Origin of the sequence: Actinopolymorpha sp. NPDC004070 (assembly GCF_040610475.1) — a bacterium.
Classification (GTDB): Bacteria; Actinomycetota; Actinomycetes; order Propionibacteriales; family Actinopolymorphaceae; genus Actinopolymorpha.
Genome location: NZ_JBEXMJ010000004.1, coordinates 1 through 57,072, shown reverse-complemented (window position 1 = coordinate 57,072; position 57,072 = coordinate 1). Strand labels below are relative to the sequence as shown.

Sequence of the window (57,072 nt, the reverse complement as noted above, 5' to 3'; positions counted from 1 at the left end):
GCCCTCGCCGACGCCGACGGGCCTGCGCTCGGTGTGGTGGCCGACCCCTTCCGCGGCGAGGTGTTCAGCGCCGTCCGGGGCGGCCCCGCCTTGTGCAACGGCGACCCGATCCGGTGCACCGACGCCACCGGGCTGGCCGGTGAGGTCGTGGTCACCGAGTGGGCGGCGTACCGGCCCTGGCCCGGAATGACCGACATGCTCGACCGGCTCGCCGGGCAGATGTGCACCACGAGGATCATGGGCTCCTCGGCGCTTTCTCTGGTCAGCGTCGCCGCCGGCCGGGCGGCCGGCGGAGTGATCGGGGCGTTCAACCCGATCGACCTGCTGGCCGCGGTGTTCGTCGCCGGCCAAGCCGGCGCGGACGTACGCGGCGAGGACGGGAAGCGGACGCTGTTTCCGGAGTCCGGCGGGATCATGGTCGCCGCGCCTGGTGTCGCCGACCAGGTGTGGGGGGCCTGGACAGGCACCTCCTCCGCTGACTGAGTGACCGGCCGGCCGAGTGACCGGCTGACTGAGCGCGGCCGGTCGCGGGTCCGCGTCGCCCCGCGACCGGCCGAAGTCTCACGCGCTTCTCGCCGCCGAGGCCGGCGCCGGGCGCAGGGACGCGGCGGGATACCAGCTCGCCGCGCCACTGGCGTCCAGGGTGGCCCGGCCGTACCACCCGTCGTTCTCGTGCACCCACCAGTCGAGATGCCCGGGCCACCAGCGCCCGTCCACGAGCACCAGCACCGGCTTGGCCGGCACCACCCGGCGGGAACCGGTGTCGGGGCGGGCCTCCCGGGCCACGTGGCCGGCGTTCATCGTGTTCGCCAACTCCGTGGCCGCGGCCTCGTCGAGGTCCTGCCTGCTGTGCCAGCCATTGACGGCCGCATCCCACACGCCATGCCCCTGGGGGGTTTTTCGCACGGCAAAGCGGTCGGTCATTCGGGGTCCTTCCGTCCGGTCACCTTGGGCAGGGGATCGAACTCATGTTCGAAGAATAGTTCATCGCCGGGTGCTCGCAAGCCGAGCCCCGAGGGTTCGGGGCGACCGGATCGGGACGCCCGGCCTGACCGGAACCGGGCCGCGGGGGAGAGGCTGCCGCAAGGTCGGACCAGGGCCGATCCGCCGCGGCCATTGCCGTGATCCATTTCTCACGTAGGGTCGAAACCCCCGCTCAGGCGGGTCCACTCCGGGGCCACCCGGCAGACGACGGGTCGCTTCCTGGCATTTCGGCCACTACCATCTCGGCGTCGAGAGATCCGCTTCGTCTCACCCGCGACCGTTGGCGGGCGGCGGAGCGTCTCCGGCCGAAGGAGCAACGCCGGGCCGTGTACGGGAGGACGCCAGGTGTCGACGACATAGTGAGGAGCCAGCTCGGAAATGGGAATCGCGGCGCAGCCCGGGATCGAGACCGAGATGACCGAGACCACGTTCGCCGACGACTGGGCCCAGTGGCGCCGGCAACGTCAGGCCGGCGTCAGCGGCCCGTACGCCATGCTCGCCCTCGTCGGCACCCACTGGGTGGACGGGGAGACCAGCGTCCCGGAGGTTCCGGGCGTGTGGAGCGTGGAGTCCGGGGTGGTGACCGTGCGCAGCGAGTCGGCGGCGGGCCTGGTCGTGGACGGCGTGATCGTGGACGGCGTCGCCCGGCCCCGCTCCGACCGTGACCCCGAGCCGTCGACGATCTCCCACGGTGACTGGAAGCTCGCCCTGATCGAGCGCGAGGGCCAGTTCGCCGTCCGGGTCTACGACCCGCATGCCCGCACCCGCACGTCGTTCGCCGGCATCGAGGCGTACGCCCCCGACGAGGCGTGGGTGGTGCCCGCGACGTTCACGGCCTACGCCGACGACTCAGCCGCCCGCGTGGCGCGCGTGGCCAACGCCGACGGCCGCGACCGCGGCCTGACGCTCGCCGGTGAGGTGAGCTTCGACCACGCCGGGCAGACCCACACCCTGCGGGTGGGCAAGCGCAGGGGAAGCGGGCTGGAGGCGGTGTTCGCCGACCGGACCAGCGGCCGGGACGGCCACGACTTCCGCTTCGTCCACCTGCCCGCGCCGGACGAGGACGGGCGCACCCTGCTCGACTTCAACCGCGCCCACCTGCCGCCCTGCGCGTTCGCCGACCACTACCTGTGCCCCTCGCCGCCGGCCGGCAACACGCTGCCCTTCGCGGTGACCGCGGGTGAGCGGTCGGTCCTCTGGCGGGACTGACCCGGCCCGGGACCGACCCGCCCGGCTCGAGGTGGCGAGGAGTCAGCGCTCGTCGTACTTGTCGGGAATGACCAGGCTCAACGCGAAGCTGACGACGGTGACGATGATCGCGCCCCAGAAACCGGCCCAGAAACCGCTCACGGTGAATGCCAGATGCAGCTGCCCGGCCAGCCAGCCCACGAGCAGGAAGAGCAACGCGTTGACCACGAACGAGATCAGGCCGAGCGTCAGGACGTAGAAACCGCAGCCGACCACCTTGATGATCGGCTTGAGCACGGCGTTGACCAGGCCGAAGATCAGCGCGACCGCGATCAGCGTCCCGACCTTGGCGGACGTGGAATCGCCGCCGAGTTTGACCCCGGACACCCAGGTGGCGGCCCACAGGGCGACGGCGTTGATGGCGACGCGTACGACGATGGGGATCACGGCGCGATCATCCCATGTCCGGCCGATCGGTGACAGCACCCGCGTCGGGGCCGCGTGGCCCACCGGAGCACCGGAGGACGCGTCCTGCGAGTCGGGCAGAGGACGCCCTAGACTTGTGCGGTTGCCCACCTGGGGCAGCGTCGGAAAATTGTCGCCCAGTCGGATCGGCTGACGTCGTCAGCGGACCCGGCCGGACACGTCGTCAGGTACTCAGTCAGGGGCGGTGCCGGGGTGCACCGCAGGGCAGGGAGAACGCGCACGGTGCAGCCTTCCACCTCGGTCGAGCAGGCCGAGATCAGCCGCGAACAGCAGTACGTCGACCGGGTGTACACCCGACTGGCCGCGATGGTCGAGAGTGCCTCGGCGGTCCGCCGGGAGGGCCGGGAGCGCGGCCTGCTCGACTACACCGGGCAGATCAAGGAGGAGGACTACCGCAGCCTCTTCGAACGCGACGTGCTGGTCGACCACGCGGTACGCCGGCTGGCGGTGCTCGACGCCCAGCGCGAGGGCCTGGTCTTCGGCCGGCTGGACCACCTGGGCGGGGAGGTGCGCTACGTCGGGCGGATCGGCGTACGCGACGCCGAGCACGAGCCGCTGGTGCTCGACTGGCGGGCGCCCGCCGCCGCGGTCTTCTACCAGGCGACCGCGGTCGATCCGCAGGGCGTGGTGCGCCGTCGGGTCCTGCGCTCGCAGGGCCAGCGGGTGGTGGGCGTCGAGGACGACCTGCTGGACGCCGAGAACGCTCCCGCCGACATGCACGTGGTCGGCGACGGAGCGCTGATGGCCGCGCTGACCTCCGCCCGCAGCGGCCGGATGCGCGACATCGTGGCCACCATCCAGCGCGAACAGGACCAGGTGATCCGCGCCCCGGCGCCCGGCGTCACCCTGATCAGCGGTGGCCCCGGTACCGGCAAGACCGTGGTGGCCCTGCACCGCGCCGCCTACCTGCTCTACACCGAGCGCCGGCGGATCCAGGGCGGCGGTGTGCTCGTCGTCGGCCCGTCGGCGGTGTTCATGAGCTACATCGAGCGGGTCCTTCCCTCCCTCGGTGAGCACGAGGCCACGCTGCGTTCGGTCGGCGAGGTCGTCGACGGAGTGGTGGCCGACCGGTCCGATCCCTTCCCGTGCGCGGTGGTCAAGGGGTCGGCGCGGATGCGGCAGGTGCTCGCCCGGGCGGCGCGCGGTGCCGTGCCCGGCGCACCGGAGGAGCTTCGCCTGTACGCCGCGGGCCGCCGGCTCGCGCTCGGCGCCCGGGAGCTGACCGCGATCCGTACCGACGTGCTGCGCCGGGGCGCGCGCCGTAACCGCGCGCGGGCGGAGGCGGTCCGGGCACTGCTCGGCGCCCTGTGGAAGCAGGCCGGCGGCGCGGCCGGGACCGACGGCGGTGGCGCCGGTGGCCGGCCGATGTCTCGAGGTGAGTTCGACCAGGACGTACGCGAGCGACCGGCGTTCACCGAGTTCCTGGACGCCTGGTGGCCCAACGTCACACCGGCCGAGGTGCTCGGCTGGCTGGCCGACCGCGACCGGCTCGCGGTGGTCGCCCGTGGCGTGCTCCGTCCCCACGAGGTGGACCTGCTCGCCGCCTCGTGGTCCGGCCGGTCCGGCTACTCCGTCGAGGACGTCCCGCTGCTGGACGAGCTGGACGCCCTCCTGGGCGAGCCGGTGCGGCCGGTGCAGCCGCGCGACCCGTTCGACGACGACAGCGTGCAGGAAGTGGTCACGTCGTTCGACCGCGAGTACTCCCGGTCCCGCCCTGAGCAGGCGCAGCAGTACGACGGCTATGCCCACGTGCTGGTGGACGAGGCGCAGGACCTGTCGCCGATGCAGTGGCGGATGCTCGGCCGCCGCGGCCGGCACGCGAGCTGGACCATCGTCGGCGACCCGGCGCAGAGTTCCTGGCCCGACGTCGCGGAGGCCGAGGCCGCCCGCGACGCGGCTCTGGGCGCGCGGACCCGGCGTACGTTCCATCTGGACACCAACTACCGCAACTCGGCGGAGATCTTCGACCTGGCCGCGGAGGTGATCGCCACCACGCTTCCCGGTGTACGGCTGCCGCGGGCGGTGCGCGAGACCGGCCACCCGCCGACGCACCTGACGACCGGCCCCGACGGCCTTCCCGAGACCGTGCGGGAAGCTGTCGCCGACCTCCTCGGCGAGGTCGAGGGGAACATCGGTGTGGTGGTCGCGGGCCCCCGGGCCGACGAGGCGGCCCGATGGCTGGCCGGACTCGGGGACGATGCCGCCGCACGGGTCGTTGTCACCACGGGGTTGGCGAGCAAGGGTCTCGAGTACGACGGGGTGGTCGTGGTCGAGCCGGCCGAGATCGCCGCGGAGAGCCCGGTGGGTGTCCGCACGCTGTACGTCGTCCTCACCCGGGCGACCCAGCGGCTGGTCACCGTGGGTGCCGACGGCGGCTGGCGCGGCGCGGATCCTGCTCGGCAACGGGGGTAATACTGTTTCACCAGGACATTCAGCAGGACGTAGGCAGGACCTGTTGTGGCCCCGGAGGGGGATTCGTTGGTGGCGGAGCCGGTCGACGCGCGTAATGACGCGGGGGTGCTGACCCTGCCCAACCTCCTGAGCTTCGCCCGGCTCGCCGGGGTGCCGCTGTTCTTGTGGCTCGTGCTGGGCCCGCGAGCCGACGGCTGGGCGATCATCGTGCTCGCGGTGTCCGGCTTCACCGACTGGCTCGACGGCCAGCTGGCGCGCCGGCTGCACCAGACCAGCACGCTCGGCAAGTTGCTCGACCCGTTCGCGGACCGGCTCTACATCCTGGCGGTGCTGCTGGGCCTCGCGGTGCGCGAGGTGATCCCGGTGTGGCTCGCGGTCGCGCTTCCGTTGCGCGACGTCCTGCTCGTCGGCCTGCTCGGCTACCTGCGGCTGCGTGGTTTCGGCCCGCTGCCGGTGCACTTCCTGGGGAAGGCGGCGACGTTCTGCCTGCTGTACGCCTTCCCGCTGCTGTTCCTCGGCGAGGGCAGCAGCACGTTCGCGTCCGTGGCCGAGGTCGTGGGATGGGCGTTCGTGGTGTGGGGTACCGGCCTGTACTGGTGGGCCGGGGTTCTCTACGCCTACCAGGCCTACCAACTTCTCCGGAGCGCAGCGCCCGCGACACCCGCACGAGAAGAAGGTCGGCTCCACACCTGAGGTGACCCCTCGCGGTGCGGGCCGGCGGAAGGGAGCCACGTGAGAGCCGTCGTCATGGCCGGTGGCGAGGGCACCCGCCTGCGCCCGATGACCACGAGCATGCCGAAGCCGCTCCTGCCTGTCGTCAACCGCCCGATCATGGAGCACGTGCTGCGGCTCCTGCGCCGGCACGAGCTCACCGAGACCGTCGTCACCGTCCACTTCCTCGGCTCGATGGTGCGCGCCTACTTCGGCGACGGCGAGGACCTCGACATGGACCTCACCTACGCCACCGAGGAGAAACCACTCGGCACGGCGGGCAGCGTCAAGAACGCCGCCGCCGCGCTGTCCGACGACACGTTCGTCGTCATCTCCGGCGACGCCCTCACCGACATCGACCTGACCTCGCTCGTCGAGCACCACCGGCGTACCGGCGCACTGGCCACCGTCTGCCTGACGCGGGTGCCCGACCCGCTGGAGTTCGGCATCACGATCCTGCGCGAGGACGGCCGGGTCGAGCGGTTCCTGGAGAAGCCCACCTGGGGGCAGGTGTTCTCCGACACGGTCAACACCGGCATCTACGTCATGGAACCGGAGATCCTCGACAGCGTGGGCGAGGCGGAGAACGTCGACTGGTCCAGCGACGTCTTCCCCCGCCTGCTGGCCAGGGGCGCCCCGCTGTACGGCTACGTCGCCGACGGCTACTGGGAGGACGTCGGCACCCACCGCAGCTACCTCAAGGCCAACTACGACGCCCTCGACGGCCAGCTCGACATCGACATCGACGGGTTCGAGGTGTCCGCCGGCGTCTGGGTGGGGGAGGGCGCCGACCTCGACCCGGAGGCGACGCTGAAGGGACCGACGTTCGTCGGCGCGTACGCCAAGATCGAGGGCGGCGCGGAGATCCGCGACCACACAGTGGTCGGCGACAACGTGGTGGTGCGCAGCGGCGCGTTCCTGCACCGCGCGGTGGTGCACGACAACGCCTACGTCGGCGGGCACACCAACCTGCGCGGCTGCGTGGTCGGCAAGAACACCGACGTGATGCGCGGCGCCCGCATCGAGGACGGCGCCGTGGTCGGCGACGACTGCGTCATCGAGGAGGAGGCCGTCCTCCATCCCGAGATCAAGGTCTACCCCAGCAAGACCATCGAGGCCGGCGCCGTCGTCAACCAGAGCGTCATCTGGGAGTCGCAGGGCCGCCAGGCGCTGTTCGGCGCCCGCGGCCTGAGCGGGATCGTGAACGTCGAGATCACCCCCGAGCTCGTCGTACGCCTCGCCAGCGCGTACGCCACCACGCTCCGCAAGGGTTCGACGGTGCTCACCGCCCGCGACACCTCGCGCTCGGCCCGGGCGCTCAAGCGGGCGGCGATCGCGGCGTTCACGTCCAGTGCCCTGAACGTCTGCGACCTGGAGGTGGCGCCGAACCCCGTGGCCCGGCTGGAGACCGCACGCAGCAACGTGGGCGGCGGCCTGCTGATCCGCACCACCCCCAACCGGCCGGACTCGGTGGACCTGATCTTCCTCGACGAACGCGGCGCCGACCTGTCCCCGATGGCCCAGCGGAAGGTGGAGCGGGTGCTCGGCCGGCAGGAGTTCCGCCGCGCGTTCCCGGGCGAGATCGGCGACCTGACCTTCCCGTCCCGGATCGCCGAGAGCTACGTCCGCGACCTGCTGCGCAGCGTGGACACCTCGCACGTGGCCGAGGCGCGGCTGAAGGTGGTGGTGGACGCCGGGCGGGGCACCGCGAGCCAGCTGCTCCCGAACCTCCTCGGCCGGCTGGACATCGAGGCGTTCCTGGTCAACGCCGGGCTGGACGACCGCAGCCCCACCGAGACCGCCGAGCAGCGCACGGCGGCGGTCGCCAACCTCGCCGAGCTGGTGTCGTCGTCCCGGGCGGCGTTCGGTGTCCGCTTCGATCCGCTCGGTGAGCGCATCTCGCTGGTGGACGAGACCGGCGCCGTCATCTCCGACGAGCGCGCGCTGCTGGTCTTCGTCGACCTGGTGGCGGCGGAGTCCGGCCGCGGCCGCAACGTCGCGCTCCCGGTGACCACGACCCGGGTCGCGGAACAGGTGGCGGCGTTCCACGGCGTCCAGATCCGCTGGACCACGACCTCACCGGACGCGCTCGCCACGGCCTCCGCCACGCAGGGGCTCCTGCTCGCCGGTGACGGCCGGGGCGGCTTCATCGTGCCGGAGTTCTCCAACGCCGTGGACGGGTTCGCCGCGTTCGTCCGGCTCGTCGGGGTGATCGCCCGGACCGGCCTGCGGATGTCGGAGATCAACGCACGGATACCGCGGGCGCACGTCGTCCAGCTCGCCGTGCCCACCTCGTGGGCGAGCAAGGGTGCGGTGATGCGGGCGGCCGTGGAGGCGGCCGACGGCCGTGAGCTCGACACCACCGACGGCGTGCGGGTGGTGGAGCCGGACGGGTCCTGGGGCCTGGTGCTGCCGGACCCGACCGAGGCGGTCACCCGGGTCTGGGCGGAGAGCACCAGCACCGAGCAGGCGACCACACTCGCGCACCGCTGGGCCGATCTGGTGACCCGTGCCGGGCGGTGAGGTTCGCCGGGGGTACGCCGTGACACCATGGCCGGCATGGCTCGAGGGGAGTCGGTGACCAGCACCGCGGACGGGAAGAAGCCCCCCGCCGGCAGCGACCGTCCCACCAACGCCCGGACCGGAGCGTGGACCGACTCCTACCCGGAGTTCCGGCGCAACGACTCCATGTCACTGATGCGCGAGCTGGTGACCCACGCGCTCGACGACGGATACGCCGCCGCGGCGGCCCGGCGCGGGCCCAACCGTTCCCGGCCACGGCGAGGCATCGGCGCCACCGTGGTGGTGCTGGTCGTGTTCGGGCTGATGCTGGCGGTCGCGGCGGTTCAGACCCGGCACTTCGCCCCCGAGGTCGAGAAGGAGAAGGCCGACCTGATCGTCCGCATCCGCGCCGAGGCAGCCCGCAACGACCGGCTGCGCACGCGGGCCGGTGCCCTCCAGGAGGAGGTGTCCGGCCTGCAGAGCGACATCCTCGCCAGCACCACCACCGGCAAGGACCTCAGCGCCCAGCTGGACGCACTCGAGGTGATCGCCGGCACCGGCAGGGTGCGGGGTCCCGGACTCCGGTTGACGATCGACGACGCGCCCGACGACCAGGTGTCCGGTGGCGACGGCGCCGAGGGACGGATCCTCGACATCGACCTGCAGCAGACGGTCAACGGCCTGTGGGCGGCGGGCGCGGAGGCGGTCTCGGTGAACGGCGAACGCCTCACCGCTATGACCGCGATCCGCGGCGCCGACAAGTCGATCACCGTCGACTACCGCCCGCTGGCCCGCCCCTACGTGGTGGAGGCGATCGGTGACCCGAAAGCCCTGGAGGCGAGGTTCACCGAAAGCCCGGGTGGCGAGTGGCTGCTCAATCTCAAGGCAGTGCAACATATACGTCTGGACACCAAGACGGTCGACGAGCTGAGCTTGCCGGCCGACTCGGGCACCACGCTCAGATACGCGCGGAGGGAAGGCGCCCAGTGATCGCGACGATCGGACTCGTCATCGGTATCGTCGCCGGGCTCGTGCTCCAGCCGTCGGTGCCGCTGCCGCTGCAGCCGTATCTCCCGATCGCGGTGGTGGCCGCCCTGGACGCGGTCTTCGGTGGTCTGCGCGCGCTGATCGACGGCATCTTCGACGACCGCGTGTTCGTGGTGTCGTTCATCGGCAACGTCCTGGTCGCCGCCGTCATGGTCTACCTCGGCGACCAGCTGGGCGTCGGCGCGCAGTTGTCGACCGGTGTGGTCGTCGTCCTCGGCATCCGGATCTTCTCCAACATGGCGGCCATCCGGCGGCGGCTCTTCAAGGCCTGAGACGACGATGGCAGACGAGAGCCAAACTCCCCCCGAGAGCTCCGGGACCGAGTCGGCGGCGACCGAGCCGACCACCCCCGGGCCCGAGTCGACAAGTACCGAGCCGACCGCACCCGAGCCGGCCGCACCCGAGCCGGCCGCGTCGGCAAGTGCCGGGCCGACCGGGACAGGGAACCCCGCGCGGGCCGGGAAGACCGCCACGAAGCCCACGCCCGCCAAGCCGCGCGACACCGCCTGGCGCCGGCTGGCCGGAGCGTTCCGCCCGCACACCTCCCGTGCGCAGGTCGCCGCCGCCGTGCTGCTGGCGGCGCTCGGCTTCGCGGCGACGGTCCAGGTGCGGGCGTTGCGCAACACCGACGAGTTCGCCAACGCCGACCGCACGCAGCTCATCCAGATCATGGACGGCCTGCAGCAACGCTCCCGCCGCCTGGAGACCGACATCGGTGACCTGCAACGGTCCAAGGCCGATCTGGTCTCCGGCGCCGACCGCCGCCGCTCCGCACTGGAGCAGGCCCAGACCCGCGCCCAGACGCTCGGCATCCTCGCCGGGACCCTCCCCGCGACCGGGCCGGGCATCCGGCTCACGATCACCGACAACCAGGCGGCGGTCAACGCCTCCCTGGTGCTCAACACGATCGAGGAGCTACGCGACGCGGGCGCGGAGGCGATCGAGATCAACGACCGGGTCCGGGTGGTCGCGTCGAGTTACGTCCTGGACGGCCAGGGCGGGATCATCGTCGACGGCAAGCTGCTGCCGGCGCCGTACACCATCGACGCGATCGGCGACGCGCGTACTCTCGCCACGGCGATGCGCATCCCCGGTGGCGTCGTGGACGAGGTGAGCCAGAAGGGCGGGCTCGCCTCGGTCCTGGAGCGACAGACCATCCAGGTCAACTCCTTGCACAGCGTGGTGAGCCCTCGCTACGCTCGCCCGGCCCCGGACAAATCGCCCGGGTCCTCCTCTCGATGAGCACCGAGGCAGAAGTAGGAGACGCGCGTGTTCCCGGACGACCTCAGCTACACCAGCGACCACGAGTGGGTCCGCGATCCCGGCGGTGCCGACAGCACGGTCCGCATCGGTATCACCGACTACGCACAGGGTGCGCTCGGTGACATCGTCTACGTCAGCCTGCCGGAGGTGGGCACCGACGTCGAGGCCGGCGCGGCCTGCGGTGAGCTCGAGTCCACCAAGAGCGTGAGCGACCTCTTCTCGCCCATCAAGGGCACGGTGGTGGCCCGCAACGACGCGCTGGACGATCGCCCCGAGCTGGTCAACTCCGACCCCTACGGCGACGGCTGGATGATCGAGGTGCGCCCGGCCGACCGGACCGAGCTCGACAACCTGCTCGACGCCGACGCCTACCAGGCGCAGGTGGAACAGTCCTGACCTGCTTGTCTCCGGCCGCCGGGCCCGCGCGACACCCGGCGCCGGAGGCGGCGAACACGCCCGGAACGGGCCGGTCGGCGTATCGTCCGACCTGCCCACCTCCAGCCCGGAACAAGGGTTAGGGTGTGTGCGGTGGAAGTGTCCAAAAACAGTCGCGCCGATTTCCGCCACGGGAGGGTCGTCGATGCCTTTCTGCACCCAGTGCGGGCATGACAATGCCGAGGGCAGCAGGTTCTGTTCGCAGTGCGGTAAGGCGCTGGTGGGCGAGCGGCCGGTCGAGCAGACCGCCACGATCTCGTTGGGCGGTGGCGGTGAGGCCGCCGAGGAACGCGCCGAGGCGGAGCTTCGTCCACACGAGCAGGCCGCGGTGGACGCCCTGCCGTTCGACAGCGCGCTGCTCATCGTGCAGCGTGGCCCGAGTGCGGGCAGCCGGTTCCTGCTCGACTCCGACGTGGTGACCGTCGGACGCCATCCCGACAGCGACATCTTCCTCGACGACGTGACCGTGTCCCGTCGGCACGCGGAGTTCCACCGCCAGCCCCAGGGTTTCGCGGTGCGCGACGTGGGGAGCCTGAACGGCACCTACGTCAACCGCGACCGCATCGACGAGGTGATGCTCGTCGGCGGTGACGAAGTGCAGATCGGGAAGTTCCGCCTCGTCTACTTCGCCAGCCAGCGTGGGTTCGGCCGTGGTGCGCCCGGTGAGCGCAGCGCGGCGGGTGTGGACGGAGGCCCCGAGGAGGAGACAGGGTGAACCCCGGTGTTCGCCGGCGCGATGACCGCGGACGGCGGAGGCACCTGCGGTGAGCGGGGCGGCGTCGGCGCGATCCGGCAGTTTTTCCATCGGTGAGGTGCTGGCCCGGCTGCGCCCGGAGTTCCCGGACGTCACCATCTCCAAGATTCGGTTCCTCGAGGCCGAGGGGCTCATCGAGCCCGAGCGGGCACCTTCGGGTTACCGCAAGTTCGGCCACGAGGACGTCGAGCGGCTGCGGTTCGTGCTGACCGCGCAGCGCGACCACTACCTCCCGCTGCGGGTCATCAAGGAACACCTCGCCGCGCTGGACGCCGGCCTGACGCCGCCGAACCTTCCTGCCGGTGAGGGACGTGTTCAGCCCGCGCCGCGGATCGTCGACGACGAAGGCACCGTACGCCCGTCGGCGTTCCGGCCGAGTCGCTCCGACGTGCGGTGGGGACGTCAGGAAGTCATCGAGCTGGCCGGCATCAAGCCCGAGCTGTTCGAGCAGCTCGAGTCCTACGGCCTGGTCACCGCCCGGCACGGCCGCGACCAGTTCGACGAGGACGCGCTGGCCATCGCCAAGGTCGCGGGTGAGCTGGCCGGCTTCGGTCTGGAGCCGCGCCACCTGCGTGCCTTCCGTACGGCAGCCGACCGGCAGGTGGGCCTGATCGAGCAGGTCACCGCCCCGCTGGTTCGTCATCGTGCCGCCGACTCACGGGCCCGGGCGGAGGAACGCACCCGGGAGCTCGCCGCTTTGTCGGTGCATCTGCACGCCCTGCTGGTGAAGGCCGGACTGCACGGATAGGGCGTCACCTGACCTTCTGGGTGCCGCGCGGGGTACTGTGGACGAGTGCGCGAGCTCGACGTCGTTGGTGTCCGGGTAGAGATGCCTTCCAACCAGCCGATAGTCCTGCTCCGGGAGGTCGACGGCGAACGCTTCCTACCCATCTGGGTGGGGCCCGCTGAGGCGAGTGCCATCGCCCACGCCCAACAGGGCATCGTTCCTGCCCGGCCCCTCACCCATGACCTGTTCCGTGACGTCCTCGTGGCGATCGGGCAGGAGCTGAGCGAGGTCAGGATCACCGATCTGCGCGACGGGGTGTTCTACGGCATCCTGGCGTTCGCCAGTGGCGTGGAGGTGAGCGCCCGGCCGTCGGACTCGATCGCGCTGGCGCTGCGCCTCGGCGTCCGCATCGTCTGCTCCGACGAGGTGTTGGCGGAGGCGGGCATCGCGATCCCGGACGAACAGGAGGCCGAGGTCCAGAAGTTCCGGGAGTTCCTGGACCAGGTCACACCCGAAGATTTCGACACTCCCGGCTGACCGCCGACAGACGCCGCCGACCCCCAGCCCGTACGACCGCCCGGCGCGAGCCGGCGTCCACCGCCACCCTGCGCGAGTTCTCGACCTCAGGTTGAGGTTTCGGTGCGACACGCCGCCCGGCGCGTTGACCCCCTCCCGGCCCCGGCCTACCGTGACGACAAACCTCGTTGGTGTAACTCGAAATCCACGGGTTCGCAAAGCACGCGACTCCGGTCGTGTGGCCATAGACGTCGGCCATGCAGGGAATGGGCGGGGTCAGGATGGTGTCGCCAGGCGACGCCGTTAGACGTGGAGGCGTGCGGTGACGAGCACGGGTGACCAGTCGGGGGGTGGCGCGGCCGGCGCCGCTCCGAGTGAAGGCCCCGAACGTGCGGAGGCACGGCGTTCGGCCGGTGAGCAGGGCCTGCTGTTCGGAGCGGGAGACGGCGTTCCGGAGCCGCCCGGCGACGACCTCGGCTACCGCGGAACCACCGCGTGCGCCGCAGCCGGCATCACCTACCGCCAGCTCGACTACTGGGCCCGCACCTCCCTGGTCGAGCCCTCCATCCGGCCCGCGTCCGGCTCGGGCACCCAGCGTCTGTACTCCTTCCGCGACATCCTGCTCCTCAAGGTCATCAAGCGGTTGCTCGACGCGGGCGTCTCGCTCCAGCAGATCCGCACCGCGGTCACCCACCTGCGCGAGCGGGGTGCCGGCGACCTCACCGAGATCACGCTGATGAGCGACGGTGCCAGCGTCTACGAGTGCACCTCGCCGGACGAGGTGATCGACCTGCTCCAGGGCGGGCAGGGCGTCTTCGGCATCGCGCTCGGCCGGGTGTCCCGCGAGGTCGAGGGATCCCTCGCCCAGCTTCCCGGCGAGCGCCTCGACGGTGGCGGCGCCGCTGCCCACCCCGACGACGAGCTGTCCGCCCGTCGCCAGGCCCGGCTCATCGGCTGACCGGCTCCACTCCACTCCACTCACTCTTCACCCCTTCGTCGCCGGCTCATCCCCGCTCACTTCCGCGCGGTGCGGTGGTTCGGGCGAGTCGTCCGGAACCACCGCACTCGTCCGGACCGGGTGGTGGTGGGCGCTGGTAGCGTAGGGGTCGCTGACTACCCCGCGTGGGAGAGTCCTGCCAGCTCCACCGCCACGAGAGCCGCCGCACTGCCGGCGACTCGGCCGGCGAAGGTGGCAGGCGCCGAAGGGGCAACCCTCCCCGGAACCTCTCAGGCCAACGGACCGCGCGGGCGAGGCGACTCTGAAGCGTCGGTGGTGACGTGACAGAGGGGGACGCCAGGCGAGCAGCCTCGACTTGGGAGCCCCCACATGACCGTCCCCACCTCCGGATCCGCGCCCGGATCCGCGCCCGAATCCGCGCCCGGCCTCGAGCCCACGCCGCGAACGGCGACCGCGCCCCTCGCCGGGGGCCTGCGCGCACACGCCCGGCTCGGCGAACCCATCTCTGCGGACGTGTTCGCCGAGCGGCACATCGGCCCGGACGCCGAGGACCGGGCCAAGATGCTCGCGGCCTGCGGGTTCGGGTCGCTGGAGGAACTCGTCGCCGCCGCGGTCCCGGGCGGCATCCGAGCCGGCTCCCCGCTCGACCTGCGCCCCGCGGTGACAGAGGGGCAGGCGCTGGCCGAGCTGCGTGAGCTCTCCGGCCGCAACAGGCTGATGGTGTCGATGATCGGGATGGGGTACGCCGACACCGTGACCCCGCCGGTCATCCGTCGCAACGTGCTGGAGAACCCCGCCTGGTACACCGCGTACACGCCGTACCAGCCGGAGATCAGCCAGGGCCGGCTGGAGGCGCTGGTCAACTTCCAGACCATGGTGGGCGACCTGACCGGGCTGCCGGTCGCCGGTGCGTCCCTGCTGGACGAGGCGACCGCCGCCGCGGAGGCGATGACCCTGCTCCGGCGTACCAACCGCAAGTCCACCAGCGCGCGGTTCGTCGTCGACGCCGACTGCCTGCCGCAGACGATCGCGGTGCTGGCGACCCGCGCGGAGGCGCTCGGCATCACCGTCGACGTCGCCGACCTGTCCGCCGGGCTGCCGGAGGGTGAGTTCTTCGGCGTCCTGCTGCAGTACCCCGGTGTCAGCGGCGCGCTGCGCGACCACCGCGAGCTGGTCGCCGACGCACACGAACGCGGCGCGCAGGTGGCGGTGGCCGCCGACCTGCTGGCCTGCGCGGTGGTCCGCCCGCCGGGGGAGATCGGCGCCGACGTCGCGGTCGGCAGCGCACAGCGGCTCGGTGTGCCGATGATGTACGGCGGTCCGCACGCCGGCTACATGGCGGTCCGCAAGGGCCTGGAGCGCAACCTGCCCGGCCGCCTGGTGGGGGTGTCCGTCGACGCGGCCGGCCGGCCGGCGTACCGGCTGGCCCTGCAGACCCGCGAGCAGCACATCCGGCGGGAGAAGGCCACCAGCAACATCTGCACCGCGCAGGTGCTGCTCGCGGTGATCGCCGGGATGTACGCCGTCTACCACGGCGCCGACGGACTGCGGGAGATCGCCGCCCGCATCCACCGGTCCGCCGCCGTGCTCGCCGCCGGCCTGCGGGCAGGCGGCGTCGAGGTGGTGCACGAGGCGTACTTCGACACGGTGCTGGCCAGGGTGCCGCGCCGGGCCGCCGAGGTGGTGGCGGCGGCCCGCGAGCGCGGCATCAACCTCCGGCTCGCCGACGCCGACCACGTGGGCGTGGCCTGCGACGAGGCGACCACGCCCGACCACCTCGCCGCGGTGTGGGCGGCGTTCGGCGTGGGCCGGTCCGTCGGCGACGTCGCCGACCTGGACGCGAGCACGCCCGACGCGGTGCCAGCCCACCTGGTGCGCACGTCGGCGTTCTGCACCCACCCGGTCTTCGAGCGGCATCGTTCGGAGACGTCCATGCTGCGCTACCTGCGGGGGCTCGCCGACGACGACTTCGCCCTCGACCGGGGCATGATCCCGCTCGGCTCGTGCACCATGAAGCTCAACCCGACCGCGGCGATGGAGCCGATCAGCTGGCCGGAGTTCGCCGGCATCCACCCGTTCGCGCCGATCGAGGACGCCCAGGGCTACCTCACCCTGATCCGTCAGCTGGAGGACTGGCTGGCGCGGATCACCGGGTACGCCGCGGTGTCCCTGCAGCCCAACGCCGGATCCCAGGGCGAGCTCGCCGGGCTGCTGGCAATCAGGGCCTACCACCGTTCCCGTGGCGAGGGTGAGCGCGACGTGTGCCTCATCCCGTCGTCGGCGCACGGCACCAACGCCGCGTCGGCTGTCCTGGCCGGCATGCGGGTCGTGGTGGTCGCCGCCACCGAGGAGGGCACCGTCGACCTGGCCGACCTGCGCACCAAGCTCGACAGCCACCGCGACCGGGTGGCCGCCATCATGGTCACCTACCCGTCCACGCACGGCGTGTACGAGGAGGACATCACCGAGCTGGCCGACCTCGTGCACGAGGCGGGCGGGCAGGTCTACGTCGACGGCGCCAACCTGAACGCCCTGCTCGGCCTGGCCAGGCTGGGCGAGTTCGGCGGCGACGTGTCGCACCTCAACCTGCACAAGACGTTCTGCATCCCGCACGGCGGGGGCGGGCCGGGGGTGGGGCCGGTCGCGGTCCGCGAGCACCTCGCGCCCTACCTCCCCAACCACCCGCTGCGGCCCGAGGCCGGCCCGGCGACCGGTGTCGGCCCGGTGTCGGCGGCGCCGTTCGGGTCGGCCGGGATCCTGCCGATCTCCTGGGCGTACATCGCGATGATGGGAGAGCCCGGGCTGCGCCTGGCCACCGAGTCGGCCGTGCTCGCCGCCAACTACGTCGCCACCCGGCTCGCCCCGCACTACAACGTCCTCTACACCGGCCGGCACAACCTCGTCGCGCACGAGTGCGTGATCGACCTGCGGCCGCTGGCGAAGGAGGCCGGGGTCAGCGTCGACGACGTGGCCAAGCGGCTGATCGACTACGGCTTCCACGCGCCGACGATGAGTTTCCCGGTGGCGGGGACGTTCATGGTGGAGCCCACCGAGTCGGAGAGCCTGGCCGAGCTGGACCGCTTCTGCGCGGCGATGATCGCCATCCGCGGCGAGATCGCCAAGGTGGCGTCGGGGGAGTGGCCGGCCGGCGACAACCCGCTGGTCAACGCGCCGCACACGGTGGAGATGCTGGCCGGGGAGTGGGACCACCCCTACACCCGGGACGAGGCGGCCTACCCGATGCCGACGCTGCGCCGGCGGAAGTACTGGTCCCCGGTTCGCCGGATCGACCAGGCCTACGGCGACCGCAACCTCGTCTGCGTCTGCCCGCCGCCGGACGCGTTCGCCGAGTAGGGGAGTCGGGCCGTCCCGGCTGCCGCAGCCGGGCTCGGTGGTGTGCGGCGGCGTGTCGGCGGTGTTCAGCGGTTCGGCGACATGTCGGACGGCTGTGCCATAGTGACCCGATGACGAGCGTCGGTGCGATGTTCCCGTGTGCGGTCGAGCCGGAGGCGCTGCCCTCCTACGCCCACCAGGTCGAGGCCCTCGGCTACCAGGAGCTGTGGGTGGTCGAGGACTGCTTCTTCGCCGGCGGCATCGCCGCCGCGACGGCGGCCCTGGCGGCCACCGAGCGGCTGGCCGTCGGGATCGGCGTCCTGCCGGCGGTGATGCGCAACCCCGCGACCGCCGCACTGGAGCTGTCCACCCTGCTGCGGATCTTCCCCGGCCGGGTGCTGCCCGGGTTCGGTCACGGTGTGGCGAGCTGGATGGAGCAGATCGGCGCGCTGCCCCCGTCGCAGCTGGCCGCGCTCGGGGAGAGCGTGGCGGCGGTCAGGGCACTCCTGGCCGGTGAGACGGTGACGACGGCCGGAAAGCACGTGCGGCTGGACGGCGTACGCCTGGAGTTCCCGATCGCGGAGCCGCCGCCGATCTCGCTCGGCGTGCGCGCGGCGAGGTCGCTGCGGCTGTCCGGGAAGGTCGCCGACGGCACCGTGCTGTCGGAGCTGTCCGCGCCGGCCTACGTTCGCTGGGCACGCGAGCAGGTGGACGCCGGCCGCGCCGAGGCCGGGCGTACCGACCCGCACCGCTACACCGTCTACGCCTACCTCGGCCTGGACGAGGACGGCGAGTGGGCGGTCCGACGCAGCATCGCGCGGGTGCTGCGCGGTGACTGCTCGGTGCAGCTCGGCCCGATGGGGATCGCCGAGGAGGCCGCCGACCTGGCCCGAATCCACGCCGAGGAGGAGGACCTGGCGCGGGCGCTGCCCCGGGAGTGGCTCCACCAGTTGGCCGTGACCGGCACGCCCGACGAGGCGGCGAAGACGCTGCGTGAGTTCCACGACGCCGGGGCCGACTCGGTGGTGTTCGTGCCCGCGGGTGACCCCACGCAGGCGTTGTCCGGGCTGGCCCAGGCAGCCGCGGTCGGGCTGACCGACCCGGTGGTCACCGAGTCCGAGTCCTGGCCGACGTAGCGACTCTCGCACCTCGCGACCACCACACCCACGTCCACGTCGCACGACCGGCCGGCTCCACGGCCGTCCTGACTGCCCGCCTCATGGTCGGGCGTCGATGAGCTGGGCGATGCCGTCCAGCAGCCGGTGCAGGCCGAACTCGTTGGCCTCGACGGTCGCCTCGGCGGCGTTCCTCGCGAACCCGCCGCTGTGCCACAACCGGGTCATCGACGGGTGGCGGTCCACGTCGAAGTAGTCGTCCCACAACTCCATCCGCTCACCCCACCACGCGTCGTGGGACTGGCCGGTGGCGCGTTCGAGCTGCTCGCTCTCGGTCTCCAGGCTCGCGGTGGCGTGCACGATCGTCGACACCGCGGTCGAGGCCGCGTCCACCTGCGGCGGGGTCAGGCCGGTGTCGATCAGCGTGGACAGGACGTACTCGCGTTCGGCGAGCATCCCCGGCCCGAGCGGCGGGCGCACCGTGGAGACGTGCCGCAGCCACGGGTGACTCCGGTACATCGACCGGACGCGCGCGGCGTAGAGCTCGAGCTGTGCCCGCCAGCCTTCCGGCCGGTCCTGCCCGGGGGCGGGCAGGACCAGCCCGCCCAGCACGTCGTCCACCATCAGGTCGACCAGCTCGGTCTTGGACGGGACGTACGTGTAGAGCGTCATCGTTCCCACGCCGAGCGCCTTGGCCACCCCGCTCATCGCCATCGTCTGGATGCCGTCGGCGTCGGCGAGCGTCACGGCCGCGGCCACCACCTCGTCCACCGACAGCCGGGGGCGCCGGCCGAGTGCGGGGCGCGCGTCGCCGCGGCCGGGCCGGGTTCGCCGCCAGAGCAGGGGCAGGATCCGCGCGGGGTCCGCGCCACCACTGTGCTCGATCGTCATCGGGCTCCGATCGCGTGCCGGGTCGAGTGGACGAGGAGGTTTTCCGTACGCCCTACGCTAATATTCCCGTACTTCATACGGAAAAGGTGTTCGGGAAGGGAACGGCGCATGACGATCCTGGTGACGGGGGCGACCGGCAACGTGGGGCGACTGGTCGTCGACGAGCTGGTGGCCGCGGGCGAGACGGACGTGCGTGCGCTCACGACGAACCCGGCGAAGGCCGCACTTCCACCGGGGGTCCAGGTCGCGCGGGGATACATCGGCCGGCCCGAGACGATGCCCGCGGCGCTGGCCGGGGTGGACCGGATGTACCTTGCGCCGCTCACGCAGACCGTGCGGGAGGTCGTCGCCATGGCCGTGGAAGCCGGTGTCCGGCACATCGTCGACCTGGCCGGGCCGGCAGGCAGCTGGTGGCACGAGATCGAGCAGGTGGTCGAGGCGTCCGGTGTCGCGTGGACCCACCTCGACGTGGGCGAGTTCATGACGAACACCCTGATGTGGGCCGACCCGATCCGCCTCACCGGCACCGTTCGCGAGCCGTACCCGACCGCGGCCAACGCGCCCATCGCGCTGGAGGACATCGCTGCCGTCGCCGCCACGGCGCTGGTCGAGGACGGCCACCAGGGCCGGGCGTACGAACTCACCGGTCCGCAGACCCTCACCCGCGTCGAACTGGTGCGCGAGCTGGGCGCGGCGCTCGGCCGGAACATCGAGTTCGTGCAGGTGAGCCACGCCGAGGCCGTCGAGCAGCTGGCACCGGCGATGGGAGAGGTCGCCGGGTGGTACGTCGACGGGCTGGCCGCGCTGGCCGAGCACCCGCAGGAGGTCGTCCCCACCGTGGAGAAGGTGACCGGCCGGCCGGGCACGACGTTCGCGACCTGGGCGCGGGCCAACGTGGCCGCCTTCTCCTGAAGCGACGGTCCCGTCGTCACGACCGCGGGTCAGGGCGCCTGGCCGTCGCCGTCCTCCTGCCGCGCCTGGACACCGGCAAGGCGTTCGAGCGCCTTGATCAGGGCGTGGTTTCCCTCGCCGCCGAGGCCATCACGCTGCAGGGTGCGGTAGAGGTGGAAGATCGTGCTGGTGGCGAGGGCTGGTACGCCGAGCTCGTCGGCGGCCTCCAGGACCAGCCGCAGGTCCTTCTGCTGCAGGTCGATGGTGAAGCCCGGCCGCCAGTCGTCGCGGATCACCTGCGGGCCGCGGTTGGCGAGCATCCACGAACCGGCGGCGCCGCCCTCGACCGCGGTGATGGTCTTCTCCAGATCCAGGCCGCCCGCCTTGGCCAGCACCAGCGCCTCGGACACCCCGAGCATCGAGGTGACGACCAGGATCTGGTTGACCAGCTTGCAGGTCTGGCCGGCGCCGACGACACCGACGTGGGTGACCGTGGACCCCATCGCCTCGAGGTAGGGACGAGCACGCTCGACCTGCGCGTCGTCGCCGCCCACCATGATCGACAACGTGCCCTTCGCGGCGCCCTCACTGCCGCCGGACACCGGCGCGTCCAGGAAACCGACACCGCGCTCGGCCAGCCTGCCCGCCCACTCCCGGGTGGAGGCCGGGCTCACCGTGCTGGAGTCCACGACCAGGGCACCGTCGCGAACCCCGGCGGCGATGCCGTCCTCTCCGAACAGCACCTGCTCGACGTCGGGCGTGTCGCTCACACAGATGAACACCACGTCGCACTGCTCCGCCACCTCCCGCGGCGTGGCGGCGGCCGTGGCGCCCTCGGCGACGAGCGGCTCGGTCCGGGCCGCCGTGCGGTTGTGCACCACCACGTCGAAGCCCTTGCGCAACAGGTTGCCGGCCATGCCGGCACCCATGATGCCCAGGCCGACGAAGCCGACGCGTTCGTTCTGCTCGCTCATGCCACTCCTTCTCCGTTGTCGGCGGGGACGCCGGGACGCTTGGCCAGCTGCTCGGCCAGGAACGCGCACGCGGCGGGATAGGCGTCCAGCTGGTTCGCCCGCTTGGCCAGCCCGTGCCCCTCGTCGGCGTATACGCGCAGCTCACACGGCACGTTCCGGGCCCGCAGCGCGGCGACTATCTGCTCGGCCTCCGACAACGGCACCCGCGGATCATTCGCACCGTGGATGACGAACAGCGGCGCCCGGATCGCGTCCACCTGGGTGAGCGGACTGGCCTCGTGCAGGAAGTCGCGGTCGTTCGCCAGCGAGCCGTACTCCCGCTCGCGATGGGCGCGGCGGTAGTCGGAGGTGTTCTCCAGGAACGTCACCAGTGAGGCGATGCCCACGATGTCCACCCCGGCGGCCCAGCGCGTGGGCTGGAACGCGAGGCCCGCGAGCACCATGTAGCCGCCGTAGGAACCGCCGTAGAGGGCGACCCGGTCGGGGTCGACGCCGATCGTGGGCAGCCACTCGTGCAGTGCGGCCAGGTCGGCGACGGAGTCCAGCCGCCGGCGCACGTCGTCCAGGGCGTACCACCGCTTGCCGTAGCCGGTCGAGCCGCGGACGTTCGGAACCAGCACGGTGTGGCCCTGCGCGACCAGTCCCGCGACCATCGGCTGCCACTGCCGTACCGACTGACCCTCCGGTCCGCCGTGGACGACCAGCACAGCCGAACCGTCGCCACCGTCGGCCGGCCGGTAGACGAACGTCGGGATCTGCTCGCCGTCGGGCGCGGCGACGCGGTGGGACTCCGGTGACACCAGGCCGCCCGGAAGCTCGGGCCGGTTGGGGGGCCGGATCGGCGTCGAGGTGCCGGTGGTGACGTCTAGGCGGAGTGCGTAGGGGGGTTCGACCGGCGAGCTGTACGTCACGGCCACGGCGTCTCCCGCCTGCGACCACACCGGATCCGGGTGCCGGTGCAATGCGGCGCAGCCGCCCGCCGGCAGCTCCAGGTCGCGAATCAGCTCGCCGCCGGGAAGGGAGTGCAGGGCCAGCGGTACGGCACCGTCGTCGTTGGTGGCGACCAGGACGTGCGCGCCGTCGGGGGAGGCCCAGCCCACCAGGTCGTGCTCGGGGTCGGCCACCACCTCCGACCAGGTTCGGCCGGCCAGGTCGTAGCGCAGAACAGCGGTCATCTCCCGGCCCGGGTTGCCCGAGACCAGCAGGGCCGAGGAGTCCGGCAGCCAGGACGGCGTGGTCAGGTAGGCGTCGTCGCCCCACGGGGTGAGCGGCTCGACCCGGCCGTCCTCGGTGGAGACCAGCAACAGCTGCAGGGAGTTGGCCGGTGCGTTCGGCCGGGTGAGCGCCACCCAGCGGCCGTCCGGGGACGCCTCCACCTCGGCGACGTAGCCACCGCCGTCGTAGAGCACCGTCTCCTTGCCTGATCCGATCTCCCGGCTCACCAGGTCGAAGTCGACGCCGTTGCGGCGGTTGGTGAGGTAGAGCACCCGTCCGGGCGCGACTCCTGCCAACCGGTGCACGAACGCCGGATCGTGGACGAAGGGTACGAGCGGGGGCAGTGGTTCCCCGGCGTCGCCGGTGTGCTCGGCGTCGGCCTCGACCGCGCCCACGTCGGGGGAGTCGAGGTCGACCAGGGACAGCTGGCCGCGTTCGTTGCCGCCGGCGTCGTGCTGGACGACGATCGCGCGGGTATCCGGCAGATAGCGGCCGGCGGCCACGCCGTCCAGGTCGGTCAGCCGTCGCCAGGCCCCGTCGGCGCCGACCTCGTACAGCTGGGCCGAGCCGGTGACGTCGTAGCTGACCAGCGTGCGGCCTTCGGTGTCCACGTCACGGGCGGAGACGGAAGGAAGCTGCAGCAGCGAACGCAGGAAGTCGTTCGGTGGCGGGACGACAGTGGGCATGCATGGACGGTAACAGCGCCGTGATCGCCGGTGCCGGGAGGTCGCCGCCGGCGAGCCGGGCCACAATGGAACGGACAGCAACCGGACGACAGCCGGACGCACCGGTCGGCACCGGTCAGCATTGCTCGGCAACCGGTCGGCAGACGGACGGCACACGACAGGGGAGTGGTCACGGATGGCGGAACCCACGTTCACCGGCGTCGGGGTCGCACTGTTCACGGTCTTCGACGAGTTCGGCGAGGTCGACATCGCCGGCACCGTCGCGCACGCCAACCGCGTCGTGGAGGCGGGGGTGCGCGCCGTGCTGGTGGCCGGCACCACCGGCGAGGCGGAGACCCTGACCGACGCCGAACGCGAGGCCCTCATCGCGGCCGTTCGGTCCGGGCTGCCGGACGAGGTCACCGTGATCGCCGGGGCCGGCGGGCCGTGGCCGCGGGCGGCGGCGGAGCGAGCGGCGGTTGCTCGCAAGGCCGGTGCCGATGCCGTACTCGTGAGCCCGGCCCGCGGCGGCGTGGACGCGGCGGAGCTGTTCGGTGCGGTCACGGCGGCGGTCGGTGGCGCCGACCGGGTGATCGGCTACCACAACCCGGGGCCGCTCGGCGTGCCCGGCATCGAGGTGGACGCCCTGCCCGGCCTGCCCGTCGGGGCGGTCAAGGACTCCTCTGGCGACCCGGTGCGGTTGCTGCGCGAGCTCGCCGAATGGCGCGGCCGTACCTACGTCGGGTCGGCCGCACTGCTGGCGCTGGCGGGACCTCTGGGTGCGCCCGGTGCGCTGCTGGCGTTCGCGAACATCCAGCCGGAGGTGTGCATCGCGGCGTTCGGCGGCGACCCGGAAGCGCAGCGCGCGCTGACCGAACTGGTCGTCACCGGACGCACCGGCGGTGTGCGGGCGCTGAAGATGAAGGCGGGCGAGAGGTACGGCATCTCCACGGTGAGCCGGCTCGGGTTGCGCTGACCCACCGCTCAGCTGGCCTGGCTCACGCTGGACATGTTGAAGTCGGGCACCCGCACCGCGGGCATCGCCACCCGCGGGAAGTAGTCGCCCCACTCCCGGGAGAACGCCGGCACGGTCGTCCCGGACTCGGTGAACCGCCCGAGCAGGTCGACCGGGCTCTCGTTGAACCTGAAGTTGTTGACCTCGCCGACCACCTCGCCGTTCTCGACGAGATAGACGCCGTCGCGGGTGAGCCCGGTCAGCAGCAGGGTCTGCGGATCGACCTCACGGATGTACCACAGACAGGTGAGGAGCAGGCCGCGCTCCGTGCGGGCGATCATGTCGTCCAGAGATGCGTGCGCGCCGGGCACGTCGAGGACGAGGTTGTCGACGTACGGCGTCGTGGCCAGCCCGGTCAGGTCGGCGGAGTGGCGGGTGGTGGCCAGCGTCGCGAGCCTGCCGTCGCGGATCCAGTCCGTGGGGCCGAGCCGGGTGCCGTTGTCGAACACGCTCTGGGCACCGGAGGAGGACTTGGCGACCACGAACGGCGCGCACTCCAGTCCGGCGTAGGCCGGGTCGGACCGAAGTGACAGCGGCACGGGGGAGAGCTGCTCGCCGACGCGGGTGCCACCACCCGGCTTGGAGTACACCGTCTGGCCGTCGTGGGCGTCGCGGCCGGACATCGTCCAGTACGCGTAGATCATCAGGTCGGCGACCGCGGTCGGCGGGAGAAGGGTTTCGTACCGGCCGGCGGGCAGGTCGATCCGGCGCTGCGACCATCGCAGCCGCCGGTCGAGCTCGGCGCTCAGCGCGGTCGCGTCGACGTCGCGGAAGTCCGGGGTGGCTTGACCCACCCACGCCGACCGCCGCAGGTCGTCGGACTTGCCGGTCATTGTGACGTAGCCGGTCGGCTGGACGTGCCGCAACCGCAGGCCGGAGGACGAGCCGAGATAGGTCGTGGTCACGTCGTGTTCGACGAAGCCGTAGTGGTGGGTGCCGTCGGCGCGCGCCCGGCCGAACGCCTCGCCCAGAGCGGGCGCGAACGTGTCGAAGACCCGGATCGAGGTCTCCGCCGGCGGCTCGTCCCAGTCGGGCGCCGCGTCGCCCTCGACCAGCGGCCGCGCGTCCTCTGCCGGCACGCTGTCGCGGGCCGCGTCCTCCGCCGACCGCACCACCGCGTCGATGTCGTCGCCGGTGGTCACGCTGCGGGTGACCACACCGGAGGCGGTGCCCTCGGCGCCCTCGACCGACGCGATCACCGTGAGGGACCGGGTGAGCATGACGCCGTTGGTGGTCAGGGTGTTGTTGGCCCAGCGCAGGTTGGCACTGGAGGACTCGGTGGCGATGACGACACAGCCGTCGGCCTTGGACCGGGCCAGCGCGCGCTCGACCGTCTCCTGCAGAGTGAGGTCGCTGCTCAAGGGACTGCTCACCGTCCTGACTCCTGGGTGGTGTTGAGGATGCGGACACCGCGGAACAACGCCGAGGGGCAGCCGTGGCTGACCGGGGCGACCTGGCCGGGCTGGGCCTTGCCACAGTTGAACGCCCCGCCGAGCACCCAGGTCTGCGGGCCGCCGACCGCCTCCATCGATCCCCAGAAGTCTGTGGTGGTGGCCTGGTAGGCGACGTCGCGCACCTGTCCGGCGAGCCGGCCGTGTTCGATGCGGTAGAACCGCTGTCCGGTGAACTGGAAGTTGTAGCGCTGCATGTCGATGGACCACGAACGGTCGCCGACGACGTAGATGCCGCGCTCGACTCCGGCGATCAACTCCTCGGTCGAGGGGCCGTCCGCGGCCGGTTGCAGCGACACGTTGGCCATCCGCTGCACGGGGATGTGGGACGGGGAGTCGGCGAACGCGCAGCCGTTGGAGCGGTCGTAGCCGAAGGAGCGGGCGATTCGCCGGTCGAGCTGGTAGCCGACCAGGATGCCGTCCTTCACGATGTCCCAGGACTGGCCGGCCACGCCCTCGTCGTCGTACCCCACGGTGGCCAGGCCGTGCTCCACGGTGCGGTCACCGGTGATGTGCATGTGCTCGGAGCCGTAGCGCAGCGTGTTGAGCTTGTCGGGGGTCGCGAACGAGGTGCCGGCGTAGTTGGCCTCGTAGCCGAGCGCCCGGTCGAGCTCGGTGGCGTGCCCGATCGACTCGTGGATCGTCAGCCAGAGGTTGGACGGGTCGATCACCAGGTCGTAACTGCCGGACTCGACCGAGGGCGCCTTCAGCTTCTCGGTGAGCAGGTCGGGCAGCTCGGCCAGGCGGGCGTCCCAGGCCGGGTCGGTGAGGTATTCGTACCCACGGCCGACCGGCGGGGCGAGCACCCGCATCGAGTCGAAGCGGCCCGAACCGGGATCGGTGCCGTAGGCCTCGACGTCGGGGTTGAGCCGGACCCGCTGCTGGGTGGTCACCGTGCCGTGGCTGTCGGCGTAGAACTTCTGCTCCTTCACCTGCCGCAGGGTCGCGCCGACGTGGGCGACCCCGGTGCCGGCGAGGAGCCGCCGGCTCCAGTCGCCCAGCCGCTCCACCTTGTCGGCGGTGGCGACGGCGAACGGGTCGACGTCGTAGGCCGAGACCCAGGTGACGTCGCCGTGCACCGGCTCCGGGGCGAGCTCGATGCGCTCGGCGTTCATCCCGGCGGCGACCCGCGCCACCTCGACGGCGCGCTCGGCCACCCGCGCCGCCTCCTCGGGGGTGAGGACGACGCTCGCGGCGAAACCCCACGTCCCCTCGTGGACGACGCGGACCGCGAACCCGGTGTCCTCGCCGTCGGTGCTGCCCTGCAGTTGGGCGTCGCGCAGCGAGAGGTTCTGAGTGCGGATCCGCTCGAGCCGGAAGTCGGCGTGCTCGGCGCCCAGCTCGCGGGCGCGGGCGAGGGCGGCGTCGGCGAGCGTGCGGAGCGGAAGGCTGAGGAAGTCCTGATCGATCTTCTGCGGCACGCGCCCGAGCCTAGGGCATGCCGCCGACAGGCGGCCGTCGATTTCCAGGGCGCGTTCCGGGCGGGTTGTAGCGCGGGAAAGCGCCGGGCCGCACCGGAACGCGCCGACCCGTGTCTAGGTCGTACGGTCGGTGCGGTCCAGCCGGGCGACCCCGATCCGGGCGTCGGCCATGCCGTAGAAGACGTAGGTGCGGCCGGCGATCGTCTCCACCGCCGTGGGGAAGACGACGTTGGCGACGGTGCCGGTGCGTTCGTCGTCGGTCTCCGGCGTGAGCAGCGGCTCCGGCGTGCGGGCCAGCACCCGGCTGACGTCCAGGGCGTCCAGCAGCATCGCACCGGCGCCGTAGGTTACCCGCTGGGTACTCGGGTCCCAGCCGGGCGGGATGTGGCCGGTGACACCGTGGTGGATCACCAGCCAGCCCTCCTCGACCCGCATCGGCGGCGGTCCGGCGCCGATCTTCAGGTCCTCGTAGGGAAACTCCGGCTGGGCCACCTGGCGGTGGTCGTGCAGATGGGTGAGCGCGCGGATGTCCTGCTCGACCGCGGCCACCGGGACGTACGACACCCAGATGCTCGGGCGGTCGTCGTCCACACCGGCGGGCAGGTGGACGCCCTCGCCGGGACGGAACCAGCCGAGGTCCCACATCGGGCGGTGCAGCATGGCGTAGCAGGGCTCGCCGTCGGGCCCGGGAACCGGCTCGGGAAAGAACACCGCGTCCTTGTTGGGGAACAGGTTGAGGTCGGTGTCCAGATCGGGTTGGTACTCGAAGTGCACCGGGCCGAGGCGTCGCCAGCTGCTCAGGTCGTCGGAGACGGCGATGGCCAGCTTGGGGCCGATCGGGCCGTAGGCGACGTAGGTCATCACGTGCACGCCGAGGTCGGGCACCCAGGTGACCCGGGGGTCCTCCACGCCGGCGTTGTTGAGCCCGCGCTCCCAGCCCTCGTCGGGAGCCAGCACCACGCCGCGCCGATCCACGCTCACCGGCACGCCGTCGACGCAGTTGACCTCCGCGAGTCCCACCCGGGACACGTTGCCGGCCGCGACCATGCGCGGCAGGAGGTACAGCCGGCCGTCGGGGGTGTGCCCGCTGGCGGGATTGAGGACGCCCTCACTTTCCAGCTCGTTGTCCGGCTCCGGTGTCATCACCACGCCCAGCCGGGTGAGGGTGTACGGAACCTGGACGTGCGAAACCTCTGTCGCCTGCGTGCTCAACGGATCGGCCCCTCCCGAGATAGCCCCGCCGAACCTTAGCCTGAGCGTATCCGGGGCCACCGACAGGCGTCAGGCGAGCGGGACGGCCGCGACCGGCGTGGTGGTCGGTGCCGTCGACCCGCCCCGCGGCTCCACCGAGATGCCGAACGCGTTGGCGCCGCCGACACCGGACAGAACCTCGCTGACGCGTCCGGATCCGGTGACGTCGACGACACCGGCGGACCGGGCGTTCTTCCCGGCGATGAACCACAGCTGGTACGTGCGCCCCCGGGGCGGCGGGGACAGCCCGTCGAGGAGGACGACGGCCCGGCCGAGCCGCTGGGAGACCACGACGGTGACCTTCCCTCCGCCGCGGACGTCGCCGCGGACGGTTCGGGAGTCGGGGGCGGCCAGGACGGTCTCGATTCGCTGGCGTTCCTCGACGGCCTGGGCGGCCCGCTGCTGGGCCTGTTGGTACTGCACGACCCCCGCGCCGACCCCGATTCCGGCAAGGATGACAAGCGCGGCGGCCAGGGCGAGCAGTCCCCGCCGGCGAGGTTGCCGGCCGCGGTGTCCGTGGGTGGCCGGCTCGTGTCGCCCGGTGGCCGCCGGGCTGCCGGTGTTCCCCGAATCGTCCGGGCCGGTGGTCTGAGCGGAGGGACGGTCGGTGGGACGGCCGTTGCCGGAGCCGGGAGCCGCCTCCTGGCCGGTGGTCAGGATCGCGGCCAGGACCCTGGCGCGCAGCTGCTCCGGCGGTTCGGTGGCGGTCGCGGCGGCGAGGTTGGCCGCGACGGCGGCCAGTTCGCGTACCTCCTCCTGACAGGTCGAACAGGTGGCCAGGTGGGCCTCGAACTCGGCCAGCTCGGGTTCGGGCAGCGCGTCGAGCACGTAAGGCGCGGCCAGGGAGTGCAGGTCGGGTACGTCGGGGAGACCGGGAGTCGTCGTCATCGCGGGGCCCCCAGCTCGAGGTTGCCGATGCAGTCGCGAAGCCGGGCCAGCCCGTCGCGCATGCGGGTCTTGACCGTGGCCAGGTTGGCGCCGAGCACTTCGGCGACCTCGCGGTAGTTGTACCCCACGTAGTAGGCGAGGGTCACCGCCTGGCGCTGCAGGTCGGTGAGGGAGCCCAGGCAGCGGCGGACCTGCTCCTGCTCCAGGCTCGCCGTCACCTCCTCGACCACCTGGTCGTACGCGCGTGAGTTGTCGCCGGCCGCGGCCCGGCGTTCGCGGTCGGTGGCGGCCTGTTCGGAACGCACGCGGTCGACGGCCCGGCGGTGGGCCAGCGTGGTCGCCCAGGTGCGGACCGAGCCGCGGGAGGGGTCGAACCGGGACGCCGTACGCCAGATCTCGACGAACACCTCCTGGCTCACCTCCTCCGCGTGCGAGGGGTTGCGCAGCACGCGGCACACGACACCGAACACCTGGGATGCCAGCAGCTCGTAGAGCGCACCGAAGGCGTCCTTGTCGCCCAGGGCCACCCGGGGGAGGAGGTCGTCGGCGGTCGGCGACGTGTCACCCACCGGACGCGGTGGTCTGGGCGCGTCGTTCATCGGGACATCTTGGCGTGCGCCGTCGCCCGCGCGACGCGGCGGGGGCTCAGGGAGCGGCACGACCGGCCTGCTCGGACGACATGGCGTACGACATACCGGGCAACCTACCGGGCGAGGACAGGTCGGATGACCTGAACACCTGACGAGACGGACGAGCGCCCCGACCGCATGCCGCGGGCGGGGCGCTGATCCGGATGGAACGGGTGCGAGGGCTCAGCCGAGGCGGAGCTTCTCGTTCGGGAAGATCAGGTTGGGGTTGCTCCCGACCAGCTTCCGGTTGAGCTTCCACAGTGCACGCCAGCCGCCGTCGACGCCCTGCGCCTGCGCGATGGTGGACAGGGTGTCACCCGAACGGACCACGTAGTTGGCACCGGAGACCGCGTGCCGGGAGTGCGTGTGCCGGGTGTGCGTGTGCCGGGTCACGATCTTCGGCCGGGAGGTACCACGCGAGGAGCGCGAGCTGTGCTGCTTGCGCTCCTGGGACTGGGCCCGGGTGTTCGGCGTGCCGCCCTTGTCGGAGGAGCCGAGGCCCAGCTTCGCCGAGCATGCCGGCCAGGCGCCCCAGCCCTGCACCTTCAGTACCTTCTCGGCGATGGCGATCTGCTGCGACTTGGTGGCGTAGTCGGCGCGGGAGGCGTACTTGCCGCCGCCGAAGCCGGTCCAGGTCGAACGAGTGAACTGCAGGCCGCCGTAGAAGCCGTTGCCGGTGTTGATGTGCCAGTTGCCGCTGCTCTCGCACGCGGCGAGGCGCTCCCACGTGTTGGTGCTGGCGGCGTTCGCCGGAGTGGCGGCGGCAGCCATTCCGACCATGGGAACGGCGGCGGCGATGCCGGTGACGGCGGCGGTCTTCGTGACGCGCTTGGCGACGGTGTTCGTACGACTGGCGCCGCGGTGCTTGCCCTGATAGGCCATGAGTCTGTTCCCTCCCGTCGCCTGCGGAGTTAGCTGTCGGATTCGGGCGGGAGAAAGTGCCCGGCCGCACGAGGCGGCTTCACCCCAGGACCCGTTGCCGGGTCCGTATGTGGTTCCTCCGTCTCCGCCCGATGGAAGTACCGGGTCTGACGACAACCGCCGGGCGGAGCTAGGCGAAGCGGGTCGTAGCCGCCCCCGTTAGGCGCGACCGGCAATGACTGTACGGCGTGATCGTTTCGTTGCCAACCTGATCCAAAAGATTCACCCAAGTCGCGACCACGCTTGGTTTACCACGATGAAGTGTGCGCGGCGTGGACTGTGCCGAGCTCGGGACGAGCCCGAGAAGAGCCGGAGAAGACGTTCGCGAGAACGGCGCGATCGCTGCGAACACGGCGAAGTTGCTGGTGACAGCGTTGCGGTCGACGCAGTGACGGCCGCGAGACGATGGTATCGCCGCGCGGTCCGCGGGCACGAAGACCGGGCGGCGGAAGAACCTGCGACGCCGCCCGTGCGAGGCCGTGACATCGCCGGAAAATCCTTGTCGCGCCGACGGAAATCCTCCTCGTGGCTACGGCTTTCGTGGTCTCCGCGTGGCGAACGGGTGTTCGGGCGCGGGTCTCGCTAGCGTTCTGGCACGATGCCCGACACCACCATCAGGTTCCTGCACTCCGGCGACTGGCAGCTCGGGATGATGCGCCGGTTCCTCGGTCCGGAGGCGCAGGCGCGTTACGGCCAGGCCCGTGTCGACGCGATCGAACGTATCGGCGCGGTGGCCGCCCGCACCTCCGCGGCGTTCGTCGTGGTGGCGGGCGACGTGTTCGACGCCAACCAGGTCGACCGGAAGGTCGTCCTGCGGGCGTGTGAGGCACTGCGGGCCATCGCCTGCCCGGTCTATCTGCTCCCGGGCAACCACGACTCGCTGGAGCCGGGTTCGGTGTGGGCGAGCCCGATGCTCGCCGCGCACCTGCCGTCCCACGTCGAGGTGCTGCGCGACTCCGTCCCCCGTACGCCCGCGCCGGGTGTCGAGGTGGTCGGTGCGCCGTGGCGCACCCGCCGGCCGCTGCACGACCCGGTGGCCGAGGTGCTCGACGCCGACCCGCCCGCGGCGGGCGTGATGCGCGTGCTCGTCGGCCACGGGCAGGTCGACAGCCTCGCCCCCGACGTCGGTGAGCCCGCCCTGGTGCGCCGGCAGGCGCTGGAGGAGGCGATCGCCGCCGGCCGGATCCACTACGCCGCGCTGGGCGACCGGCACTCGCGTACGTCCGTCGGTGAGTCGGGCCGGATCTGGTACGCCGGTACGCCCGAGCCCACCCGGCCCGAGGAGGAGCATCCCGGCGACGTGCTGCTGGTGGAGCTGGCCACGGGGCCCGGCGGGCCGACCTGCACCGTCACCCCCGAACGCGTGGGCACCTGGCGGCTGCTCTCCCGCGTGGTGGAGGTGGACGGCGACACCTCACTGGACGCGCTGGACCGCTGGCTCGGCGAGCAGCCCGACAAGGCGCGCACAGTCGTCCGGCTCGGCGTGCGCGGCGCGCTGTCCGTCGCCGGGCTGACGCGCCTGGAGGTGCTGCTGGACGCGCAGACCGAGGTGTACGCCGCGATCCAGCGGTGGCGCCGGCACTGGGACGTCGGCGTTCTGCCCGACGACCAGATGCTGGACGACCTCCCGGTGACCGGCCCGGCCCGGGCCGCGCTGGAGGAGTTGCGCCACACCGTCGCCAGCGGCAGCGACGACGCCGCCGAGGCCGCCGACGCGCTCGCGCTGCTGCACCGGCTGGCCGGGGGAGCGGCATGAGGGGCGCGGCGTGAGGCTGCACCGGCTGACGTTGCGCGACTTCCGCGGAGTGGCCGCGCGCGACCTGGACTTCGACGAGGCTGGCGTCACCGTCGTGCTCGGCGACAACGAGACCGGAAAGTCCAGCATCCTGGAGGCGCTCAGCCTGCTGTTCGAGCTGCCGGACGACTCAAAGGCCGCGAAGCTGCGCGCGGTGCAGCCGGCCGGACGCGACGTACCCAGTGAGGTCGTCGCGGAGCTGACTCTCGGCGGGCAGCGGGTGCACTACCGGAAGCGGTGGTTCCGCCAGCGGCTCACCGAGCTCCGGGTCGACCCAGGTGGGCACACCTGGACCGGACGCGAGGCGCACGACGAGGCCGCGAGGTTGTTCGGCGCGCACGTGGACCAGAGCCTGTGGGCGGCGCTGGTCGTCGGACAGGAACACGCACTCGCCGTTCCGGCCGCCGGATCGGTGGCGGCGGTCCTCACCGCGCTGGACGAGTCCGCCGGCGGTGAGATCGACCACGGTGCGTCGGTGCCGCTAGTGGCGGCCGTCGAACGCGAGTACCAGCGCTACTTCACCCGGACCGGCCGGCCCAGCGGCGACTACGCCGAGGCGATCGCCCGGCGCGACCAGGAACGCGCGCGGGTGGAGGAAGCACAGGCGCAACTGGCCGAGGTCGAGCAGGACGTCGGCCGCGCCGAACGCCTGACCCGCGACCGCGCCACGATGAGTGCCAGGTTGCGCGAGCAGGAGACCCGGGTCGCGGAGCTCACCGACCGCAGGCAGGCGGCGGACGAACTGGTCGGTCAGGTCGACCGGCTGCGCCGCGACGCGGAGTTCGCCGCCGCGCAGGTCGAGTCCGCGCGGGCGGAGGCCGAGCGCCGGGCCGCGCTGGTCCAGGAGGTGAAGGAGCGCGACCGCGCGGCGACCGACGCCGAGGACGCGAGGCTGCGCACCTCCGCGGCTCTGCGGGCCGCGGAGCAGGAGTGGGAACGCGCCACCGCCGCCCTGCGCGTGGCCAGGGACGACCAGGCCGCGCGGCGGGCGGAGGTCCGCCGGCTCGACGCCCACCTGTCCCGGCTGCGTGACCGTGCCGACCTCGCCGACCTACGCGAACGCCTCGCCGCGGTGGAAGAGGCCCACGAGCAGGAACGCCGCGCCGCTGCCGCGCTCGAACGCTCGAACGTCGACGAGGCCGCACTGGAAGCCGTCGAGGCCGCGCACCTGGACGTGCTCGCCGCCCGGGCCGCGCTGGCCGCCGGGGCGCCGACGATGGTGGTCAGCCGCCTCGGTGACGCCGGTGTGGAGCTGTCCGGCGTACCCCTCGACGAGGATGACCGGGAGGTGACGGTCGACCGGGACACCACCGTCGTGGTGCCGGACGTGGTCGAGGTGACGGTACGACCGGGTACGGGCGCGGCCGAGCTCGCCGCCGCCACCGCGAGTGCCGAGGACGCCGAGCGGCGGCTGCTCGCGGAGCTGGGGCGGGCTGACATCGCCGCGGTCCGGCAGGCCGCCAGGGCCAGGGCGGAGGCCGAGCGAGCCCTGACCGTCGCTCGCGAGGTCCTCACCCGCCGGCTGGAGGGACGCACACTCGCCGACCTGACCGCCGCCCACGCCCAGCTGCTGGCCAGGGTCGGCGACGACCTCGACGACACCGACGACACCGACGACACCGACGAGACCGAGGACCCGGTCGACGACGACCTCGACGATCGCGCGGAGGACACCGCGGCCACGCTCTTCGACCCGGAGCCGGCTCCTGCCAAGAAGTCGTCGTCTGTCAAGAAGTCCCTGTCTGCAAAGGCTTCGTCGGCTGTCAAGGAGGCCTTGCCTGCCGAGGAGACGACGTCTGTCAAGGAGCCCTTGCCAGTGGAGGTGCCCCTGCCCACCACGCAGGAGGCGACCCGCGAGGCGCTCGCCCGCGCGCAGGCCGAGGACGTCGCCGCCGCGAAGGCGCTGGCCCGGGCCGAGTCTGCCGAGGCGGGCGTTCGTACGGCGTTCGAGACCGCGCGGGAGGAGGCGACCGAGGCGCGCGTGCGCGCCGAGCAGGCCGCCGAACGCCGCGCCGACGTACACGCCACGTTGGATCGGGACCGCGCCCAGCAGGGCGACGAACTCCTTGCCGCCGCGGTGGACAAGGCCGCGCAGGAGGCGGCCGCGATCGCCGCCGATCTCGCCGGGGCCGAGGACGCGGTTTCGCGCAGCGGATTCGCTCAGCTCGGTGAGCGGCTGGCGGAGGCGACGACGCTGCGCGCACAGCTGGCCGAGCAGGTCGAACACCTGCAGGACGAACTCAGCCGGGTGGAGGGCGCGCTGGAACGCGCCGGCGCGCAGGGACTGGCTACCGCGGCCGACCGCGCCCGGGCCGAGCTCGCCCACGCCGAGGAGCACCACGCCACCCTCGAACGCCGGGCCCTCGCGGCCGCCCGGTTGCGGGAGACGCTCGAACGCCACCGTGCGGAGGCCCGCCTCCGGTACGCCGCGCCGCTGCGCGACCGCATCGAGGCGCTCGGCCGGGTCGTGCACGGGCCGTCGTTCACGGTGAGCCTGGGCGCCGACCTGGAGGTGGAGGCCCGCACCGTCGACGGGATCCGGCTCCCGGTGTCGTCGCTGTCCACCGGCGCCCGCGAACAGCTCGCCACCCTGGTCCGGCTCGCCATCGCCGGCCTCACGGCCACCGACGGCAGTGGCGTCCCGGTCGTGCTCGACGACGCGCTCGGCTGGTCCGACCCGGGCAGACTGCAGGCGATGGGAGCGCTGCTGGCCCGCGCCGGTGCCGCCGGGCAGGTGATCCTGCTGACCTCCGCGCCGGACCGCTACGTCGGGACGGTCCCCGGCGCCCGGGTGGTACGAATCTGGGCAGGCGCCAGACCCTAGGCTGGCCCGGTGAACGACGCTGTTCGGCTGGTCCGGGTGACCGAGCCCCACAAGTCCGTCCTGGCCAACCTGCTGCAGCTCTACCTGTACGACTTCAGCGCCCTCAGGGACATCGAGCTGTCCACGCACGGGACGTACTCCTACCGCTATCTCGACCACTACTTCGTCGAGGCCGGCCGCGAGCCGCTGTTCATCCTGGTGGGTGACCGGCTGGCCGGGTTCGCTCTGGTGCGGCGCGAGGACGGGGTGAACCTCGTGGCGGAGTTCTTCGTCGTCTCGAAGCACCGCCGGCGCGGGGTCGGCCGGTCTGCGGCGCACGCGATGTTCCGCCGCTATCCGGGGGAATGGGGCCTCGACTACTACGAGTCGAACGACGGCGCCCGGCGGTTCTGGCCCGACGTGGTGCGCGCGGTGGCGACCGGTGAGATCGGCCGGCGGCGGTTCGGCCCGCCCGAGACCGACCTGCCCGCGACGCGGCTGACCTTCACCGTCGGCTGACGACACCGTCCCCTCGCGAGCTACCCACCTGGTCGGCGCATTCGGCGGCGGACAGGCCCGCGTCGGCCGCGCGGAGTGCACGTTCGACCGATGCGGCCGTCTCCGCGCTCTGCCCATTGGGCAGCGGCCACGCTCGTCTCGGGCGACGAAGTTGCTGGGGGTCCGGGCAACCCGGTAGTTGTCGTCACCTCCTCCGGCCAGGGCGGTTCAGCCGAGTTCGGTGAGACGTTCGGGATGGGTGTAGGCGACGTAGCGTTCGCCGCGCAGGAAGCCGACCAGCGTCATCCCGAACCGCTCCGCCAGGTCGACCGCCAGGCTGGACGGCGCGCCGACCGCGGCCACGAACGAGATGCCGGCGGCGAGCGCCTTCTGGCAGATCTCGTAGCCCGCGCGGCCGCTGGTGACGAGAACGTGGCCGGTCAACGGCAGCCGGCGTTCGAGGAAGGCCCAGCCGACCACCTTGTCCACCGCGTTGTGCCGGCCGATGTCCTCCCGGGCACGCAGCAGCGTTCCGTCGGCGGCGAACAACCCGGCCGCATGCAGCCCGCCGGTCCGGCTGAACACGTTCTGGGCCTCGCGGAGCCGGTTGGGCAGCGCGCACAGGAGGGCGGAGTCCAGCACCGGGCCGGGCGCGACGGGTGCGCAGCCGCGGAGTTCGAGCTCGTCCAGGCTCTCCTTGCCGCACACACCGCAGGCGGAGGTGGCCGCGCCGTACCTCGCGGTCGGAGCCTCAGGCAGCGGACGCGCGAGGTCGACGGTGACGACGTTGTAGCGCTGCTCGGTGCGCAGCGTCGGGTCGGTGCAGTACGCGATCCGTACGACGTCAGAGGCGTCGGTCAGCAGCCCCTCCGAGCGCAGGAACCCGGCGGCCAGTTCGAAGTCGGCGCCCGGCGTGCGCATGGTGACCACCAGCGACCGGGGGAGCGTCCCGGGCCAGCCGACCCGGATCTCCAGCGGCTCCTCGGTCGCCACCACGTCGGAGCGGCCGCGGACCGTGCCGCCGTCGACCTCGCGGACGCGTACTCGCACGGTGCTGCCCGGCCGCCGGGTGGGAAGACTCATGGCCCCATCCTCGCCCCGCGCAAAACCGGATGACCCACCGGCACACCCCGGCCTAGAGTCCGGAGGGTGGAGATGCGTCGCGGGTAGCGCCCGCGTGACCCCTCGGCCGCCGGCCCGGCCGTGGACCTCGAAGCGGACCGTCCCGGCGCCGAGCCGGTGCCACGCGGTCCGCCCGAATCCCCGTCTCTCCACCTTCGTGACCGCGCGTCGTCGCGGCCACCGTCCCCGGGAGCATCGCGATGGCGCCGCAACGCGTCGGTCTCCACCATCCCAGCCTGCGTCCGTTCCTGGCTGCCGCGCGGAACACCGCGCCGCCCGGTGAGGACCACGTGGTGGTCGAGGGCATCTGGGCGCTGGAGAAACTGGTGTCCACGCGGGCACAGGTGGACACCTTCCTGTGCTGCCCGGAACTGGTCCGTACCCCGCAGGCGCGACGGTGCGCGGACGCCCTGCGTGCGCGGGCCACGACGGCGTACGAGATCGGTCCCAAGGTGTTCGCCCGGCTGTGCGGCCGGGACCGCTCCGACGGCCTGCTCGCCCTGACCAGGCTCGCCCGCCGGACCGCGGCGGAGGTGGAGTTCGGCGACCGGGCGCTGGTGCTCGTGGCCGACGGCATCGAGTACGCCGGGAACCTCGGCACGCTGATCCGGACCGCGGACGCGTGCAGCGCCGACTGTGTCGTTCTGGTGCGCCGGCAGGTCCGGCCCAACCATCCCAGGGTGTTCGTGGCGAGCCGGGGGACGCTGCTCAGCGTTCCGCTGGTGGAGTTTCCCGACCCGGCACCGGCCGCCACCTGGCTGGAGCGGTGCGGGTTCACCGTCGTGGTGGCCGACCCCGGCGCGACCCGCGACTACCGGGCGGGCGACCTGTCCGGCCCGCGTACGGCCGTCGTCGTGGGCTCGGAGGGCCGCGGCGTCTCGTCGGGGTGGGACGCCCGGCGGGTACGGCGGGTGTCGATCCCTATGCTCGGGGCCGCCGACTCCCTGAACGTCTCGGTGTCGGCGGCGCTGCTGTTGTACGAGGCGCTCAGTTGCAGGTCGCGCCGCACTGCCGGCGCAGCAGCGCGTCGATGACGATGCCCTCCATGTCCTTGGGGTCGCGCGCGCGGTAGGCCCGGCCGTTGGTCGCGTCGGCGATCTTGCCGAGGGAGGCGAGGTCGGCCTGCGGGCCGATGCCCACCAGGATGACCGCGATCGGGCGGGCCGGGTCCGCCTCGGTCTTCATAGTGTTGAGCAGTTGGGTGAGCGAGACGCCCGTACGGTCCTCGTCCTTGCCGTCGGTGAGCAGCACGACCGAGTTGACCTTGGAGTCGTCGTAGCCGTTCTGCGCGGTGCGGTAGGCGGCCAGGAAGGTGTCGTACAGGCCGGTGCCGCCACTGACCTGGCTGGGCAGTTTCGCCAGCACCTTCGCCAACTCGGCGCGGTGCGCCGCCGACAGCTCGGCGGTCTTCGCGAGCTCGCGGTAGTCGCGGGTGCCGTCGCGGAGTTCGGAGAACTCCCACAGGCCGACCTCGCCCTTGTCGGGGAAGTAGCTGAGCGCGGTGCCGGCGGCGTCGCGGGCGAGCTCGATCCGGCTCCGGCTGCCGGCGGCCGCGGCCATCGAGCCGGACACGTCGACGACGGCCAGCAGTCGCGACTGCAGGCTCAGCGCGGCCCAGCTGCGCAGAACGTCGTCGGCGTCGTGCAGGGTGACCGGTGGCAGCACCTTCACGGTGCCGACGTCGGCGTTCTTCGTGGGCGGCGCCAGGTCGCGGTAGTCGCGGAACCCCGCCTTGCGGAAGGTGTCCCGGCCCTGCGGAGCGTCGGCGAACCTGGCCAGCGCGGCGCCGGCGGCGGCGACCTCGGCGGTGCGGGCCGCGTCGTGGCGGATGGCGACGAGGGGGTAGTCGAGGAGGACCGTGCCGTTCTTCGGCACGACCGCCACCACGTCGGTGTCGGAATGCTCCCGGGTGAAGCTCAGCACCTGTTGCTCGCTGGCGGGAACACCCCGTCGCAGGCCGGCCCCGGTGTCTGCCTGGGCGAGCTCGCGGTCGAGGGCGTCGACGCGGTCCTTCGCCAGCTTGATGAGCACCGTGCCGAGCTTGGACCGGGCCTCCTCGGCCTCACCGGTCACCGAGCGCCGCACGCCGAGTAGTGCGCTCAGGGCCACTCCCGACCGCTCCGCGTCCGCCACCGCCATCTGCCCGCTGGTGGCAAGCGTCGACCAGTTGTCCGCGTCGGCGCCCAGCTTCTCCGCCTGGCCCTGGGTGGTGGCGAGGACGATCGGCGACGCGGCCAGCGACGGGCTCAGCGCGAGCAGCCGCGACGACGGGATGCCGGTGCGGGCCACCCACTCGAACGTGTCCGGCACCCACAGGTCGGGGGCGTTCGCGTCACTGCCCCCGGTCTCGCCGGACAGCCGGGTGAACATGTCGCGGGGGCTGACCGCTGTGACACCGAACGTCAGGCACGCTCCGCCGACCGGGACCTTGTCCTTCTCGACGCGGGCGGCCACCGACTTCAGCGGTGCGACCATCTCGGGCGCGGCCGCGACCCGGACGCGCAGCGTGCCCTTGCAGGAAACCGACTTGCTGCCCGCCGACGCACCGAACTCGCGGACCCCGAGGAAGGCCGCCGTCGGAATGATCAACGCCAAGGCGGCGACGAGTACGAGCAGAGCGCGACCTCGGCCGTGGTGACGGCGGGGTCGCAGGTCTGCGGCGGCATGACGACCGGGCATAGCGCTGCTCCCTCTCCACCCCGAGTGGGCGGGACATTACCGGAAAACCCGACCTCATCGGCGGCCTTCATCCGCAATGGGACGAAGCATTACCAGGGGTGCCGAACCGGACACGTATGGCTACGAGCGGGCTGGCCGGGACCGCCCAGGTCGCCGGTCACCGCCCTGTTCACGTGCCGCGTCAGGTCTCGCCGACGTCCCCGCCGGCGGCGTACATCCTGGCGATCACCGACTCGATCGCCGGCTCCTGGATGGACAGGTCCGCCAGCGGATAACGGGCGGCGATCGAGGCCACCAGGGGAGCGGCGCTGGTCGCCGCCGGGAAGGTCAGCCACTGCCGCGGACCGTCCACCCGGGCCACGCTCGCGCCGGGCACCTCGATCGGCGGGCCGGGTTCGGCGAGGTCGACCACGAGGGTGCGTTCGCTCCCGCCGTTCAGGTCGTGCAGCCCGGGCAGGCTCCCGTCGTACATCACCCGCCCGTGATCGATCACCATCACCCGCGAGCACAGTTGCTCGATGTCGGTGAGGTCGTGGGTGGTCAGCAGGACGGTGGTGCCGCGTTGGCGGTTGAGGTCGCGCAGGAACTCCCGCACCTTGGCCTTGCTCACGATGTCCAGCCCGATGGTGGGCTCGTCGAGGTAGACCACCTCCGGGTCGTGCAGCAGCGCGGCGGCGATGTCGCCCCGCATCCGCTGGCCGAGGGAGAGCTGGCGGACGGGTACGTCGAGCAGCGGGCCGAGCTCGAGCAGGCCGACGTAGTGGTCGAGGTTCTCGCGGTAGCGCGCGTCCGGGATCTTGTAGATCCGCCGCAGGAGACCGAAGCTGTCCCGCAGCGGGAGGTCCCACCACAAGGTGGTGCGCTGGCCGAAGACGACGCCGATCCGCCGGGCCAGCCGGATCCGGTCGCGCGACGGTTCGATGCCGGCGACGCGCAACGTGCCGGCGGTGGGTACGAGGATGCCGGTGAGCATCTTGATCGTGGTCGACTTGCCCGCGCCGTTGGGCCCGATGTAGCCGACCATCTCCCCGGCGGCCACCTCGAAGGACAGTCCGGCGACTGCGTGCACCTCCGAGCGGGTACGCCGCAACCGCCCGGCTCGTCGTCGTACGGAGAAGGTCTTCCGCACGTCCCGCACCTCGATCAGGGGCCGCGCGGCCGTGGGCTCGGCGGTCGCGGTGGTGAGGGACGACTGGTTCGTACGCGTGGTCGGTGAGGTCATGGTCAACTCCCGGTGCTGCGGTAGCTGCGCAGGCCGGCCCGCCAGGCCAGCGCGGCGACGAGGGCGAGGGCGAGGGCGGCCAGCGGCGAGGCGAACTGGAAGGCCTTCGGCAGGCCGAGCGGGTCCGGATGGCCGAGGATGTGCAGGGCCGGCAGCCAGTTGACGAACGCCAGCGGTACGCCGAACGTCGCCGCGCGGAGCAGGCCCTTGGCGAAGATCGTCGGTGGGTACTGCGTGAGGAAGTTGCCGCCGTAGGTGAAGGCGTTGGCCACCTCCGCGGCGTCGGTCGCGGCGAACTGGAAGGCCGCGCCGAGCACGAAGATCGAGGCGAAGATGACCGTGCCGCTGACCAGCATGACCGGCAGGAGCACGATCCGGTCCCAGGTCCAGTGCACGTCGACCGCGACCATCGCCCAGCCGAACACCAGCGCGCTCTGGATGATCCGCCCCAGCCGGCGCAGCGCGAAGTCGTCGGCGGCGGCCTGGACGAACGTCGGCACCGGCCGGATCAGCATCACGTCCAGGGAGCCGTCCCGGATCCGCCGGCCCAGTCGTTCGATACTGCCGATCAGCAGGTCGGCGGTACCCATCGCCACCCCGGACGTCGCGTACAGGAAGGCGACCTCGGGCAGGTCGAACCCGCCGAGCCGGTCGGTGTGCACGAACATGATGAAGATGGCCACGAAGTCGAAGCCGGTGACCACGAACTGCCCGACGGTGAGCATCGCGAACGACGCCCGGTAGACCATCGTGGACCGCACCCACATCGCGACGATCCAGCCGTACGCCCGCAGTGCGTCAGCCACCCTGGACCACCACCTTGCGGGTGGCGAGCAGCGTGAGCGCCCGCCCGGCCAGCCACAGGACCAGCGCCCAGCCCGCCTGGAACGCGAGGGCGGAGACCAGCGAGGCACCCTGGCGCTTGCCGAGGAAGATGTCCGCCGGGATCTGCAGCGCCGACGACCACGGCAGCGCCCGGGCCAGGTCGCCGAGCCAGCCGGGAAAGACGTTCAGCGGCAGCAGCATGCCGGAGAAGAACATCGCCAGCACCCCCGCGAGCTGGTGGACCCCGCGGGCGTCCATCAGCCAGAAGCCGACCAACGTGAACAGGTAGTTGAGGCTGAAGCAGACCAGCGCGCCCAGGAAGACCGCCAGCAGGAACGCCAGCCAGGTGGCCAGGTCGCCGGGAATCGTGAGGGTGAACGCGAACGCGCCCACCAGCGTCGGGCCGATGCCCCGCCCGAGCAGGTGGAACGCGGCCCGGCCCAGATCGGCGGCCAGCCACCACGCCTGCAGGTCGACGGGCCGGTAGAGGTCGACGGCGATGTCGCCGGTACGGATCCGGTCGGCGAGCTCCTCCCGGAACCCGCCGCCCCACAGGGCGCCGACCATCCCGAGGGACTGGCCGAGCCAGACGTAGGTCACCGCGTCGTTCACGTCGTACCCGCCGAGGGAGGGGCGGGCGCGCCACAACGCGATGTAGGTGAACGCCATGATGAAGCCGAAGACGGTGTTGGTGAACACGCCGGCCGCGGTGGCGGCGCGGTAGGTCGAGTATCGGCGGAAGGTACGCCACGCGATCGCGGCATAGACCCTCATGCTGTGCGGCTCCCTTCGGCAACTGGCATGCGCCACAGGCGGGTGGCAGGCCTGTGGCATGAGTGCGGGCAGGCAGAGCGCGCGGTGTGGCGCGTCTTGGGCACGCGGGGGAGCAGCGCGGGTGTGGTGTCTCGCGCTTGGGTCGGATCTTGGACGGCGCCCGCCGGCAGACCGGGGTCGGGTGGTGGCGGGGCGGGCAGGCACGTCGAACTTCCCCCGAATCGGGCTGACCGGGGGTGAGGTGGGGGCTGGATCTGCCCGGCGGCTGGGCTGACCATGCGCAGACCGGGATTTTTGGCGGCCAGACAGCATAACCGGCACCGGCCGGGACGGGAAGGGTTTTTCCCTCAGACCACCGTGCCGGCCCGCTCGGCCACCTACGCCGTGGGAAGCACGGTGACCGGCTGAGGCGGTGGGGCCGGCGGCGGGTCCGCGTGATATGCAGGCATGGTCCCGCTCGTGTGCGGTGCGTCCCCGGCCGCAGCGAGTCACCAGCTCACGAAGGTTCCGCCATGCCGCTGCTGACTGTCTACCGGGTCATGTCCTACGTCACCGGTGTCGTGCTGCTCGCGCTGGTGCTGGTCGCGATGCCGCTGAAGTACTTCGCCGACACCCCTGGCCCGACCATGGTGGTCGGCCAGCTGCACGGCTTCCTCTACATGGCCTACGTCGTGGTGGTGCTGCTGCTGGGCTTCTCGCTGCGGTGGCGGCCGGTACGCATCCTGCTGGTGATGCTGGCCGGAACGATCCCCTTCGCGGCGTTCTTCGCCGAGCGGAAGATCGTCGGCGACGTCCGGCGCGGGCAGGGCACCGGCGGTCGTGAGGGCGACCGGCGGAGCGAGCGGGTCGGTGCCGGTGACTGAGCCGCCGGCACGCGGGCACGCGGACCCGATGGCGACGGCGCGTACCCACGCGGAGGCTCTGGTCGAGGTGACGGGCGTCGTCGCGGTGGTGGTGGGCGGCAGCCACGCCAGCGGCACCGCCGACGCCGGCTCCGACCTCGACCTCGGCGTCTACTACCGCGAACCCCTCGACGTACCCGCGCTGGCGCACCTGGCCACCACCCTGACCGGGCGGCCCACCGAGGTCGCCGCCCCGGGCGGCTGGGGACCCTGGGTCGACGGCGGCGCCTGGCTGTCCACCGACGAGGGCCCGGTGGACTGGATCCTGCGCGACCTCGGCCGGGTCACCCACGAGTGGGAACGCGCGGCGCGCGGGGAGTTCGGCCTGCACCACCAGCCGGGTCACCCGTTCGGATTCCTCAGTACGACCTACGTCGGCGAGCTCGCCACGGCCGTCGTCGTCGCCGACCCGGACGGCGAGGTGCGCCGGCTCCAGCAGGCCGCCGCGCGGTATCCGAAGCCGTTGCGGGACGCGCTCGTCGGCTGGCTGTGGGAGGCGGAGTTCAGCCTCGCGGTGGCGCGCAAGGCGACCGGGCGCGGCGACGCGGCGTACGTCGCGATGTGTGTGCTGCGGGCGGTCGGCATCATGGCGCACGCGCTGCACGCGCGCGCAGGCCGATGGGTGCTGAACGAGAAGGGCCTGGTCGCCGCCGCGGGCCGGTTGCCGGATGCGCCGCCTGCGTTCGCGGCCCGCGCCCAGGCGCTGTGCGGCGGGATCGGCACCACCCCGGCCGAGCTCACCGCGGCACTCGCCGACGCCGACCGGCTGCTGGCCGACGTCCGTGGCGACTGACGCCGGACTCCCCGTGAACCCGAAGACCCCGGCAGCCTCGGCTGCTTCGGCGGCTTCGGCTGCTTCGGCTGCTTCGGACACCGCGGCGCAGGACGCGCTCGACGCGGCGTACCGCGCGGCGTTCACCGCCGACGAGCGAGTACGCGCCGTCCTCACCTACGGCTCCCGGCCGGCCGGGCTCGGTGACGCCTGGTCGGACGTGGAGTACTGGGTGTTCGTCGCCGACCCGGCCTCGACTGATCCGGCGCCGACCGACCCGGCAGGTCCGCCGGAGTGGCTGCGGGAGGTCGGTGATCCGGCGCTGCTGGTACGCAACGAGTTCGGCGCCTGGGTCGCAGTGCACTCCGGCCTGGTGCGGGTGGAGGTGCACCTGTGGCCGGCCTCCGACGTCGACGTCGTACGCGACTGGCCGGCGCGCGGCGCCCCCGTGGAGGCGATGGTCGTGCTGGACCGGGACGGCACGCTCACACCCGCGGTGGCGGCGCTGCCCGAGCACCCGCGGGTCCCGAGCACCCCGGCGGAGGTGGAGCAGGTCTGCGGACGCTTCGCCAACTGGTGGGTGCTCGGGCACAACGTCGCCGGACGCTGCGAGTGGGAACGTTCCCAGGACGCGCTCGCCCACGTACGCCGCGAGCTGACATGGATGGCCAGGTTGGCCGAGTCGGGGCCCGAGGGCGGGGCCGAGTCGGGGCCGGACGGGGCAGGGTCTGCTCAGGCGACCAGGCGGTGGCTCACGCCGTCCCGCCTCGCCGAACGGGACCTGTCTCCGGAGGTGGTCGAGGTCCTGGCGCGGGCCTCCGCCCGCACCGAGCCGGCCGATCTCACCCGGGCGTACGTCGCCGCGTGGGAGCTGGGTGAGCGGCTGTGGCGGACGCTCGCCGCGACCTGGGGCTTCGACCCACCCGACCGGCTGGCCGGATGGGTCGAAGCCCAGACCGGGACTCGATCCCGGGACTGAGTCGTCGGCGCGGGCCTCACCAGCTCCCGACGGTTCCGTCCTCCCGGCGACTGACCGGCAGGTAGCCGCGCTGGTACTCGTACTTCGCGGCGAGGCCCTCGTCGATGTCCACACCCAGCCCCGGCGCCTCGCCCGGGTGGAGGTAGCCGTCGGCGAACGACCAGGCGTGCGGGAAGACCTCCAGCGTCTCCTCGCTGTGGTGGCCGTACTCCTGGATCGCCGCGTTGTGGGTGGCCAGGCCGAAGTGCAGCGCGGCCGCCATCGACACCGGCGACAGGTCGGCGGCGCCGTGGCACCCGGTGCGGACGTGGTACGGCTCGGCGAAGTGCGCGATCTTGCGCAGGTGGGTGATCCCGCCCGCGTGCACGACGCTGGCCCGCACGTAGTCGATCAGCTGCTCGCGGATCAGCTGGTGACAGTCGTACAGCGAGTTGAACACCTCGCCCACCGCGAGCGGGGTGGTGGTGTGCTGCCGGATCACCCGGAAGCTCTCCTGCAGCTCGGCGGGTACGGCGTCCTCCAGCCAGAACAGCTGGTGGTCCTCCAGTCGCTTACCCAGCCAGCCCGCCTCGGCCGGGGTCAGCCGGTGGTGCGCGTCGTGCAGCAGGTGCACGTCGAACCCGACCGCCTCGCGGACCTTGCCGAACAGCTCGGGCGCGAAGCGGAGGTACTTCTCGGTCGACCAGCCGTCCTCGACGAACGGCAGGTCGGGCCGTTGTCCGGACACGTCGCCGCGCGGCGTGCCGTACATGTTGTCGATGCCGGGCACCACGCACTGCGCCCGGATCGCGCGGTAACCCTCCTCCCGCAGCCGGAGCACCTGCTCCACCGTGTCCTCGACGGTCCGGCCGGACGCGTGGCCGTAGCAGAGCACGCCCTTCCGGGACCGGCCGCCGAGCAGGTTGTAGACCGGCGTGCCGAGGACCTTGCCCTTGATGTCCCACAACGCCATGTCGACGGCGGCGATCGCGGCCATCGTCACCGGGCCGCGCCGCCAGTACGCGCCCTTGTAGAGCAGCTGCCAGGTGTCCTCGATGTCGGCCGGGTCGCGGCCCTCCAGCATGGGGACGACGTGGTCGGCGAGGTAGGACGCGACGGCGAGCTCGCGGCCGTTGAGGGTGCCGTCTCCGACGCCGTGGACGCCCTCGTCGGTCTCGACCTTCAACGTGACGAAGTTGCGCCCGGGTGACGTCACGATCACCCGGGCACCTGTGATCCTCATGCCGGGCCTACCAGGGCTCGACGCCGAGCAGCTTACGGCCGAGGGGACCGGCCGCCTCCAGCTGGCGGGCGCCGTACCGGCCCGGCTCGGGCGCCTTGCCCGCGCCGTGCGGCTGGTCCTCGCGTACCCACCGAAGGAACTGCGCCACGCGCGGGGTGGACCGGCGGTTGTGCGAGGCGCCGTGCGGCATCAGGTGGTGCAGCAGCGCGAAGTCGCCGGCCTCACCAGTCACCTCGACGCTTTCCAGGTGGGTGATGCGCTTCCAGTTCTCGTGCAGGTGGCGGCCCTTCGGGTTGGCGCGCGCCTCCTCCTCCACGATCCGGTGCCCGCCGGGCACGACGTGGATGCCGCCGCCGTTCGGGAGTACGTCGGTGAAGTAGAAGCAGCCGCCGACCTGCACCTCGGCGAGGGAGAACAGGAACTGGTCGATGTCGGTCGGCACCGACGCGTCGATGTGCAGTGTCTGGCTGAGCGCGCGGTCCCGGTCGCTGTCGTTGCGCAGGGTGATGCCGAGCGAGCCGTCCAGCACCCGCAGCTTCGCCGACTCCAGCAGCTGCGCGGCGACGTGGTAGAGCTTCTCGTTCGCCCACAGCGGCAGGAGTTCCGGTGTGTCGAAGGTGTGGTCGTGTGCGGTGCGCATCGGCTTGATCCGGCCGGCAGAGGAGTGCCAGTGGTCGGGCAAGGCGAGGTTGCGCGGGATCAGGTCGAGGATGTGGTCGCGGTAGTGGGCTGCCTCCTCCCGGGAAATTACTCCGCGCACGAGGAGATAACCCTGCTCCCAGAACTGCGTGATCTCTGCGTCACTCAGAATCTGGGGTGTTTCCACGACGGTGGTCACGATGCCTCCCTGGCAGCGTTCGGGGATCTCTTCCACCGTACGAAGGTGAGCCGGGAGTCGCACCTCGCCGGCCGGGTTCTAGCCAGGTTCGGTCAGCCGGTTCTCCCCGCCGGACGTCCCTGCCTCCTGCAGCGGCCCGCCTTCTGCGAGCAGGGCCCGCACCCGGTCCGGGCCGAGGGCCAGCAGCAGGGTGGGCAGCCGCGGCCCGCGGTCGGCGCCGACGAGCAGGCGGTACAGCAACCGGAAGAACCCCCGCTGCGCTCGCTTGACCTCCGCCGTCGCCGGGTCGTCCAGGGTGAGGCCCACCCGCAGCTTCGGAACGCCGTACACCAGACGCGTCAGCCCGGTCAGCGTCCAGTCGTCGGTCAACCGGCTGGTGAGCTCCCGCAGCGACGTGGCGTCCTCGGTGGTGAGCGAGGCCAGCAGGCCGGCGTCGGGTTCGGTGCGTACGTGGGTGCGCTCCTCGGCGGGCACCTGCTCGGCCAGCCAGGTGCGGGCCAGGCTCAACCGAGGCTCGACGTCGTCGACGGTGACGCCCGGCGCGCTGACGCCCGGCGCGTTGTCGTCCGGCGCGTTGTCGTGCGGGAAGCCGTCGTCGAAGCCGGCGAGGATCCGGCCCACCTGGGCGGTGTCGCCCGCGGTGACGTCGAGCAGCGAGGCCAGGACACGGAACGACACCCGCCGGCGCGGACCCGCGACCCGGCCGAGGCCGGTCGTGGTCGCCCGGTCGGCAACATCCCGCTCCCACGGCTGTGCCTGCCCGGCCTCGATCCGTGCGGCGAGCCGGTCCCACTCGTCGTACAGCCGGCCCACCTCCGGCCCGAAGTCGATGGTGAACGCCTGGCCGGGCAGCCGGCGGGCATACAGCCAGCGCAGCACCGCGGGCTCCAGGATCCGCAGGCCGTCCGCCGGCGTCGGCACTCCTCCGGCCGAGCTCGACATCTTCGCCATGCCGCGGATGCCGACGAAGGAGTACGGCAACGGGACCGGCGGCTGCCCGCCGAACACCTCGCGGACCACCTGCGCGCCGACGGTGAACGAGGAGCCCGGGGCGGAGTGGTCGGCGCCGAACGGTTCGAACGTCACACGCTCGTGCGCCCAGCGCATCGGCCAGTCGACCTTCCACACCAGCTTGCCGCGGTTGTCCTCGCGCAGGTGCACGCGGTCGCGGTGGCCGCAGGCGGCGCAGGCGTAGTCGACCGACGCGCCGGCCTGGTCGTAGGAGGTCACCTGCGTGGTGTCGCGGCCACAGCGGTGGCAGTACGGCCGGTAGGGGTAGTAGAGGCCGGCCGCCGAATCCTGGCTCCCGGAGTCCTCGGCGTCTGCGTTGTCCGCCGCGTCCCCGACTCCTGGCCGGGTGCGGTAGCGGGCCAGGATCGCGTCGATGCGGGCGCGTTCGTCCAGGGCGTGCAGGATCGCGTCGGCGTACGTCCCCGAGGCGTACATCGCGGTCTGGCTGATCTCGCGCACCTCGATACCGAGCGCGTCCATGGCCGCCCGCACCGGCGCCTTGAAGCGTTCGGCCCAGCTCTCGTAGGTGCCGTCGGGGTCGGGCACGGCGGTCAGCGGGCGGCCGACGTGCTCGGTGAACGACGGCGGCAACCCGGCCGGGACCCTGCGCAGCCGGTCGTAGTCGTCCCAGGAGAGCAGGTGGACGCACTCGCGGCCCCGGCGGCGGATCTCGTCGGCGACCAAGTGCGGGACCATCAGCTCGCGGAGGTTGCCCAGGTGGATCGGCCCGGACGGGCTGAGCCCGGAGGCGCACACGACCGGCGCCCCGGGTGCGCGGCGGTCCGCCTCGGCCATCACCTCGTCGGCCGTACGGCTCACCCAGTCATTGCCCTCTGTGCCGGCCGCCGTGCTGCCCTCTGGGCCGGTCGCTGTGCTGTCCTCTGTGCCGGCCGGTGTGTGGGTCACCGGGCACCTCCCGTCGGTTCGGCTGTGGGGCCGCCCGGCGTGCCCAGCACCTCGCGTACCCACTTGGCGACGTCGGCAGCCACCGCGGCCGGATCGGATCGGTGAGTGGCGAACCGCCGGCCGACCTGGGAACGATGCCAGTCGGCGAAGCCGACCTGGCGCGCGACGAACTCCTCGTCGGATCCGCGCCACGCCGGCCGGTCGCGAAGACGCCGGACCAGTACGTCGTCCGGACAGTCCAGCGCCGCGTGGTGGATCGGACCGATCAGCATCCGGGCCGGCAGCTCGGCCAGCTGGTCGGGAACGATCGTGCCGCACAGCAACGTGGCCAGGCCGTTGGCGGCGAGGCCGTGCGCGAGCTGCAACCAGGTGTTGCGCCAGACGTCCCAGCCCAGCGCGGCGACATGCAGGGTGAGGTCGACGTCGAACACCGCGCAGCCGGGCAGGCCACCACCCTCGGCGAGCCTGGTGAGGGCCTCGGTGACGGTGGTCTTCCCGCTGCCGCTCGGACCGCTGAGGAGGAACAGCGGCTGCCGGGTGACAACACGCTCCCATCCGCACCGGGGACACCTGGCCAGGCCCCGGGTGCCGCCGGGGTCGTAGGTGTCGTCGGGTTTTTCGGCGCCGTCCGGGCGCAGGGCGGTCTCCGGGCCGCACCGCATGCAGAACTCCGCTCCGGGCGGGGTGGACCGGGTGACGCCGTCGACCGGGGTGGGGGAGTTCATGGCCCGGAACGTTATCGGCGACCCAGCGGGGAGTCACCACCTTTTCGGTCCGCCCGGCACAGCATCGGCCGGGTGCTCGACTCCGCTCCCCGCCTCCGGGTCCCGCTCCGCGCCGATCTTCCCCTGCGCACCGAACGGCTGATCCTGCGGGCCTACCGCCCGGACGACCTCGACGCGCGGGGCCGTCGTGGGTGAGACCACCCTGTTCCTGACCAGCCGCGAGCACGCCACCGGCGAGATCGGCTACGTGTTCAATCCCGTGTACGTCACTTCGTCGAGAACGGGTTCGTCAAGGGCGAGTGGACCGACGAGGTGGTCTACGCGTTGCTCGAACGGGAGTGGCGCGAGCGGACCGACCATTCCTGAGCGGTCTCCAGCAGCCGCGTCAACGGCAGGTTGGCAAGAGAGGTGACCCGAAGATCGGCCGCCGCAAGGTCGAGTTGACGGGTGAGCGCGTTCGGCACCACGACGCAGAACATCCCGGCCCGCTTGGCCGCCGCCAGGCCGTTGGGGGAGTCCTCCAGCGCGATCGCCTGCGCGGGGTCGACGCCCAGGTCCGCCGCCGCCAACCGGTACAACGCCGGGTCCGGCTTGGTGCGTTCCACCTCGTCGCCGGTGCGAACGGTGTCGAAGTGGTGCAGCAGGCCACGTTCGGCCAGGTGTCCCTGGATCCAGTCGCGGGAGGAGCTGGACGCCAGGCCGACTCGGAGCCCGTGGTCGCGAGCCTGCCGGAGGTAGTCCTCCACGCCGGGCAGGACGGGCTGGTCGCTGATGAGCGCCCGGATCCGGGCCCGCCGCGCGGTGCGGATGGCGCCCCGGTCGACGGTGCGGCCCGAGGCACGCTCGAGTTCGGCGTACGGGTCGAAGTGGTGGTCGGTCGTACCGATGACGTCTGCCCATGTCGCCAGCTCGAGCTCGGTGCCGTGGTCGGCGAAGATCTCCTGCCAGGCCTGGAACTCCGGTGTCTCGGTGTCGACCACCAGACCGTCGAAGTCGAACACCAGCGCGCGGATCGCGCTGTGCTGACCGGACCGGTGCCCCGGCTGCTGCCCCGGGTTCTGCCCGGACTGCGGCCCCGACTGCTTCGGATCTTCGAACACGTTCTCGGCTGGGATGGACATGCCGCTCAACCTATCGGTGTGGCTCGACCGCCGCGCTCGGTCGGGTTCGGGCGTCCGGGTTCGGTTGGTCAGCCCCGGACGAGTTCTTTGAACCTGCGCCCGCGTTCGGTGAAGTTGCGGAACCAGCCGTAGCTCGCGCAGGCCGGCGACAACAGCACCGTGTCGCCGGGTCGGGCCAGCGCACGCGCCCGGGCGACCGCGTCCTCGAACGACGCCGCCCGATGCACAGCAACGTGGTCCGTCCCCGTGGCGGCCGGATCGTCTCCGCCGATGGCGTCGGTGAGCATGTCTGCGGTTTGCCCGAACACCACCGCGGCCCGGCAGCGTTCCCGGACCCGGGCGCCGAGTGCGTCGAACGGCAGGCCCTTGTCGTAGCCGCCGAGCAGGATCACCAGCGGCCCGGGCAGGGTGTCCAGGGCGGCCAGGGTGCGTTCGGGTGTGGTGGCGATCGAGTCGTCGTAGTAGGCGACCCCGTCAAGCTCGGCGACGAACTCCAGTCGGTGTTCCACTCCCGGGAAGCTCACCATGACCTCGGCCGCGGCCTCCGCCCACCCCGGGAAGGCGTCCGCCGTGGCGGCGGTGGCCGCGGCGAGGTTGTGCAGGTTGAACCTTCCGGGCAGGCGCCGGTCGTGGACGTCGAGCCGGTCTCCGGCGTACTCGATCGTCTCCTCGCCGATCCGGGCGCCGTCGGCCCCGACGTCCACCCCGAACCAGCGCACGGAAGCCCCTGTGCGCTCAGCCGAATCAGTCCCGGCGATCCCCGGGTCGAATTCCGTGGCGAACGGGTCGTCGGCGTTCAGCACTCGTACGTCGCCCCCGCGCTGGTGCCGAACTATCGTCTGCTTGGCCTCGACGTACCGCGCCATCGTGCCGTGCCGGTCGAGATGGTTGGGCGTGATGTTGGTGACGACCGACACCCGCGGACTCCACTTCAGGGGAGCCAGGCGCTGCAGCTGGAAACTGGAGAGCTCGAGTACGACGATGTCGTCGGGGCCGATCTCGTCGAGGTGGTCCAGCAGGGACACGCCGAGGTTGCCGCCGACCCAGACCCGGCGTGGTCCGCGGGCGAGGATCCGGCCGATCAACGTCGTCGTGGTGGACTTGCCGTTGGAGCCGGTGACGCCGTAGACCGTGCGCGCCGGGCACAGCTTGACGAACAGGTTCAGCTCCGCCTCGAGGGCGTCGGCGAGTCCGAGCCAGGGCGACTCGTCCGGCACACCCGGGCTGACGACCACGAGATCAGTGCCGGTGAAGTCCTCCTCCCTGTGCCCGCCGAGGTGGAAGTCGACCGGCCAGCCGTCGAGTGCCGCCACCGACTCCCTGAGCTGATGTGCGTCGTGCACGTCGGTGACCGTCACCCGCGCCCCCGATCGGCACAGGAACTTCGTCACCCCCACGCCGGCGCCGAACAGGCCGAGACCCATCACGGTGACCCGCGCGCCGGACAGCTTCGGAACGTCGACCAGCATCGGGCCATTGTGCCCGACGCCGGCCGCCGCTGCCCGGCGATGGGGCGTCGCCGCCGGTGTCAACAGAACGTTGACACCGGCCGGGAACGTCCGTAGCTCGTCAGCAGACGGGCTGCCCGGCGGCCGTCCTGGTATGGATCTCGTCCCTGATGACGGTCCAGCACGACTGCAGGTGCTCGAGCCGGCCTTCCACCCGTCGCCCGTGGTCCTCGAGGAGGTTGAGCCGTTCGGTCATCCGGTCCGGACCCGCGCGGTGGAGTTCGGCGTACCGACGCATCTCCGCAAGCGGCATCTCGGTGTCCCGCATGCATCGCAGCAGCCTCAGCCAGGTGACATCGTCGTCGGTGAACCGGCGTTGCCCGGACTCCGTGCGGTGGATCCCCTTCAGCAGTCCGATGCGTTCGTAGTAACGAAGAGTGTCGATGCTGAACCCTGATCTTTCCGCGGCCTGGCCGGAGGAGTAGGAGGTCACGCAGGAAGGATCGCATCAGGACCTCGGTCAAGGTCAAGACCGTTCGGAAACGGAAATGTCCGATTTGTGTCCTGGGTGCCCGTCACTTCATGCTGTCGGCCGGCCGGTTCGTCGGTACCGTTCGGTGGCGACTCAGCAGCCGCAGGCAGGGCTTGCCAGCGGTGCGGTGAGCGGGTCCGCCGGTCGCAGGGATCGGCCCTGCGCCGTCTCGACGGCCAGGCCCTCCCGAGCCCAGTACTCGAAGCCGCCGCGCATCTCCTTCACCCTGCGGTTCAGGCGGGCGAACTCCAGTGCGCCCCGAGTCGCACCGTTGCAGCCGGGCCCCCAGCAGTAGGTAACGACGAGAGCATCGGCCGGAACGATCCGGGCGCCGTCGGCCGCGATCCGGTTGGTGGGCAGGTGAATCGCGCCGGTCACGTGCCCCTGCTCCCACGCCTCGTCCGACCGCACGTCGACGACGACGAGGTTGGGTACGCCTGCTTCGAGGTCGGCGTGCACGTCGCTCACGTCGGTTTCGAAACTCATGCGGGCGGCGAAGTGGGCGAGGGCGTCGGCGGGCGAGGCGGCTGGCACGCCGCCCACGGCGGAAGGCACCGCGGACTCCTCGGCAGGCGGTCCGGCAGACGGTCCGGTGGACGAACGGGTGTAGGCCGCGGTGATCGATGGGTTGTTCATGCCCTCGATCCTGCGGTTCCGTCCCACCCGGGAACAGTGGCCCGAATGCCGTACTCCACTAATATCGCGCCATGCCTACAGCGAACCCGAGCGCGCCGACCGCGGTGACGATCCGGCGCCGTCGACGGGTCGCGGCCGAGGGCCGGCGGGTCGTCGTGGTCGCCTACGACGGAATGTCCGCCTTCGAGACCGGGATCGTGACCGAAGTGTTCGGGCTGGAACGGCCCGAGTTCGATCTACGGTGGTACGACCTGCGGATCTGTGCCGAGCGGAATCCCGTCCGGTTGGTCGGCGGGGCCGAACTGTCCGCCGCGTACGGCCTGGCGGAGATCGCGCACGCGCACACGGTGATCGTTCCCGGTGTCTCCGACGTCCACGCGGACCCCTCGCCCGACCTGGTGACCGCACTGCGGGCCGCGCACCAACGAGGCGCGCGGATCGTCTCCATCTGCTCCGGCGCGTTCGCGCTTGCCGCGGCAGGTCTGCTCGACCATCGGCCGGCGACGACGCACTGGCAGTACGCACCGCTGCTGCGCCAGCGGTTCCCCCTGGTGCGGGTGGATGCCGACGTGTTGTACGTCGACGACGGGAACGTACTCACCAGTGCCGGCAGCGCGGCCGGCGTGGACCTGTGCCTGCACCTGGTGCGGCAGGACTTCGGACCGTCGATCGCCAACGCGGTCGCCAGGCGGATGGTCGTACCAGCGCACCGTGACGGTGGACAGGCGCAGTACGTCGAGATGCCGGTGCCGGAGGAACTCGACGACGACCGGGTGGCCGCCAGCATGACCTGGGCGCTGGCCCACCTCGACGAGGACCTCACTGTCGCGACGCTGGCCGCCAGGGCGCACATGTCGCGCCGGAGTTACCTGCGGCACTTCCAGCGCTGCACCGGGACCAGCCCCATCCGGTGGCTGATCGCCCAGCGCGTACAGGCAAGTCTGGCGTTGCTGGAGCGTGGCGACGCCCCGGTCGAGCAGGTCGCCGCCTCCGTCGGCTTCGCCACGGCGGTCACCTTTCGCCACCACTTCGCCAGAACGATGCGGACGTCTCCGTCGGCGTATCGCCGAGCATTTCGTACCGCCGCGAGGGCTGACGGGTGAGCATTCGTCGGTCAGTATGACCTCGACAACAGGTGGTGGGAGATGACGAGTACGTCGAAGGGGTACGCGCTGCCGCGCTGGCTGCGGCCGATGAACAGGTTGGTCGTCACGATGCAGCGCGCGGGCCTGCGTACGGGCCCGGTGCACACGCTCACCGTCCGGGGGCGCAAGTCGGGCAAGGACCGCACCACACCGGTGACGCCGTTCGAGTTCGAGGGCGGACGCTACATCGTGGGCGGCTTCCCTGGCGCCGACTGGGTGGCGAACGCGCGGGCGGCCGGTGTGGGCGTGTTCGCGTCCGGCCGGCGGAGCCAGCGGGTCCGCCTGGTGGAGTTGTCGGCGGAGGAGTCGCGCCCGGTGCTAGCGGTGTTCCCGGCGAAGGTGCCCAGGGGAGTGCCGTTGATCCGGCAGGCGAGGGTGGTCCAGGACGGCACGCCGGAGGAGTTCGTGGCGCTCGCCGGTCGGGTCGCGGTCTTCCGGATCGAACCGGCCGAAGGCCCCGGCTCGGAGCGGTCGTCCTCCCGGTAGCGGTTCTTCCCACAGCGCATTTGCTGCCGGTCCTGCTGCTGCTGGTCGTGCTGGTGGCAGCAAGCCCATGTGCAGTAGGGCTTTCAGGGTCGTTGCACCTTCTGCTGCGGGTCCACCCACTCCGGCGGAACGTACTCCGGGTGGCCATGTGCGCCCATCCGCACCTGCCAGCCTCGGTGGTGGACGAAGGTGTGATGGGCCTTGCACAGGAGAACTCCGTTGTCGAGGTCCGTCGGCCCGAAGTCGTCCCAGGGGTTCATGTGGTGCGCGATGCAGCGGCGTTCGGGGACCTGACAGCCCGGGAAGTGACAGTGGGATCCATCGCGGACTGCCAAAGCCCGGCGTTGCGCCTCGGTGAAGAACCGGTCGGCCATGCCGACGTCGAGGACCTCACCGTTGCCGCCCAGCACCACCGGGATGATGTTCGCGTCACACGCCATCCGCCGGACGGTGGCAACCGAGATCGGCTCGCCGCGCAGGCCCAGGATCCGCACCGAGCCACCGCCTCCGCATTTGCTGCAGCCGTCGTGCGGGTCGATGCGGCCGGCGGGGTCGTCGGGGTCGTCGGGGTCGCTGGGTTCGTGGGCATCCTCCGGTCCCGCCGCACCCTCGGGCAGATCGGTGTCGGCGTCGTCTTGTGCCCCGAGGTCCCAGTCCTCGGGCCCGGTATCTGTTTCCGGGTCGGCTCCGAGACCCGTTCCAGCTTCCCTTCCGGCGTCGGGGTCAGTTCCGGTCTCGGGGGCCGTTCCGGTGGCGGTGTTCGGTTGTGAGTGCTGCCCGGGTGCTCGCGGTTCGGGTATCCGGTCCGCAAGGCCCGCGGTATCCGGTGGTGGTTTCTCCTTGTCCGGTTGACTATTGCGGCTACTCGTCGTCCTCTGGCCGCCGGGACGACCACGGTCCTCGGCGTCGGCCGCCTGGGTCGGTTCGCGCGGGTCTGTCGTCTCGCCCGGGTCGGCGTCCGTGTGTGGGTCGTTGGTGTCGGCTGGCCGGGTTGTCTCGCCGGGGCCGTCCGCCAGGTCCTGATCGACGACCCCTTCGTCAACGCCGGGTTGCGCCGTAGCCCCCATGGTGGCGTTGGTGTTCGCATCGGGCGCCGCCGCGGGCTCGGCGTTGTCGCTCGGCTCGGCGTTGTCGCTCGGCTCGGTGCCGCCGGTGCCGCTGGCGTCGCCGGTGCCGTCGGTCTTCTGGGTGGGGTTGGAGCCGGCAGGCTTGGTCTTTGCGGTGCCGGGGCGGGTCTTGTCTGGCCCGGACTCTCCCGACCAGGGCTGTCCCGACTCAGAACCCTCGGTGCGCTTGGTGTTCTCGTCCTGGGACTGGCCCTTGGCCTGGCGCCGGGCTTTGCGTTGGGCTTGGCGTTGGGCGTCGGGGGTTTGGCAGCCGCAGGGCATGGGGCGGACGGGGTTGAGGTCGTCGATGGTGCCGAACCCGACGCCGTTCATCAGGTTGTGCAGATCGATCAGGACGGTGACGCAGTCGCGTCCTCGGCCGCGGTTGGGCGAGGCTTCCCATTCAGCCCACCTGGCGACCAACTCCGCGAACGCGTCCCCGCGTTTTTGGTCCAGGGGACGGTCGTCGGGCTCGGGACGGGTGTCACGGGCGACCAGCGCCTCGACCAGCTTGCGGAGGACTTCCATCTCCAGCACCGGCAGCTTGATCACTACCGTCTCCGATCCCGGAACACCGTTCGGCACGTACTTCAGGGAGCGGGATCGTTCCGCAGGGCGTTCGGCATCGTCGAGTTCCTTACCCAGCCGCTTCTCCCACTCCTCCGGCGCCAACACCCGCAGCAGGTGCCGTCCCAGCAGGCGCACGTCGTCGGGGTTACGCCGCTTCGACTCCGCGATCAGGTACTCCTCGGCCTCCAGGCGCTGTTCGAGGCTGACCCACTTGGGCAGGTCCTTGATCGCCCCCGCGATCACCTGCGCGTGCCGGAACGACAACTCATCCCGAGCGAGAGCCCGCGCGGTCAGGGTCACCGTCCGGTCCAG

The 57,072-nt window shown here is 72.0% G+C and carries 52 protein-coding genes and 2 riboswitches (1 of these 54 only partly in view); of the genes, 27 read left to right on the top strand and 25 right to left on the bottom strand.

What is annotated here, in order from left to right; genetic code table 11:
- On the top strand, positions 1–483 hold the 3' portion of the coding sequence (locus ABZV93_RS09140) for an inositol monophosphatase (RefSeq protein WP_354932695.1). The gene continues 306 nt to the left of window position 1, outside the view; 483 of the gene's 789 nt are visible here — the last part of the coding sequence; its start codon lies off the left edge, out of view; the stop codon is at positions 481–483.
- 78 nt (positions 484–561) lie between these two features.
- Here the strand turns inward: ABZV93_RS09140 and ABZV93_RS09135 are convergent, their stop codons facing one another.
- Positions 562–924 carry a hypothetical protein gene (locus ABZV93_RS09135; protein WP_354932693.1) on the bottom strand — a complete coding sequence of 121 codons (363 nt, stop codon included), beginning with the start codon at positions 922–924 and terminating at the stop codon, positions 562–564.
- Between the two features lie 438 nt (positions 925–1,362).
- Here ABZV93_RS09135 and ABZV93_RS09130 point away from each other — a divergent pair, with 438 nt between their 5' ends.
- Complete coding sequence (locus ABZV93_RS09130) at positions 1,363–2,193, top strand: DUF1684 domain-containing protein (protein ID WP_354932691.1); 831 nt, start codon at positions 1,363–1,365, stop codon at positions 2,191–2,193.
- Positions 2,194–2,235: 42 nt separating this feature from the next.
- Here the strand turns inward: ABZV93_RS09130 and ABZV93_RS09125 are convergent, their stop codons facing one another.
- Complete coding sequence (locus tag ABZV93_RS09125; protein WP_354932689.1) at positions 2,236–2,619, bottom strand: phage holin family protein; 384 nt, start codon at positions 2,617–2,619, stop codon at positions 2,236–2,238.
- 261 nt (positions 2,620–2,880) lie between these two features.
- Here ABZV93_RS09125 and ABZV93_RS09120 point away from each other — a divergent pair, with 261 nt between their 5' ends.
- The 13 genes from ABZV93_RS09120 (at position 2,881) to ABZV93_RS09060 (ending at position 18,452) form a co-directional block, all read left to right on the top strand.
- Entirely contained in the window at positions 2,881–5,070 is a 2,190-nt protein-coding gene (locus tag ABZV93_RS09120; protein ID WP_354932687.1) for a UvrD-helicase domain-containing protein, read from the top strand.
- A 69-nt stretch (positions 5,071–5,139) separates the two neighbouring features.
- Positions 5,140–5,763, top strand: coding sequence for a CDP-alcohol phosphatidyltransferase family protein (locus tag ABZV93_RS09115; RefSeq protein ID WP_354932685.1), 624 nt, complete (start codon positions 5,140–5,142; stop codon positions 5,761–5,763).
- Between the two features lie 39 nt (positions 5,764–5,802).
- Complete coding sequence (locus ABZV93_RS09110; RefSeq protein WP_354932683.1) at positions 5,803–8,304, top strand: mannose-1-phosphate guanyltransferase; 2,502 nt, start codon at positions 5,803–5,805, stop codon at positions 8,302–8,304.
- A gap of 36 nt (positions 8,305–8,340) precedes the next feature.
- Positions 8,341–9,273, top strand: coding sequence for a DUF881 domain-containing protein (locus ABZV93_RS09105; protein WP_354932681.1), 933 nt, complete (start codon positions 8,341–8,343; stop codon positions 9,271–9,273).
- Positions 9,270–9,602, top strand: coding sequence for a small basic family protein (locus ABZV93_RS09100; protein ID WP_092884715.1), 333 nt, complete (start codon positions 9,270–9,272; stop codon positions 9,600–9,602). The genes ABZV93_RS09105 and ABZV93_RS09100 overlap by 4 nt, the downstream gene beginning before the upstream one ends.
- Positions 9,603–9,609: 7 nt before the next feature.
- On the top strand, positions 9,610–10,572 hold the full coding sequence (locus ABZV93_RS09095) for a DUF881 domain-containing protein (protein WP_354932679.1): 963 nt from the start codon (positions 9,610–9,612) through the stop codon (positions 10,570–10,572).
- A 27-nt stretch (positions 10,573–10,599) separates the two neighbouring features.
- A complete protein-coding gene (gene gcvH, locus ABZV93_RS09090; protein WP_354932677.1) occupies positions 10,600–10,989 on the top strand; it encodes a glycine cleavage system protein GcvH in 390 nt (129 codons plus the stop codon).
- 184 nt (positions 10,990–11,173) lie between these two features.
- Positions 11,174–11,743 carry an FHA domain-containing protein gene (locus ABZV93_RS09085; RefSeq protein WP_354932675.1) on the top strand — a complete coding sequence of 190 codons (570 nt, stop codon included), beginning with the start codon at positions 11,174–11,176 and terminating at the stop codon, positions 11,741–11,743.
- 49 nt (positions 11,744–11,792) lie between these two features.
- Positions 11,793–12,530 carry a MerR family transcriptional regulator gene (locus ABZV93_RS09080; protein WP_354932673.1) on the top strand — a complete coding sequence of 246 codons (738 nt, stop codon included), beginning with the start codon at positions 11,793–11,795 and terminating at the stop codon, positions 12,528–12,530.
- Positions 12,531–12,575: 45 nt separating this feature from the next.
- Positions 12,576–13,046, top strand: coding sequence for a bifunctional nuclease family protein (locus ABZV93_RS09075; RefSeq protein WP_092655753.1), 471 nt, complete (start codon positions 12,576–12,578; stop codon positions 13,044–13,046).
- A 403-nt stretch (positions 13,047–13,449) separates the two neighbouring features.
- On the top strand, positions 13,450–13,983 hold the full coding sequence (locus tag ABZV93_RS09070) for a MerR family transcriptional regulator (protein WP_354933322.1): 534 nt from the start codon (positions 13,450–13,452) through the stop codon (positions 13,981–13,983).
- Between the two features lie 155 nt (positions 13,984–14,138).
- A riboswitch (glycine riboswitch) is annotated at positions 14,139–14,278 on the top strand.
- A gap of 74 nt (positions 14,279–14,352) precedes the next feature.
- The gene (gcvP, locus tag ABZV93_RS09065; protein WP_354932671.1) at positions 14,353–17,337 is read left to right on the top strand and encodes an aminomethyl-transferring glycine dehydrogenase; all 2,985 of its coding nucleotides are present in this window, start codon (positions 14,353–14,355) and stop codon (positions 17,335–17,337) included.
- A 110-nt stretch (positions 17,338–17,447) separates the two neighbouring features.
- Complete coding sequence (locus tag ABZV93_RS09060; protein ID WP_354932669.1) at positions 17,448–18,452, top strand: LLM class flavin-dependent oxidoreductase; 1,005 nt, start codon at positions 17,448–17,450, stop codon at positions 18,450–18,452.
- Between the two features lie 81 nt (positions 18,453–18,533).
- Here the strand turns inward: ABZV93_RS09060 and ABZV93_RS09055 are convergent, their stop codons facing one another.
- Positions 18,534–19,322, bottom strand: coding sequence for a TetR/AcrR family transcriptional regulator (locus ABZV93_RS09055; protein WP_354932667.1), 789 nt, complete (start codon positions 19,320–19,322; stop codon positions 18,534–18,536).
- 108 nt (positions 19,323–19,430) lie between these two features.
- On the opposite strand from ABZV93_RS09055, the gene ABZV93_RS09050 reads away from it, so the two are divergent.
- Positions 19,431–20,234, top strand: a complete 804-nt coding sequence (locus ABZV93_RS09050; protein WP_354932665.1) for an NAD(P)H-binding protein — start codon at positions 19,431–19,433, stop codon at positions 20,232–20,234.
- Between the two features lie 29 nt (positions 20,235–20,263).
- On the opposite strand, the gene ABZV93_RS09045 is transcribed toward ABZV93_RS09050, so the two are convergent.
- Together ABZV93_RS09045 and ABZV93_RS09040 are read right to left on the bottom strand one after the other, a co-directional pair.
- The gene (locus tag ABZV93_RS09045; protein WP_354932663.1) at positions 20,264–21,187 is read right to left on the bottom strand and encodes an NAD(P)-dependent oxidoreductase; all 924 of its coding nucleotides are present in this window, start codon (positions 21,185–21,187) and stop codon (positions 20,264–20,266) included.
- Positions 21,184–23,088, bottom strand: a complete 1,905-nt coding sequence (locus ABZV93_RS09040; RefSeq protein WP_354932661.1) for a S9 family peptidase — start codon at positions 23,086–23,088, stop codon at positions 21,184–21,186. The genes ABZV93_RS09045 and ABZV93_RS09040 overlap by 4 nt, the downstream gene beginning before the upstream one ends.
- Before the next feature lie 175 nt (positions 23,089–23,263).
- On the opposite strand from ABZV93_RS09040, the gene ABZV93_RS09035 reads away from it, so the two are divergent.
- On the top strand, positions 23,264–24,043 hold the full coding sequence (locus ABZV93_RS09035) for a dihydrodipicolinate synthase family protein (RefSeq protein ID WP_354932659.1): 780 nt from the start codon (positions 23,264–23,266) through the stop codon (positions 24,041–24,043).
- 8 nt (positions 24,044–24,051) lie between these two features.
- Here the strand turns inward: ABZV93_RS09035 and ABZV93_RS09030 are convergent, their stop codons facing one another.
- The 6 genes from ABZV93_RS09030 to ABZV93_RS09005 form a co-directional block, all read right to left on the bottom strand.
- Positions 24,052–25,455, bottom strand: coding sequence for a metallopeptidase TldD-related protein (locus ABZV93_RS09030; protein ID WP_354932657.1), 1,404 nt, complete (start codon positions 25,453–25,455; stop codon positions 24,052–24,054).
- Positions 25,452–26,954: a TldD/PmbA family protein gene (locus tag ABZV93_RS09025; RefSeq protein ID WP_354932655.1), complete on the bottom strand. Its 1,503-nt coding sequence runs from the start codon at positions 26,952–26,954 to the stop codon at positions 25,452–25,454. The genes ABZV93_RS09030 and ABZV93_RS09025 overlap by 4 nt, the downstream gene beginning before the upstream one ends.
- Positions 26,955–27,068: 114 nt before the next feature.
- Complete coding sequence (locus ABZV93_RS09020; protein WP_354932653.1) at positions 27,069–28,166, bottom strand: glycosidase; 1,098 nt, start codon at positions 28,164–28,166, stop codon at positions 27,069–27,071.
- 69 nt (positions 28,167–28,235) lie between these two features.
- Positions 28,236–29,093: an anti-sigma factor gene (locus ABZV93_RS09015; protein ID WP_354932652.1), complete on the bottom strand. Its 858-nt coding sequence runs from the start codon at positions 29,091–29,093 to the stop codon at positions 28,236–28,238.
- The gene (sigK, locus tag ABZV93_RS09010) at positions 29,090–29,692 is read right to left on the bottom strand and encodes an ECF RNA polymerase sigma factor SigK (RefSeq protein WP_354932650.1); all 603 of its coding nucleotides are present in this window, start codon (positions 29,690–29,692) and stop codon (positions 29,090–29,092) included. The genes ABZV93_RS09015 and sigK overlap by 4 nt, the downstream gene beginning before the upstream one ends.
- 213 nt (positions 29,693–29,905) lie before the next feature.
- Positions 29,906–30,604, bottom strand: a complete 699-nt coding sequence (locus ABZV93_RS09005; RefSeq protein WP_354932648.1) for a transglycosylase family protein — start codon at positions 30,602–30,604, stop codon at positions 29,906–29,908.
- A 4-nt stretch (positions 30,605–30,608) separates the two neighbouring features.
- A riboswitch (cyclic di-AMP (ydaO/yuaA leader) is annotated at positions 30,609–30,766 on the bottom strand.
- A 475-nt stretch (positions 30,767–31,241) separates the two neighbouring features.
- On the opposite strand from ABZV93_RS09005, the gene ABZV93_RS09000 reads away from it, so the two are divergent.
- The 3 genes from ABZV93_RS09000 to ABZV93_RS08990 are packed head-to-tail and all read left to right on the top strand — an operon-like array spanning position 31,242 to position 35,760.
- Positions 31,242–32,399: a DNA repair exonuclease gene (locus ABZV93_RS09000; protein WP_354932646.1), complete on the top strand. Its 1,158-nt coding sequence runs from the start codon at positions 31,242–31,244 to the stop codon at positions 32,397–32,399.
- A 10-nt stretch (positions 32,400–32,409) separates the two neighbouring features.
- The gene (locus tag ABZV93_RS08995; protein ID WP_354932644.1) at positions 32,410–35,262 is read left to right on the top strand and encodes an AAA family ATPase; all 2,853 of its coding nucleotides are present in this window, start codon (positions 32,410–32,412) and stop codon (positions 35,260–35,262) included.
- 9 nt (positions 35,263–35,271) lie between these two features.
- The gene (locus ABZV93_RS08990; protein ID WP_354932642.1) at positions 35,272–35,760 is read left to right on the top strand and encodes a GNAT family N-acetyltransferase; all 489 of its coding nucleotides are present in this window, start codon (positions 35,272–35,274) and stop codon (positions 35,758–35,760) included.
- 207 nt (positions 35,761–35,967) lie between these two features.
- Here the strand turns inward: ABZV93_RS08990 and fdhD are convergent, their stop codons facing one another.
- On the bottom strand, positions 35,968–36,822 hold the full coding sequence (gene fdhD / locus ABZV93_RS08985) for a formate dehydrogenase accessory sulfurtransferase FdhD (protein WP_354932640.1): 855 nt from the start codon (positions 36,820–36,822) through the stop codon (positions 35,968–35,970).
- A 239-nt stretch (positions 36,823–37,061) separates the two neighbouring features.
- Here fdhD and ABZV93_RS08980 point away from each other — a divergent pair, with 239 nt between their 5' ends.
- On the top strand, positions 37,062–37,895 hold the full coding sequence (locus tag ABZV93_RS08980) for a TrmH family RNA methyltransferase (RefSeq protein ID WP_354932638.1): 834 nt from the start codon (positions 37,062–37,064) through the stop codon (positions 37,893–37,895).
- On the opposite strand, the gene ABZV93_RS08975 is transcribed toward ABZV93_RS08980, so the two are convergent.
- The 4 genes from ABZV93_RS08975 to ABZV93_RS08960 all read right to left on the bottom strand — a co-directional run bounded on the left by ABZV93_RS08975 (position 37,849) and on the right by ABZV93_RS08960 (position 42,361).
- Positions 37,849–39,540: a substrate-binding domain-containing protein gene (locus ABZV93_RS08975; RefSeq protein ID WP_354932636.1), complete on the bottom strand. Its 1,692-nt coding sequence runs from the start codon at positions 39,538–39,540 to the stop codon at positions 37,849–37,851. The two genes, ABZV93_RS08980 and ABZV93_RS08975, sit on opposite strands and share 47 nt — an antisense overlap.
- 181 nt (positions 39,541–39,721) lie before the next feature.
- Positions 39,722–40,762, bottom strand: coding sequence for an ATP-binding cassette domain-containing protein (locus ABZV93_RS08970; protein ID WP_354932634.1), 1,041 nt, complete (start codon positions 40,760–40,762; stop codon positions 39,722–39,724).
- Between the two features lie 2 nt (positions 40,763–40,764).
- Positions 40,765–41,568 carry an ABC-2 family transporter protein gene (locus tag ABZV93_RS08965; protein WP_354932632.1) on the bottom strand — a complete coding sequence of 268 codons (804 nt, stop codon included), beginning with the start codon at positions 41,566–41,568 and terminating at the stop codon, positions 40,765–40,767.
- Complete coding sequence (locus ABZV93_RS08960; protein ID WP_354932630.1) at positions 41,561–42,361, bottom strand: ABC-2 family transporter protein; 801 nt, start codon at positions 42,359–42,361, stop codon at positions 41,561–41,563. The genes ABZV93_RS08965 and ABZV93_RS08960 overlap by 8 nt, the downstream gene beginning before the upstream one ends.
- Before the next feature lie 512 nt (positions 42,362–42,873).
- Here ABZV93_RS08960 and ABZV93_RS08955 point away from each other — a divergent pair.
- From ABZV93_RS08955 to ABZV93_RS08945, 3 genes are read left to right on the top strand one after another with little or no spacing between them, the layout of a single operon-like run.
- Positions 42,874–43,224: a DUF3817 domain-containing protein gene (locus ABZV93_RS08955; protein ID WP_354932628.1), complete on the top strand. Its 351-nt coding sequence runs from the start codon at positions 42,874–42,876 to the stop codon at positions 43,222–43,224.
- The gene (locus ABZV93_RS08950) at positions 43,217–44,056 is read left to right on the top strand and encodes a nucleotidyltransferase domain-containing protein (protein ID WP_354932626.1); all 840 of its coding nucleotides are present in this window, start codon (positions 43,217–43,219) and stop codon (positions 44,054–44,056) included. The genes ABZV93_RS08955 and ABZV93_RS08950 overlap by 8 nt, the downstream gene beginning before the upstream one ends.
- Positions 44,057–44,069: 13 nt before the next feature.
- Positions 44,070–45,014 (top strand): hypothetical protein, encoded by a 945-nt coding sequence (locus tag ABZV93_RS08945; protein WP_354932624.1) that lies wholly within the window; start codon positions 44,070–44,072, stop codon positions 45,012–45,014.
- 16 nt (positions 45,015–45,030) lie between these two features.
- Here ABZV93_RS08945 and manD read toward each other — a convergent pair whose 3' ends face one another.
- From manD to ABZV93_RS08925, 4 genes are all read right to left on the bottom strand, one after another.
- On the bottom strand, positions 45,031–46,236 hold the full coding sequence (gene manD / locus ABZV93_RS08940) for a D-mannonate dehydratase ManD (RefSeq protein WP_354932622.1): 1,206 nt from the start codon (positions 46,234–46,236) through the stop codon (positions 45,031–45,033).
- A gap of 7 nt (positions 46,237–46,243) precedes the next feature.
- Positions 46,244–47,074 (bottom strand): phytanoyl-CoA dioxygenase family protein, encoded by an 831-nt coding sequence (locus ABZV93_RS08935; protein WP_354932620.1) that lies wholly within the window; start codon positions 47,072–47,074, stop codon positions 46,244–46,246.
- Between the two features lie 78 nt (positions 47,075–47,152).
- On the bottom strand, positions 47,153–48,991 hold the full coding sequence (gene lysS / locus ABZV93_RS08930) for a lysine--tRNA ligase (RefSeq protein ID WP_354932618.1): 1,839 nt from the start codon (positions 48,989–48,991) through the stop codon (positions 47,153–47,155).
- Positions 48,988–49,716: an AAA family ATPase gene (locus tag ABZV93_RS08925; RefSeq protein WP_354932616.1), complete on the bottom strand. Its 729-nt coding sequence runs from the start codon at positions 49,714–49,716 to the stop codon at positions 48,988–48,990. Before ABZV93_RS08925 ends, lysS begins: the two co-directional genes overlap by 4 nt.
- Positions 49,717–49,788: 72 nt before the next feature.
- Here ABZV93_RS08925 and ABZV93_RS08920 point away from each other — a divergent pair, with 72 nt between their 5' ends.
- Positions 49,789–49,911, top strand: a complete 123-nt coding sequence (locus tag ABZV93_RS08920) for a hypothetical protein (RefSeq protein ID WP_354932614.1) — start codon at positions 49,789–49,791, stop codon at positions 49,909–49,911.
- Between the two features lie 122 nt (positions 49,912–50,033).
- Here the strand turns inward: ABZV93_RS08920 and ABZV93_RS08915 are convergent, their stop codons facing one another.
- From ABZV93_RS08915 to ABZV93_RS08900, 4 genes are all read right to left on the bottom strand, one after another.
- On the bottom strand, positions 50,034–50,837 hold the full coding sequence (locus ABZV93_RS08915; protein ID WP_354932612.1) for an HAD family hydrolase: 804 nt from the start codon (positions 50,835–50,837) through the stop codon (positions 50,034–50,036).
- Between the two features lie 68 nt (positions 50,838–50,905).
- Positions 50,906–52,306, bottom strand: a complete 1,401-nt coding sequence (gene murD / locus ABZV93_RS08910; RefSeq protein ID WP_354932610.1) for a UDP-N-acetylmuramoyl-L-alanine--D-glutamate ligase — start codon at positions 52,304–52,306, stop codon at positions 50,906–50,908.
- 100 nt (positions 52,307–52,406) lie between these two features.
- Positions 52,407–52,778, bottom strand: a complete 372-nt coding sequence (locus tag ABZV93_RS08905; protein WP_354932608.1) for a MerR family transcriptional regulator — start codon at positions 52,776–52,778, stop codon at positions 52,407–52,409.
- A 132-nt stretch (positions 52,779–52,910) separates the two neighbouring features.
- Entirely contained in the window at positions 52,911–53,453 is a 543-nt protein-coding gene (locus ABZV93_RS08900) for a rhodanese-like domain-containing protein (protein ID WP_354932606.1), read from the bottom strand.
- A gap of 71 nt (positions 53,454–53,524) precedes the next feature.
- Here ABZV93_RS08900 and ABZV93_RS08895 point away from each other — a divergent pair, with 71 nt between their 5' ends.
- Together ABZV93_RS08895 and ABZV93_RS08890 are read left to right on the top strand one after the other, a co-directional pair.
- Positions 53,525–54,556: a helix-turn-helix domain-containing protein gene (locus ABZV93_RS08895; protein ID WP_354932604.1), complete on the top strand. Its 1,032-nt coding sequence runs from the start codon at positions 53,525–53,527 to the stop codon at positions 54,554–54,556.
- A gap of 42 nt (positions 54,557–54,598) precedes the next feature.
- Entirely contained in the window at positions 54,599–55,084 is a 486-nt protein-coding gene (locus tag ABZV93_RS08890) for a nitroreductase/quinone reductase family protein (protein ID WP_354932602.1), read from the top strand.
- A gap of 83 nt (positions 55,085–55,167) precedes the next feature.
- On the opposite strand, the gene ABZV93_RS08885 is transcribed toward ABZV93_RS08890, so the two are convergent.
- The coding region (locus tag ABZV93_RS08885; protein WP_354932600.1) for a DUF222 domain-containing protein at positions 55,168–57,072 on the bottom strand (1,905 nt) is incomplete at its 5' end.

Coding starts and splice junctions, on each gene's coding strand:
- ABZV93_RS09135 (WP_354932693.1), bottom strand. CDS start 924: ATGACCGACCGCTTTGCCGTGCGAAAAACCCCCCAGGGGCATGGCGTG.
- ABZV93_RS09130 (WP_354932691.1), top strand. CDS start 1,363: ATGGGAATCGCGGCGCAGCCCGGGATCGAGACCGAGATGACCGAGACC.
- ABZV93_RS09105 (WP_354932681.1), top strand. CDS start 8,341: ATGGCTCGAGGGGAGTCGGTGACCAGCACCGCGGACGGGAAGAAGCCC.
- ABZV93_RS09095 (WP_354932679.1), top strand. CDS start 9,610: ATGGCAGACGAGAGCCAAACTCCCCCCGAGAGCTCCGGGACCGAGTCG.
- ABZV93_RS09085 (WP_354932675.1), top strand. CDS start 11,174: ATGCCTTTCTGCACCCAGTGCGGGCATGACAATGCCGAGGGCAGCAGG.
- gcvP (WP_354932671.1), top strand. CDS start 14,353: ATGACCGTCCCCACCTCCGGATCCGCGCCCGGATCCGCGCCCGAATCC.
- ABZV93_RS09060 (WP_354932669.1), top strand. CDS start 17,448: ATGACGAGCGTCGGTGCGATGTTCCCGTGTGCGGTCGAGCCGGAGGCG.
- ABZV93_RS09055 (WP_354932667.1), bottom strand. CDS start 19,322: ATGACGATCGAGCACAGTGGTGGCGCGGACCCCGCGCGGATCCTGCCC.
- ABZV93_RS09050 (WP_354932665.1), top strand. CDS start 19,431: ATGACGATCCTGGTGACGGGGGCGACCGGCAACGTGGGGCGACTGGTC.
- ABZV93_RS09045 (WP_354932663.1), bottom strand. CDS start 21,187: ATGAGCGAGCAGAACGAACGCGTCGGCTTCGTCGGCCTGGGCATCATG.
- ABZV93_RS09040 (WP_354932661.1), bottom strand. CDS start 23,088: ATGCCCACTGTCGTCCCGCCACCGAACGACTTCCTGCGTTCGCTGCTG.
- ABZV93_RS09035 (WP_354932659.1), top strand. CDS start 23,264: ATGGCGGAACCCACGTTCACCGGCGTCGGGGTCGCACTGTTCACGGTC.
- ABZV93_RS09015 (WP_354932652.1), bottom strand. CDS start 29,093: ATGACGACGACTCCCGGTCTCCCCGACGTACCCGACCTGCACTCCCTG.
- sigK (WP_354932650.1), bottom strand. CDS start 29,692: ATGAACGACGCGCCCAGACCACCGCGTCCGGTGGGTGACACGTCGCCG.
- ABZV93_RS09005 (WP_354932648.1), bottom strand. CDS start 30,604: ATGGCCTATCAGGGCAAGCACCGCGGCGCCAGTCGTACGAACACCGTC.
- ABZV93_RS09000 (WP_354932646.1), top strand. CDS start 31,242: ATGCCCGACACCACCATCAGGTTCCTGCACTCCGGCGACTGGCAGCTC.
- fdhD (WP_354932640.1), bottom strand. CDS start 36,822: ATGAGTCTTCCCACCCGGCGGCCGGGCAGCACCGTGCGAGTACGCGTC.
- ABZV93_RS08980 (WP_354932638.1), top strand. CDS start 37,062: ATGGCGCCGCAACGCGTCGGTCTCCACCATCCCAGCCTGCGTCCGTTC.
- ABZV93_RS08975 (WP_354932636.1), bottom strand. CDS start 39,540: ATGCCCGGTCGTCATGCCGCCGCAGACCTGCGACCCCGCCGTCACCAC.
- ABZV93_RS08970 (WP_354932634.1), bottom strand. CDS start 40,762: ATGACCTCACCGACCACGCGTACGAACCAGTCGTCCCTCACCACCGCG.
- ABZV93_RS08960 (WP_354932630.1), bottom strand. CDS start 42,361: ATGAGGGTCTATGCCGCGATCGCGTGGCGTACCTTCCGCCGATACTCG.
- ABZV93_RS08955 (WP_354932628.1), top strand. CDS start 42,874: ATGCCGCTGCTGACTGTCTACCGGGTCATGTCCTACGTCACCGGTGTC.
- manD (WP_354932622.1), bottom strand. CDS start 46,236: ATGAGGATCACAGGTGCCCGGGTGATCGTGACGTCACCCGGGCGCAAC.
- ABZV93_RS08925 (WP_354932616.1), bottom strand. CDS start 49,716: ATGAACTCCCCCACCCCGGTCGACGGCGTCACCCGGTCCACCCCGCCC.
- ABZV93_RS08915 (WP_354932612.1), bottom strand. CDS start 50,837: ATGTCCATCCCAGCCGAGAACGTGTTCGAAGATCCGAAGCAGTCGGGG.
- murD (WP_354932610.1), bottom strand. CDS start 52,306: ATGCTGGTCGACGTTCCGAAGCTGTCCGGCGCGCGGGTCACCGTGATG.
- ABZV93_RS08900 (WP_354932606.1), bottom strand. CDS start 53,453: ATGAACAACCCATCGATCACCGCGGCCTACACCCGTTCGTCCACCGGA.
- ABZV93_RS08895 (WP_354932604.1), top strand. CDS start 53,525: ATGCCTACAGCGAACCCGAGCGCGCCGACCGCGGTGACGATCCGGCGC.
- ABZV93_RS08890 (WP_354932602.1), top strand. CDS start 54,599: ATGACGAGTACGTCGAAGGGGTACGCGCTGCCGCGCTGGCTGCGGCCG.